Origin of the sequence: Corynebacterium riegelii, assembly GCF_001263755.1 — a bacterium.
GTDB classification, from domain to species: domain Bacteria; phylum Actinomycetota; class Actinomycetes; order Mycobacteriales; family Mycobacteriaceae; genus Corynebacterium; species Corynebacterium riegelii.
Genome location: NZ_CP012342.1, coordinates 2,375,402 through 2,417,509 on the forward strand (window position 1 = coordinate 2,375,402; position 42,108 = coordinate 2,417,509).

Annotated in this window: 31 protein-coding genes (1 of these 31 running past the window's edge); 19 read left to right on the forward strand and 12 right to left on the reverse strand. The window is 60.3% G+C overall.

Translation table 11 applies throughout. The annotated features are described in order from the left end of the window. The 3 genes from AK829_RS11245 to AK829_RS12595 form a co-directional block, all read left to right on the forward strand. Window positions 1–235, forward strand: the 3' portion of a protein-coding gene (locus tag AK829_RS11245) for a Rib/alpha-like domain-containing protein (protein ID WP_052205975.1). It extends 2,990 nt beyond the left edge of the window; the window shows 235 of its 3,225 coding nt (coding positions 2,991–3,225); the start codon falls outside the window, past its left edge; the stop codon is at window positions 233–235. 18 nt (window positions 236–253) lie between these two features. After that, window positions 254–2,836 (forward strand): zinc metalloprotease, encoded by a 2,583-nt coding sequence (locus AK829_RS11250; protein WP_052205976.1) that lies wholly within the window; start codon window positions 254–256, stop codon window positions 2,834–2,836. Window positions 2,837–2,969: 133 nt separating this feature from the next. Beyond that, window positions 2,970–3,206: a hypothetical protein gene (locus AK829_RS12595; RefSeq protein WP_157045360.1), complete on the forward strand. Its 237-nt coding sequence runs from the start codon at window positions 2,970–2,972 to the stop codon at window positions 3,204–3,206. Between the two features lie 224 nt (window positions 3,207–3,430). Here AK829_RS12595 and AK829_RS11260 read toward each other — a convergent pair whose 3' ends face one another. The 4 genes from AK829_RS11260 to AK829_RS11275 all read right to left on the reverse strand — a co-directional run bounded on the left by AK829_RS11260 (window position 3,431) and on the right by AK829_RS11275 (window position 6,409). Next, on the reverse strand, window positions 3,431–4,249 hold the full coding sequence (locus AK829_RS11260) for an ImmA/IrrE family metallo-endopeptidase (RefSeq protein ID WP_052205979.1): 819 nt from the start codon (window positions 4,247–4,249) through the stop codon (window positions 3,431–3,433). Further along, window positions 4,246–4,584 carry a helix-turn-helix domain-containing protein gene (locus AK829_RS11265; protein ID WP_052205982.1) on the reverse strand — a complete coding sequence of 113 codons (339 nt, stop codon included), beginning with the start codon at window positions 4,582–4,584 and terminating at the stop codon, window positions 4,246–4,248. Before AK829_RS11265 ends, AK829_RS11260 begins: the two co-directional genes overlap by 4 nt. Before the next feature lie 390 nt (window positions 4,585–4,974). Beyond that, window positions 4,975–6,162: an alpha/beta hydrolase gene (locus AK829_RS11270; protein WP_052205984.1), complete on the reverse strand. Its 1,188-nt coding sequence runs from the start codon at window positions 6,160–6,162 to the stop codon at window positions 4,975–4,977. Next, window positions 6,155–6,409, reverse strand: coding sequence for a hypothetical protein (locus AK829_RS11275; RefSeq protein ID WP_157045361.1), 255 nt, complete (start codon window positions 6,407–6,409; stop codon window positions 6,155–6,157). The genes AK829_RS11270 and AK829_RS11275 overlap by 8 nt, the downstream gene beginning before the upstream one ends. 79 nt (window positions 6,410–6,488) lie before the next feature. Here AK829_RS11275 and AK829_RS11280 point away from each other — a divergent pair, with 79 nt between their 5' ends. Then, window positions 6,489–7,319, forward strand: coding sequence for a carbon-nitrogen hydrolase family protein (locus AK829_RS11280; RefSeq protein WP_052205988.1), 831 nt, complete (start codon window positions 6,489–6,491; stop codon window positions 7,317–7,319). Here AK829_RS11280 and AK829_RS11285 read toward each other — a convergent pair. Both AK829_RS11285 and AK829_RS11290 read right to left on the reverse strand, forming a co-directional pair. Next, window positions 7,294–8,364, reverse strand: coding sequence for a ferredoxin reductase domain-containing protein (locus tag AK829_RS11285; RefSeq protein ID WP_052205990.1), 1,071 nt, complete (start codon window positions 8,362–8,364; stop codon window positions 7,294–7,296). The two genes, AK829_RS11280 and AK829_RS11285, sit on opposite strands and share 26 nt — an antisense overlap. Next, complete coding sequence (locus tag AK829_RS11290; protein ID WP_052205992.1) at window positions 8,361–8,864, reverse strand: helix-turn-helix transcriptional regulator; 504 nt, start codon at window positions 8,862–8,864, stop codon at window positions 8,361–8,363. The genes AK829_RS11285 and AK829_RS11290 overlap by 4 nt, the downstream gene beginning before the upstream one ends. Window positions 8,865–9,329: 465 nt before the next feature. On the opposite strand from AK829_RS11290, the gene clpB reads away from it, so the two are divergent. After that, window positions 9,330–11,876: an ATP-dependent chaperone ClpB gene (gene clpB / locus AK829_RS11295; RefSeq protein WP_052205993.1), complete on the forward strand. Its 2,547-nt coding sequence runs from the start codon at window positions 9,330–9,332 to the stop codon at window positions 11,874–11,876. Window positions 11,877–12,537: 661 nt separating this feature from the next. Here clpB and AK829_RS11300 read toward each other — a convergent pair. Next, a complete protein-coding gene (locus AK829_RS11300; RefSeq protein WP_083439850.1) occupies window positions 12,538–13,764 on the reverse strand; it encodes an IS1249 family transposase in 1,227 nt (408 codons plus the stop codon). Window positions 13,765–14,106: 342 nt separating this feature from the next. Between AK829_RS11300 and AK829_RS11305 the strand changes: the two genes are divergently transcribed. From AK829_RS11305 to AK829_RS11345, 9 genes are all read left to right on the forward strand, one after another. Then, complete coding sequence (locus tag AK829_RS11305; protein ID WP_308314034.1) at window positions 14,107–14,622, forward strand: NYN domain-containing protein; 516 nt, start codon at window positions 14,107–14,109, stop codon at window positions 14,620–14,622. A 106-nt stretch (window positions 14,623–14,728) separates the two neighbouring features. Then, window positions 14,729–15,142 carry a DUF4265 domain-containing protein gene (locus AK829_RS11310; RefSeq protein WP_052205996.1) on the forward strand — a complete coding sequence of 138 codons (414 nt, stop codon included), beginning with the start codon at window positions 14,729–14,731 and terminating at the stop codon, window positions 15,140–15,142. 42 nt (window positions 15,143–15,184) lie between these two features. Continuing rightward, window positions 15,185–16,033, forward strand: a complete 849-nt coding sequence (locus AK829_RS11315; RefSeq protein ID WP_052205999.1) for a sulfurtransferase — start codon at window positions 15,185–15,187, stop codon at window positions 16,031–16,033. After that, a complete protein-coding gene (locus tag AK829_RS11320) occupies window positions 16,033–16,920 on the forward strand; it encodes a type III secretion system chaperone family protein (RefSeq protein ID WP_052206001.1) in 888 nt (295 codons plus the stop codon). Before AK829_RS11315 ends, AK829_RS11320 begins: the two co-directional genes overlap by 1 nt. Then, the gene (gene pyrE / locus AK829_RS11325; protein ID WP_052206003.1) at window positions 16,913–17,446 is read left to right on the forward strand and encodes an orotate phosphoribosyltransferase; all 534 of its coding nucleotides are present in this window, start codon (window positions 16,913–16,915) and stop codon (window positions 17,444–17,446) included. Before AK829_RS11320 ends, pyrE begins: the two co-directional genes overlap by 8 nt. Next, the gene (locus tag AK829_RS11330; protein WP_052206005.1) at window positions 17,439–18,143 is read left to right on the forward strand and encodes a TrmH family RNA methyltransferase; all 705 of its coding nucleotides are present in this window, start codon (window positions 17,439–17,441) and stop codon (window positions 18,141–18,143) included. Before pyrE ends, AK829_RS11330 begins: the two co-directional genes overlap by 8 nt. 410 nt (window positions 18,144–18,553) lie before the next feature. Beyond that, complete coding sequence (locus AK829_RS11335) at window positions 18,554–19,750, forward strand: glycoside hydrolase family 76 protein (RefSeq protein WP_052206008.1); 1,197 nt, start codon at window positions 18,554–18,556, stop codon at window positions 19,748–19,750. 51 nt (window positions 19,751–19,801) lie between these two features. Then, window positions 19,802–20,836 (forward strand): class II fructose-bisphosphate aldolase, encoded by a 1,035-nt coding sequence (fbaA, locus tag AK829_RS11340; RefSeq protein WP_052206010.1) that lies wholly within the window; start codon window positions 19,802–19,804, stop codon window positions 20,834–20,836. A 59-nt stretch (window positions 20,837–20,895) separates the two neighbouring features. After that, on the forward strand, window positions 20,896–22,089 hold the full coding sequence (locus AK829_RS11345; protein WP_052206013.1) for an FUSC family protein: 1,194 nt from the start codon (window positions 20,896–20,898) through the stop codon (window positions 22,087–22,089). Window positions 22,090–22,777: 688 nt separating this feature from the next. Here AK829_RS11345 and AK829_RS11350 read toward each other — a convergent pair. Both AK829_RS11350 and AK829_RS11355 read right to left on the reverse strand, forming a co-directional pair. After that, window positions 22,778–23,725: a PRC and DUF2382 domain-containing protein gene (locus AK829_RS11350; RefSeq protein ID WP_052206014.1), complete on the reverse strand. Its 948-nt coding sequence runs from the start codon at window positions 23,723–23,725 to the stop codon at window positions 22,778–22,780. Between the two features lie 295 nt (window positions 23,726–24,020). Beyond that, window positions 24,021–24,686, reverse strand: coding sequence for a hypothetical protein (locus AK829_RS11355; protein WP_232305744.1), 666 nt, complete (start codon window positions 24,684–24,686; stop codon window positions 24,021–24,023). Between the two features lie 260 nt (window positions 24,687–24,946). Between AK829_RS11355 and AK829_RS11360 the strand changes: the two genes are divergently transcribed. Then, window positions 24,947–26,236 carry an adenylosuccinate synthase gene (locus AK829_RS11360; RefSeq protein ID WP_052206018.1) on the forward strand — a complete coding sequence of 430 codons (1,290 nt, stop codon included), beginning with the start codon at window positions 24,947–24,949 and terminating at the stop codon, window positions 26,234–26,236. Window positions 26,237–26,251: 15 nt separating this feature from the next. Here the strand turns inward: AK829_RS11360 and AK829_RS11365 are convergent, their stop codons facing one another. The 3 genes from AK829_RS11365 to AK829_RS11375 are packed head-to-tail and all read right to left on the reverse strand — an operon-like array spanning window position 26,252 to window position 28,167. Then, window positions 26,252–26,767: a GNAT family N-acetyltransferase gene (locus tag AK829_RS11365; protein WP_198147770.1), complete on the reverse strand. Its 516-nt coding sequence runs from the start codon at window positions 26,765–26,767 to the stop codon at window positions 26,252–26,254. Then, a complete protein-coding gene (locus tag AK829_RS11370) occupies window positions 26,760–27,044 on the reverse strand; it encodes a type II toxin-antitoxin system TacA family antitoxin (protein ID WP_052206019.1) in 285 nt (94 codons plus the stop codon). The genes AK829_RS11365 and AK829_RS11370 overlap by 8 nt, the downstream gene beginning before the upstream one ends. Continuing rightward, a complete protein-coding gene (locus tag AK829_RS11375; RefSeq protein ID WP_052206021.1) occupies window positions 26,980–28,167 on the reverse strand; it encodes an AAA family ATPase in 1,188 nt (395 codons plus the stop codon). Before AK829_RS11375 ends, AK829_RS11370 begins: the two co-directional genes overlap by 65 nt. A 741-nt stretch (window positions 28,168–28,908) precedes the next feature. Between AK829_RS11375 and AK829_RS11380 the strand changes: the two genes are divergently transcribed. The 4 genes from AK829_RS11380 to AK829_RS11395 all read left to right on the forward strand — a co-directional run. Continuing rightward, on the forward strand, window positions 28,909–33,072 hold the full coding sequence (locus AK829_RS11380) for a YPDG domain-containing protein (RefSeq protein ID WP_198147771.1): 4,164 nt from the start codon (window positions 28,909–28,911) through the stop codon (window positions 33,070–33,072). A 424-nt stretch (window positions 33,073–33,496) separates the two neighbouring features. Then, a complete protein-coding gene (locus AK829_RS11385; protein ID WP_083439854.1) occupies window positions 33,497–37,714 on the forward strand; it encodes a YPDG domain-containing protein in 4,218 nt (1,405 codons plus the stop codon). A gap of 145 nt (window positions 37,715–37,859) precedes the next feature. Next, window positions 37,860–38,891 carry an ATP-grasp domain-containing protein gene (locus AK829_RS11390; RefSeq protein WP_052206027.1) on the forward strand — a complete coding sequence of 344 codons (1,032 nt, stop codon included), beginning with the start codon at window positions 37,860–37,862 and terminating at the stop codon, window positions 38,889–38,891. A 422-nt stretch (window positions 38,892–39,313) separates the two neighbouring features. Next, window positions 39,314–42,108, forward strand: a 2,795-nt coding sequence (locus tag AK829_RS11395; RefSeq protein ID WP_083439855.1) for a YPDG domain-containing protein, incomplete at its 3' end; no start/stop codon positions are given.

Here is a 42,108-nt window from a genome sequence, read left to right on the forward strand (position 1 = left end):
CATCCCGGCGTCTGTTCCGGTGGGCGAGCAGCGCCAGTTCCCGGTGAACGTGATCTACGCGGATGGGTCTACAAACACGGTGACCATCACCGTGAAGGTCGCGCCCGCGCAAAAACCTGCACCAAAACCGGCACTTTCCAGCGCTGCGACCATCTTGCCGATCGTCCTTGGCCTGCTCGCCTTGGTGGCGGGCGGCGCGTACGCGTTTGTTACACAGTCCGGGCTCAATTTCTAGGAAGGCGAAACGGTAGTCATGCGTATTCCAAAAACTGTGCTTGCACTTGGTGTGGTGGGGGCGTTGGTGGGGGTTGGCGTGGGCGTCGATACGCATGCTCAAGCCGCAACAACCAACAGTGGCACAACGGCGACCTACGCGCGCGACAGTGAGGACGATGTGCTGCGCGCCGCCGTGCTCAGCGCAACCGATTTTGGCAATGAGCTGGAGTTTACGTGGGACGCGCCGCTGAGCATGGCCGGCGTGTTTGACTCGCGTGTGCAAACGCGGATGTGGATCGGCGGCAAGCCGCAGTATCAGGACGGCGCAACCGTCAACTGGGTGGGCAACACCGTGACCATGGTGTCCACGGACGCCACCACCGGCATCACCGTCACCCGCACCGTAGAGCTGCACGGCGACACCGTGGTGGTCACCCAAAGCGCAACGAACACCACCAGCAGCGCGAAGTGGGTGCGGGCGGACATGCGCCACCGCTCCTTTAGCGCCGGCACCGAGTTCGTGGGCGAGTATGACAACGGCACGATCACCGCACGTTCCGCCGCGCCGGGCTATGACATTGCGTTTAGCCCAAACGAAGGGCACGTCAGCTCCGGGTTCTCCGATAGCTTCGGCGAAGCCATCCCCGGCAGCGGTGTCGGCGTGCAGGGTGCTGCTGGTGGCGCGGACATCCAGGGTGCGCGCTGGGCGCGTGAGGTCGCACCCGGCGAGACGTTCGAGGCGCAGGTACGCGTGCGCGTGACCCCGCAGCCGATCTCCATGGACCACGATGGGGACGGCATCCCCGACGAATGGGAACGCGGCTCCTTCACCCCCGACGGCGGGGAAGCGTTACACCTGCACAAATGGGGTGCCGGGCCCGATAAAAAGGACGTGTTTTTGCAGCTGAACTGGATGGTGCCGGAGTTTACCAACCAAGACGCCTGCAAGGTTGAAGGCCGCTTCGCCGTCAACGTCCAGGGGCTCACCGACTGGGCGGAGTGTGCGGCGGCGAACAAGAACGCCTACCGGCCGTCCAAAAAGATCCTGGATGACCTGGTCAAAGAGTTCGACCGCGGCGGGGTGCGCCTGCATATCGACGCCGGCGAGTGGTACCACACCTACCACGCCGATACCTACAAAGGCGGCGAAATCCCGTTTACCAAATACCCCTTTGAAAACAAGCGGAGCAGCCACGTCTTTAACGCCTTTACCAATGATCTGCTGGGGTCCCGCGACGCCGTCTTCCACCTCGGCGTGATCGGGGACCAGATGGCGCCCGGCATCGGCGCCTCCGGCCGCGGCCAGATGCCCGGCAGCGCCTTCTACGTGGCCTGGTACAAGGACATCAGTAGTGACGAGCAAATCCGCAACACCATGCTCCATGAGTTCGGCCACAACCTCGGCCTGGACCACAGCGGCTCCATCAAATTCAACGACCGCCCGCGCGGCTACGACTACATCCCCGGCTACAAGTCCACGATGAACTACCTGTATCAGTTCTCCCACTTCGGGCTTACCGACACATGGTCCACCAGCGGCTCCTGGCCGGCCTATTGCGAGACCGCGCCCCCAGGCCAACTGTGCGCGCCGGGCGAGTTCCGCATCGCCCCGGACTGGGAGAACCTGACGCTCACCGGCGGCCGCGTGGGTCGCGCGATTGGCCAGGTCACCCCTGAAATCCCGCAGAAAACCGAGGACGAGGTCCGCGGCCTGATCAAACTCGCCGCCGACTCGCAGAACGGCACCGGCGGCTTCCGGCTTGTAGATACTCCTGAGAAGCCCAACGGCGTCCTCACCGCCAGCCGCAACAACGTCGTCCACGCCGAGATCAGCAACTACGGCACCGCCGCACACGAGTTCACCCTTGAGGCCCGCTACCTCAACCAAAGCTGGGTACAAAAGGTCACAGTTGCTGGCCTTTCGGCCAGCGAGGGCAAGTTGCTTATCGACGTCCCCGTCAACCCCAACCCCACCCATTCCCAACCCACCCTGCCAGTCGAATTCACCCTGTTTAACCAGGATGGCGAAGTCCAGTACAACCAAACGCTGTCCATCCCGGTGTTGGATTACACCAAGGATGAAATCGCACGTGTGGTTGCCGAGCTGCCCTCGGACGCCACCGGCCCCGTCCGCGCAGTGGTGGAGGGCAAGCTAAAGCCGGCGTTGGCCGAGGCTGCGCCTTCTGATGCTGATGCTGGTGGTCCTGCTTCTGGTGGTCCTGGTGCTGGTGGTCCTGGTGCTGGTGGTCCTGCTGTTCCAGCGCCGCTGCCAACCCGCCCGCCGGCCGCTCCCGGTCCCGGTGCTGACTCTGGCCCCGGCGCTGGTCCAGGTTCTGGCCCGGGCGCTGCACCGCTGACCAGCATCCCAGCCGTCCCGCGCGTGACCACCGTCCAGCCAACCCACGCCGACGGCGTCACCGTGACACCCGCCGAACCCGGCTCTTTAGACACAGGCTCCGCCGCTTCCTCTGCTGGTACCGCGACCGAACCCTTGACCAAGCCCTTGACCGTGGTGTCCATCATCCTTGGCGTGTTGATGACGCTGGGCGGCGCCGCCCTCGCCGCTGGCTCCTGGCTTGCCACCCACGTCATGGTCGGGGCCATGGAGGGCTTTTTGTAAGTCCGGTCTTTTTCACCTCTCGCGGTAGGGAGGAGTCGAGGGAGGCCATGGCGTTGTACTTCTTTACAAAGGCGTCGATAGACGAAAAACCGCCCCCTTCGATAGCCCACCGCAGAAGTGTGATCGTGTCTGCATGGTGGATCTGGCCACCGGGAGTGTGGCGGCCAGTGGTTTGCTGCAGCTTCAGTTTGTTCGCTTCGCGAAGGATCGTGGAAGTTCCTTCTTCCTCGTCGCAGATGACAAGTACGGTTCGGCCCTTCCTGGCAAGGGAAACAGCGTGGAGGATGGCCATGTTTTCTCCGCGGTCTCGGGTTTGGGCGTACATGTCGTCGAAGTCTGCTTTGAGGACGGACCGACTCAGATCCCGTAGTTCATCGGTCGGAGCATCAGGGAGAATCACTTTGAACCGCTCAGGGATCCTTGGCCACACCTCGGCTGTCCTTGCGAACTGAGTATGCCGCGTTGGGGTGTCGACCACTTCGTACGCCACAGCTTCCGGCACATGAATGGGGTTGTTTCCCAGCGCTAGCAGGAGTTGGGGCACACAATCTGTAGTCAGGAACTTAAGCATTGGTCCAGTGTCGAGGATATGCACTACGTTTCGCCATTCATGAGGACTTCAATCTCGGCCGGCGTCAATCCTCCATCTGCTGGAGTTGGACGGGCGGGCGAAGTGGATATTGGCGACGGCGTAATCCCTTGTTGCTCCAAGGCTTTTTCAAAGCGTATGGTTTCTTTTTCACCTTGGAGGCGTGCAAGCGCACTAGCACTAATCTGGCGCCATTGGTATGCCTCAACAGCCCGCGCCATGAGCGCTTGTGGTGGTCGTGGCGTGAGAGAAGCGGCTGCTAGAGCGTTGTATTCGGACAGCCAGCCGAATTTTGCGGCAAGTGTTTTCGTTGAGATTGTTCCGAATTCGATACATAGCTGTTCATCGATGAGTCCCGAGTCTCGCATCTGAATCGCAGCAATGGCAGGCGATACGCGAAAGTTCTGCACAAGGTTCGAAAGCTCCAATTCGTGTGATTGCTTTCCAAAACCTTTGAGTGCCTCCGTGGGGAGTAGAAAATGGCGAGCAAAACTATCGGCCTGAATTTCTTCTGAACTGCGTTTTTCCCACCCTTTGGATCCCAATTGACGGTTGACCGTACCTATTCGAAGGTGACCGAGTTCGTGCGCGAGGGTTGATTGCAGACGCATCGGATGTGGAGTACATCCGACTGCCATGATGGTGTGGTCGCCGAGCTGCATTGTCATGCCATGGCCTGGGGAATCGGTGTGAATGAGTGCGACGCCGACCTTGCACCTATCTTCAATCAGCTTCGGAAGGTTGCCGATGGGCGTAAAACCCAATTTCCACTCTTTTCGGCAAGCGTTGGCTGCTTCCCGGCCGATAACTTCGTTGCTTCTCATCGTCTGGGAATCCCAATTTCGTCTAGCTCACGTGAGAGCTCCAACGCGTAAAGAAGATATTCGGCTAAATCATCCGAGCCAGCGTCATTTGTGCGGCCGGCAACGCGCACTTCCTCACGTAGTGGACTTGACCCGCGCAGGGTATCAACGCTTACTCCGCACCCAAACGCAAGCGCCGAGAGCTGCAAGAGCGAAGGCTCCCGCGCGCCAGTTTCGATGCGTTGGATAGTTGGCTGCGATATCCCACTCACACGCGCAAGGTCCCGCTGGGACATTCCGACTTCTTTTCGCGCTTGCGTGAGCCGGCTGCCGAAGGATGTATTGTTTTGCTTCATTGTGAATCACCCGCCTTTGTTTTTGATTCTATACGGATTGTGGCACGGACGGTTAGGCTGCCGTCGTACTTCTTTTTGCCCGAGGTGCCAGGTCTCCTCAAAAGAATTCAGAGCGGCGCCGTCAATCCTGAATTTGTTTCCCAAAATCGGGCAAAGAATTCAGGATCCGCCCCTGGGCCGTTGGCCGACAAAGTGGAGCACTGACAAAGATGACGGGGCGCCCGCTGCCGGTCGGCAAACGCCCAGGTCGCCAAAATAGCCTCGTCAACTTTGTCAGGATTCCTTCGGGACCACTGACAAATGTGACATTTTGGACGCACCCTAGATTTTAAACGGCCAGGTCAGGGGCTTTTTGGTAAAATGGCGTCGTCAACTTTGTCAGCGCAACGGCTAAGCGGCGCCGGCCGCGGCGCCGGCCGCCTCACCAACCGCCGCACCAACCCCAGCACCAACCTCACCAGCCAACGCATCCAGCAGCACCTGGTCGGTGAAGTAGTCGCTGTGGCTGCCGCGGACGCCGTCGATGATGGTGGCGCCGTAGCTGGGGTCGCTGGGGGAGGTCGAGCCGTGGAGGCTAAAAGCGTCGTTGCGCAGGGCCAGGATCACATCGTCAGAGGCGTCCGCCACGAACACCGCGGAATCGGGGCTGCGTAGGGTGAGGTCGTCAACGGAGCGGCCGTCGACACCCGGGCTGCCTAATAGCCACAGGTCATCCGCAAGCAACCCGTGCTGGTGTGCGGCGCGGCTGGCCACCAGTGTGCCGTAGGAGTGTGCGACCACGGTTTTGGTGGCGTCCGGCCAGCGCTGCTCAAGCGCGAGTTGGAACATGGACAGGTCCGCCGCCCCGCGCGTGGCCGGCAGCCCGGAGAAGCCTTCAGCCAGGTCTTTGGGTGGGTCGTAGCCTTGCCACACCACCACGGACGCGCCGGTGGTTTCCGCGATGTGTTGGGCTTTCGCCAGCTCGGCGGGCAGGTCGCGCGGGTCCCCGCTGGAGACGCCCGCGACCATGGTGATGATGCGCGCGGGGTCCACGGCATTTCCAACCATCACGGTGGTCGCCCCGGGCCCGGCCTCCAGCACGGTCCCGCCGGCCCGCTCGATGGCCAGTTGGGTTGCGGCGGGCAGGGTTGCCATGTGTTGGGCATGCAGCGTATCGACGCCCACGCCAACCCCATCCACAAACCTCTCCATCCGATCCGCAACGGTTGGGTTGAGATGTTTGGCAACCGCCATATCCAGCTGCTTCGACATCAGATTCAGCATGACAATGGTGCGCTGGTGAAGAGCGTTGGCGGCGGCCTGGTCGATGAGGTCCTGCTGTTGGGCGGCTAGCGTCATCACGTCGGCGACGCGTTCGGCGCGCTCGGCGGCGGCCTCATAACTAGCGGCGTAAGACTCTAAACGCTTATACGCCTGCTGCGGCGCGGGACCGTCGAAGCCGCTGGCCTTCAACGCGTCAATCGCGCGGCGCACGGCGGCGGCGCGGGCCGATAACGCCCTGGCGGTAAGCCGCCAGGCGCTAGCAACGCTGCGCAGCTGGGTAGGAAACAGGCTCGGGGCATACGCGAGGTCAGTCACGGCCAAACCTCCTAGCCCACGCGTCGTCGGCATCAACGACGCTTCGAGCAAAGGTGGCGATGGATTTCAGGTGGGCGGTGAGGGGGTGAAACGTGGCGTCGTGAAGCAGAAGCTCCTTGGCCTGGAGCTGGGACAGGGCGGTGGCTGTAAGGGAGGAGTCGAGGGTGGATGTGGGGATTAGGACGCGCTCGGGGAGATGCCCGAGGGCGGTGCGTGCGGTTTGTTCGGTCAGGCTAAGAAAATTCATGCCGGCAGTGTGGCAGGTGGCGGTGGGTGGGGCAACGGTTTGCAGCCAAACTGTGGATAACTTGCCTAGAGTTATCCACATGAAAATCGCCTTATTGCAAACGGTCACGGGAGCCAGCAAGGCCGAAAACATTGAAAAACTGACGCCGCTGATTGAAGACGCAGCCGCCGCCGGCGCCACCCTCATCGTGCTGCCGGAAGCGTCCTCGCAGGCCTTTGACCAGGGGAGATTAGATACTCAGGCGGAGGAGTTGGACGGGGAGTTCGCCACCGGAATGCGCGAGCTTGCCACGCGTTGTGGGGTGAAGATTGTGGCGGGGATGTTTCGGCCGGGTGATGTCAATAAGATCGGCGAAAAAACCCTCAACCGCGTGCGCAACACGGCACTCATAACGGGCGAAAATATACACAAGGGCTACGACAAGATTCACGCCTACGACGCGTTCAATTACCGCGAATCCGACACCGTGCAAACCGGCAGCGAGCTGGTCACCTTTGAGCACGAGGGCGCAACCGTGGGCGTGGCCATCTGCTTTGATATTCGTTTCCCGGAGCAGTTCAAGGCGCTGGCTGCGCGCGGCGCGAAGCTGATCGTTATGCCCACGAGCTGGGCAGACGGCGCCGATAAGATCGAGCAGTGGCGCACGCTAACCGCCGCCCGCGCGCTCGATAGCGGCGCGTTTATTGCGGCGGCGGGCCAGGCGCGTCCCGATTGGCAGACCAAGGCCGGCGAGGCGTCCGGCCCGACCGGCGCGGGGCATTCGTGCGTGGTCAACCCCGTTGGGCATCGCATCGCGGAGGCCGGTTACGCCCCGGAGACGCTGATTGTGGACATTGACCTCAGCGAAGTGGACACCACCCGCCGCGCGCTACCGCTTTTGACTATTACTGAGCAAACGGAGATGCACTAGCGTCATGCGCGATGACCTGCGGGTCGAGCTCTGCAAGCGTCTCCGCTAGCGGCGTGATGTCGGCTTCGGATCCGCTCAAGATCACGTCCCTGCCCCACCACGTGCCAGGCCCCTCAACCAGCATGTGCAACGGCACGCGCACGCACGGCAGGCCGCCGGTGTCCAACTCGGGGTCCGCAGACGCACACGTCACCGTCAGCCAGGGCTGGGCTTTGGCCAGGGCGCTGAGTGTTGCCAAGTCGTAGAAGCCCTCCGGGCCCGGCGCGATGATGAGGTGTACGTTCGGCTTCTCTGCGCGTTCCAGCAGGTCAAACACGATCGCCTTCGCCGCGGCCAGCCCGGTTCCCACAGCCACAAGCAGCACGTCGCGCTCACCAATTTCCACTCCGTTGCCGCGCGGCGCACCCACGGTGACAAAATCGCCCGGGTCCGAATCCAGCTCCGCGTGAAACTCGAGCTGGCCAAAGTTGTTCGACGGCGTCGCCGGCGCCCACTGGTGCCACTCGCCCGGCCGCCCGGACAGCATCACGGGCAACACCTGCCCCGGCTGGTACTCGATTTGCGAGCCCGTCTCCAACCTCAACACCGTCACCCCCGCCGCCTGTGTCACATCCGTCACTTGCGCCACGTGCGCCGGCGCGATGCCCGCCGCGTCGGCCGCCTCGCTGGCCTTCCGCATCACGTCCGCAGCCGCCGCAAGCACCTCACGCTGGGGCTTTTCCAGCTTGACGACGCCCCCGTACAGCCCCCCAACCGCCCCAAACTCAGCCGGCGGAAATCCCGTGCGACGCAAATCCAACGCCCATGCTTCCAGGCGCCGCGTGACCTCCTCCGGCAACTCCGGAGCGCTGGCGTTGCCTGCGCTGTCTTCGCCGTTGGCCCCGGCGTGCGCTGCGTGTGTCGCGTGTTCTAGGACGTACTCCACAGCATCGAGCGCGATCTGCGGCATCTCGGTCGTGCCCTGTGGCAACAGTGCGGCGCCTTGTGGATAGGCGTCAATGAAAAGCTGAAACCATTCTGCTCGCACGTTTGCTGGGTCCTTCATGACCGTCGATCATACGCAGTTGCCTTCGCCGACATCTTCAGCATGTTCCACTCAAAGTCGCGGATCTCCTCGGAGACCCGATGGTCAGTGCCATACGGAAGTTGGCGGATGATCTTGTCGTAGAGGAGGCGGGGTTCGGCGACGTCAGGGTGGTCATTACTAAGCAAGAACGGCAGCGCGCGTAATCCTTTCAGGATGAGATCGAACTGCCTCTCATTGAAGAACAGTGCGGGAATGTAGTCGCCCGACTGAATTTGGTAGGCGCCTTCGACACCGGGTGCGGAGTGAATGTTGTAGCCGTCTCGCCGCAGCTGCGCGATGTACTCGCGCACCGTGCGCTCGCTCACGCCTAGCGCCTCGGCAAGGTCGCGAGCCGTGTACTGGCGCCCCCATTGCATGAGCCGCAAAATGGTCAGCCCGCGCGCAGCGGTCTCAACGCGCTTCTTTCCCTGTGCCTGCTCTTGTGCCTGCTCTTGTGCCTGTTCGGCCTTGTTGTCCATTGGTGGATCCCCCTCCGTTGTTGTGTTGTAATTTCGCTGCACTCGGCGCACTCGGCGCACTCAGCGCACGCCTTGGGGCGGTGACTTGGGGCAGCACCTTGGGACTGTGGGGTGGTGGGGGAGCTTTTTTCAATTGCGGCAGCATGTTGCCAAATCGGGGATATCTGCCGCAATAGGTCCGAAACTGTGAACCAGCTGTCAGCCAATGCAACTATCCCCGGTTTGGCAGATATTCGCCGCAATCCCAAAAAGCTCCCCCCGTACTCCAAATCTCAGAAACCCCCAAGGCCCGAGCCCACAGGCATAGACCAAGCCGGGGCCCAAACGGCCCAGCTCAAAGTTGAGTGGAACATACTCAACCTTTCGTGCGTTACACCAAGTGCAGAACAAAGTGCACGACAGTGCACGACAGTGCACACCAAGTGCACAACAAAATTTAGCAACAAAAACACAAAGGAGTACGAGATGGGAGCTTTTAACCCAACCACGAAAACGCAGGAAGCGATCCAACAGGCGCTGCAGAAGGCGTCGGCTGCGGGCAACCCGGATATTCGTCCGGCGCACCTGCTTGAGGCGATTTTGAAGCAGGAGGACGGTATTGCCGCTCCTGTGTTGAAGGCGACGGGGGTGGATCCGGAGACCGTCGCAAAGGAAGCTGCGGAGATTACGGCTGGCTACCCCAAGGCTGAGGGTGCCAACATGGCGAACCCGAACTTTAACCGTGAGGCGCTGACGGCGCTCAACGCTGCCCAGGAGCTGGCGGGTGAGTTGGGTGATGAGTACGTCTCTACGGAGGTGCTCTTGGCGGCGATTGCGAAGGGCAGCGACGAGGCTGCGGAGCTTCTGCGCAAGCGTGGGGCGACGTATGAGGTGTTGAAGAACGCCTTTCCGTCTGTACGCGGGCACAAGAAGGTGACCTCGCAGGACCCGGAGCAGCAGTTCCAGGCGTTGGAGAAGTACTCCACGGACCTTACGGCGCGTGCGCGTGAGGGCAAGATTGACCCGGTTATTGGCCGTGACGCGGAGATTCGTCGTGTGGTGCAGGTGCTGAGCCGTCGTACGAAGAACAACCCGGTGCTCATTGGTGAGCCTGGTGTGGGTAAGACCGCTGTGGTTGAGGGCCTAGCGCGGCGCATCGTTGCCGGTGACGTCCCGGAAAGCCTGAAGGGCAAGACGCTGATCAGCCTGGACTTGGGCTCGATGGTGGCCGGCGCGAAGTACCGCGGCGAGTTTGAGGAGCGCCTGAAGGCGGTGCTGGATGAGATTAAGTCCAGTGATGGCGAGATCATTACGTTTATTGATGAGTTGCACACGATCGTCGGCGCCGGCGCCTCCGGTGAGGGCGCGATGGACGCGGGCAACATGATCAAGCCGATGCTGGCGCGCGGTGAGCTGCGCCTGGTTGGTGCGACCACGCTGGATGAGTACCGCCAGTACATTGAGAAGGACGCGGCGCTTGAGCGTCGTTTCCAGCAGGTGTACGTGGGTGAGCCGAGCGTGGAGGACACGATCGGTATTCTGCGTGGCCTGAAGGAGCGCTACGAGGTCCACCACGGTGTTCGTATCCAGGACTCCGCGCTGGTGGCGGCCGCTGAGCTGTCCAACCGCTACATCACTAACCGTTTCCTGCCGGACAAGGCGATTGACCTGGTCGATGAAGCCGGTTCGCGTCTGCGTATGCAGATTGATTCGTCTCCGCAGGAGATTGATGAGTTGGAGCGCGTGGTGCGTCGTCTAGAAATTGAGGAAATTGCGCTGGCGAAGGAGTCGGACGCAGCCTCGAAGGAGCGCCTCGCCGCGCTGCGCCAGGAGCTGGCGGATCAGCGTGAGGTCTTGGGTGAGATGAAGGCTCGCTGGGAGAACGAGAAGGGCGAGGTCAACCGCGTCCAGTCCGCGAAGGAGGAGCTGGAGCGCCTGCGCAATGAGTCCGAGATCGCGGAGCGCGAGGGCGACTACGCCAAGGTGTCTGAGCTGCGCTACGGCCGCATCCCGGAGTTGGAGGCGGAGGTTGCCAAGGCTGAGTCTGAGGCCGGCACGAAGACGATGCTGGAGGAGGAGGTCACGCCTGACACGATCGCGGATGTGGTCTCAAGCTGGACGGGTATCCCGGCCGGCAAGATGATGCAGGGCGAGACTGAGAAGCTGCTGCAGATGGAAGACGTGCTGGGCGAGCGCGTGGTTGGCCAGCGCGAGGCGGTCATTGCGGTGTCTGACGCGGTGCGTCGTGCCCGCGCGGGTGTTTCGGACCCGAACCGTCCGATTGGTTCCTTCCTCTTCCTCGGCCCCACCGGTGTGGGTAAGACGGAGCTGGCGAAGGCACTGTCGGAGTTCCTCTTCGACGATGAGTCCGCCATGGTCCGCATCGACATGTCCGAGTACGGCGAGAAGCACTCCGTTGCGCGCCTGGTCGGTGCTCCTCCGGGGTACGTGGGCTATGACGCTGGTGGTCAGCTCACCGAGGCTGTCCGTCGCCGTCCGTACTCGCTCGTGCTTTTCGACGAAGTCGAGAAAGCCCACCCCGACGTCTTCGATGTCCTGCTCCAGGTGTTGGACGAAGGCCGCCTCACCGACGGCCAGGGCCGCACGGTGGACTTCCGCAACACGGTGGTGATCCTCACCTCCAACCTGGGCGCGGGTGGTACTCGCGAGCAGATCATGGAGGCGGTCAAGCACCACTTCAAGCCGGAGTTCATCAACCGCCTGGACGACGTGGTGGTCTTCGACCCGCTGACCCAGGAGCAGCTCGTGGGCATTGTGGACATCCAGCTCGCGGCGCTCGCGGAGCGTCTTGCTTCTCGACGCCTGACGCTCCACGTCTCCGACGCCGCCAAGTCCTGGCTGGCGGAGCGTGGCTACGACCCGGCCTACGGTGCTCGTCCGCTGCGCCGCCTGATCCAGCAGGCGATTGGTGATCAGTTGGCGAAGAAGCTGCTTGCCGGCGAGATTCGCGACGGCGACCCGGTGCACGTGGACGTCGCCGAGGGCGCCGACCGCCTCGACATCACGGCCTAAGTACTCGCCGCCGGCGGTGCCGGTGGGCCGGACTGTCGGAGATCGGATGGTACGAATTCCCTCCCAATTGCATGTTCCATTACCCCTTGTCTTCGCCGGTGAGGGTCTCGTTGAAGCGTATTAGCGCTTACGGGGCCCTCTTCCGGTTCATAGGTAGAAACGTTTCGGCAGCAACCGAGTCGCCAACCCCGCAGTAATTGCTCCCAAAGAAACATTTGCGGGAGTTATGGGAGGGGTGGAGGGATAGTCTGGCAAGTTGTAAATCTTTGCTAAGAATGAGGTTGACGAATGGTAAAAGGCTTCGCGCGGTGCTATCATTGTTGATCAACGCCCCTTGCCGTTGACCCTCCACCAATCAGGAGTGACGCCGATGACAGGGGCTTTAATCATCTAAGGGGGAAGTTTTGAGTCAAAAGTCTAGGCAGCATCGAAGGCGAGAAAACGAGGCAGGCCGGCCCTTGTACCTACGTCCGGTGATTACTGCAGTTCTAATCGATGGAGGTTTCTATAGGCGCCGTGCTTATAGCCTATTTGGGGATAAGACACCGGAAGATCGGGTTAAGCGACAAAATGTGTGCTTTTCTCGGCGTGTCGATTTAAGTGACAAAATGTGTGCTTTTCGGGGGTTGGAATGGGCCGGGCCCGGGGTGCTGTGCTGGGGTTATGTTCGTCCTGCCCAGCCGTGTCGGATGGCCCAGGAGGGGTTGAAGTCGGTGTCGATGCCGGTGTCGTAGACTTTCGGCCGGCCGTCGGGTGAGTTGGCTTGGTCGCGTTCACGCATGTGTGCCTGGCGGGCGTGTGCGTAGCCTTTGCGGCCGAAGTCTTGCTCGATTGCTAGCGCCAGCGGGTCATCGTGGTGTTGGGTGTGCAGGTAGAGCCACCAGTCCATGATGATTCGTTGGTGTTCGTCAAATGTGCCGCGGTGGGCTCGGGCAAGGTGTTTCAGTTGTGCGTTTATGCCGCCTTCCAGGCTGTTTGTGGTGGTCTTTAGCTCGGTTGTGGTGTGTTTTGGTGGGTTGAGCCAGACGAAGAGGTGGCCTTGTTGGTAGAGGCGCTCGAACCGGCGGTAGGCTCTGCGGGCTCTGGGGTGGGTGTACCACCATTGCTGGTTGTCGCGGATGCGTTTTGGGATCTCTTCTGGGGCGACTTGGTTGCGGTAGGTGCGTTGTTTGAGCCAGTCACCGTAGAGGTCATGGAAGCGGTTGAGGCGAAGTACCCAGGTAATTGCCTGGTCACGGGTGGTGATGTGGGTTAGCTGGTTGCCGAGGCGAAGGAGTGCTTTGTGCGCGGTGATTGTTGGTTGGCGTGTGGTGTCTTTGATGGTGTCGCGGCGTACGTGGACGAGGCAGCGTTGGATGGAGGCGTTTGGCCAGCATTGTTTGATGGCCTTGTTTGCGCCACCGGAGCCGTCTGTGGTCACGACTAGGGGTTCGGCGATCAGGTCGAAGAGTTTGGCGTAGTCGTAGGCGGTTTCTCGTGTGCACCAGTGCCAGGCAACGACGTGTTCGCTGGTTGCAGCGACAAGCAGGCATTTTTTGTGGAAGTAGGTGCCGTCAATAAACAGCTGGTCGTAGACGCGGTACGGGTCTGGTTTGCATGGGACGATGATGAACCAGAAGTAGGTGAACCAGCGGATCAATGTGCGCCTGGAGACGTTGTGTGCAGCAGCCACAGCGTCGAGGGGACGCTGGCCGGTGATCCAGTCGATGAAGATGGCAAACCGATATGCGCTGGTCTTAGCCGTGTTCGGGTTGGTGAAGGTGTGCCCGCAGTGTGTACAGCGCCATCGCTGTTTTCCGCTGGAGGTGGTGCCCATTTTCGTGGCGGTGTGCTCGCATGCCGGACATAGGGGCCTGTTGTGTTTTCTCTTCCTGTGTTGAGTTGGCATGCAGCTGGTTTAACAGCTTGCTGTCGTAGCACATCCAACGCCTGAAGTGGTGGACCTTCCGGTCTATGGTCGGGAATCCCGATTCAACGAGCACTCTCCCGCCGTAGGCCCAGGCAGGACCGGGAATCCATATCCAAAAAAGCACACATTTTGTCGCTTAACCCCTATAGGCGCCGTGCTTATAGCCTATTTGGGGATAAGACGCCGGAAGACCGCGCAAACGAGATGGTGAGGTATGCCCGCCGTCATATAAGTAAGTCGCGAAGCAGCCTGTACCGAATTTTCTATTATGATTGCCCGCCCTCTGAAAAAGTTCTCTTTCACCCACTGACTAGAAGCCAAGTGAACTTGGCCGCGACCGACCAGTTCAAATGGACAAATCAGTTCTTCGATGCGTTAACGCACAAGAGAAAGGTTGCACTTCGTCGCGGTGAAGAACTTGAAACTCAGAATGGCTATGTGCTGAAGACTGATCCTCTGAAGAAGCTTTGTGCGGGGACTCTTCGGGTAGAGGATTTGCAAGAGAGAGATTTCAAACTCGAAATCACTCAAAAAGGTGTCGATATGAGAATTGGTCTCGACATAGCATCTCTTGCGGAGAGTGGAACGGTAAATCAGATAGTGATGATCACCGGAGATAGCGACTTTGTTCCAGCTGCAAAGCATGCCCGCCGTTCCGGGATAGATTTTATTCTTGACCCAATGTGGGCCACCGTTACCACGAGCCTCAGTGAACATGTAGATGGTATTCGGCAATGCGTTTTCAATTACCCAGAAAACTTAAAAGACCCACTTCACGTTAGCAATCTCGGGGTCGGCCCCAAAGGGCAAGGGGATGAAGAGGACGAAGAGCTCTAGGAAATAGCGATGTTTGCGTTTCAGAGTTTCAAAGCCGCACCAACCCACCACCAACCCACCGCCAACCCGCCACGCCCAGACCCTAGTACCGGCTACAATCCCGGGCATGCAACCGATCACCACGATTACCACCCGCGTGAGCGTCCCGGGTGTGGAAAATGAGCTGCTTGCGGGCCACCAGCTCTCTGGCAACCATTTTGTGGTTGCCAGTGTGCCGTTTGTGGATACGTCGTTGGCGCTTGGCGACATCGTCGAATGCGTCACGGTTGGCGGCCAGTTCCACGTGGATCGTGTGGTGGTGCGCGGCGGTGCGTCGACGGTGCGTATTCTCCCGGCGACGGAGGCGCCACTGCAGCTCGCCGAGACGCTTTTGGCGTTCGGCTGCCGGGTGGAGATGGGGCCGGGTGGGATGCTCGCGGCGTCCATAGGCGCGGATTGCCCTCGTGAGGGGATTATGGAGTGGCTGGATGGTTTGGAGTCTGAGGGCGCAATCCAGCAAGCGCCGGGCTACATGGCTTAGTCACCAGAACGCGGACATAGATTTGCCCTAGAATGAGCCACCATGAGCGTTTTTGTGGCGGCGGAGGAGCTGAACGATCGCATTCAGTCCGGCAAGAAGCAGACCGTGATTGCGGCGCTGTGGGAGCAGAAAGAGGATCGTGGCTGGGCGAAGTTCCAGTCGGAGCATGTGCCGTCGGCGTTGTTTTGTGATCCGGCGTCGCATTTGGCGGGCATGCCGGGCCGCGCGGAGGGTCGTAACCCGTTGCCGCACATTGATGTTGTGCGCAAGGCTGTGAAGAGCTGGGGTATTGAGGCAGGCCGTCCGACGTACGTCTATGACCAGGGCACGGGCCTGTTCGCGGCGCGCGCGTGGTGGGTGTTGCGCTGGGCGGGCATCCAGGATGTGCACATTGTGGACGGCGGTTTTGCCAGCTGGGACGGCAAGCAGCTGCCCACGGTCGCCGGCCCCGGCCAGGTGGTCGTGCCGCGTGAGGTGCAGCTCACACCAGGTTGCATGCCCACCGCCAGCATGGAGGAGGTCAGGGATTTCGCTGGCCTGCTTATCGACGCTAGATCCCAACGCCGCTTCCAAGGCCGCCGCGAAGCCCTTGACCTGCGCGCAGGCCATATTCCGAATGCGGTGAATCTTCCGGTGGCGGAGTTGTTCCACCAGGAAGATGATCACGTGTTGGTGCGTTCGGCAGATGAGATCCTTCAGCGCGCGGCTGAGGCGGGGATTACGGAGTCAACGGATCCGGCCCAGGCCATTACGTATTCAGGTTCGGGTAACCACTCGGCACTTTTGCTCGCGGCGTTGGAGCACGCCGGTTTGCCAACGTTGACGCATTACATCGGTGGTTGGTCGCAGTGGGCTGCCAATCGTGAAAACCCGGTGGCGGCAGACGTGTAATGGCCTACGTATTAATTCTTTTAGCCGTCGTGCTGTTTGCGGCGGGGTTGTGGCTGCTGCGTCCAGACACCAGTTTGCCCGGGCTGCCTGCGCTGCCAGCGCTTCCGGTTACGGAGACACGCCAAGCGTGGGCGAAGGCGAATGGGTTCAGCTACGCCAAGACTGATGAGTCGTTGACGGGGGAGTGGCGCCGCGGCGCGGCTTCTGCGGGTGCGGCGGCAACCAAGGTTGCCAGTGGCGTGCAGTACGGCCACGACACCTACATTGCGGACCTTGGCTCCACCACGGTCATCGCCATGACTACTGGCGAGGCCAGCGACGTGGTCGTAGACATGCGCCGGTCCGCTTCGGACAATTCCGGTGTCGGAGGTAACGACGACACCGCCAACGACGACACTGATCTGCACCTGATCACCGAAGTCGAAGGCTTCCGCATCTTCGGCACGGACACCGGCCCCATTCAACGTTTCATTGACGTGCGCGTTTCCACCGCTCTTGAGCAGATGCCGGAAGCCGTGGAGGCCGTGTGGTTTGAGGCTGATTGGGTTGTCGCCCAGCTGGCCCACGGCGCCAAACCCAGCGACTGGCACGCCGCCTTCGCCCCGATCGGGTTGCTTGCAGACGCCGCGCGGACCCTCCCACCCGCTTCCCCTCGGGGGTTGGCGGAGAGGGGCTTTGAGGTGGGCGTCGATAAGCAAAAGCTCTTGCGGCCCGAAGTGGAACTGCCCACGCGGGTCACGGGGACCACGAAGGGGGAGGTGGATCCGCGCGAGGTGGGTGCGGATGACGTCGCGCCGATCGCCGGCGACTCCCGAGCGGGGGATTTAACGCGCGCGCCGCGCATGCAACAACCGCCATCCATTTTTGAGGAGGACACACATGAGTAACAAAGAACGTCTGGCCGAGCTGGTCAAGGAGCTGGCCGTGGTGCATGGCAAGGTGACGCTGAGCAGCGGCAAGGAGGCGGATTACTACGTTGACCTGCGCCGGGCCACGCTGCACCATGAGGCGAGCCCGCTGATTGGCAAGCTGCTGCGTGAGCTCACCGCGGACCTTGATTTCGACGCCGTCGGTGGGCTTACCCTCGGCGCCGACCCGGTGGCCACCGCTGTCATGCACGCGGACGGCCGGCCTATCGACGCGTTTGTGGTGCGCAAGGAAGCGAAAAAGCACGGTATGCAGCGTCGCATCGAGGGCCCATCGATCGCCGGCAAGCGCGTCCTGGTTGTGGAGGACACCACGACCACCGGCAACTCCCCGCTGACCGCCGTCGAGGCCTGCCGCGCCGAGGGCGCTGAGGTTGTCGCCGTGGCCACCGTGGTCGACCGCGCGACCGGCGCCGCCCAGGTCATTGCAGACGCCGGCGTGGAGTACCGCCACATCCTCGGCCTGGAGGACCTTGGGCTTGCCTGAGCTTCCGCTTGACGACGCTTGCGCTAAAGACCCCACCGAGGCGAAAGACCCCACCGAGGCGAAAGGCCCCACCGAATGGAACGAGGGCCGCCACGGTGTCGGGCCGTGGGAAGGCCCGTGGCCGGAAGGCGAGCAGTACGACCCGAAGTTCCTTGCCGAAGGCGACACCCGCAATGTTGTCGACGCCTACCGCTACTGGTCCATGGACGCCATCGTCGCCGACTTGGACTCGAAGCGTCATGACTTCCACGTGGCCATCGAGAACTTCGAAAACGACATGAACATCGGCACCGTGGTGCGCACCGCGAATGCGTTTCTGGCTCGTGAAGTGCACATTGTTGGGCGCAAGCGTTGGAATCGTCGCGGCGCGATGGTCACGGACCGCTACCAGCACATCCGCCACCACGCCACGGTTGCGGACTTGATCGCGTGGGCTGCTGGGGAGGGCATCACGGTGGTGGCCATCGACAACACGCCCGGCTCGGTGCCTTTGGAAACGGCTGAGTTACCGAAGCGCTGCCTTTTGCTTTTTGGTCAGGAAGGCCCCGGCGTGACTGCGGACGCCCAAGCCGCCGCCTCCATGACCTGCTCCATCGCCCAATTCGGATCCACCCGCTCCATCAACGCGGGCGTTGCCGCCGGCATTGCCATGCACGCCTGGATCCGCCAGCACGCCGACCTCTCCCAGGCCTGGTAGCTTTTCGGCCCCCGGCGTCTGGCCCCCGGCCGCTGCGGTAATTTCCAAATTGTTGCATTCCGGCACCCATTGCCCCAGGTGGTGACATCACCTCCCGGAATTCCTTCATCGCTCTCCTCCCGACCTTCCCGCTGACCCCACCCGGACACCCGCCCTGGCCTAGACACCCTGCTTTCGCGGAGGCTCTGCCTTTTAGTGACTAGATGCTCGGTCAGAGCGTGAAGATTCCAAATCCCGAGCCTCTGACCGAGCATCTACTCACAAAAATGCCGACGATGCGCCAAAGGGGTATCCCCAAGAACGCCGGCCGGGGGAAGGGGTAACAAAGAGGTGTCCCGTGGCAATATAGGAAACAGAATTCTGACACCGATCAGATAACGGTTTTTCATAGTGTCGCTGAGGGAGCCAACGTGCCCGAAACCTGGTCGCATCGCGCTGACCTGGCAGCATCTGCCATTCATGAGCGTCATGCCGCTCGTCTTTGGGGCATCCCCAAAACCAACCTGGCAATGGTGACGTGGCCGCCGGGGGCGAAGGACAAACTGTTTTGGCACTGGCACTTTTGGTGGCAGGCGCAATACTTTGATTGCCAGGTGGATGCGGCGCTGCGGCGGCCGACAAAGTCCAGGCGCAAGCAGTTGGCGGACACGCTTCGCGGCATTCAGCGCCGGACCAAAGGCAAGCCGACGGATAATCCGCACAATGATGACAAGGCGTGGCTGGCGCTCGCGTGGAACAGGGCCCTCGCACTCGACGGCCTTAAGCGCACGCGCACGCTCGACGCGCTGGAGTTTGACCTGCTTGAGGCCATTGATCCGATTACGGGTGTGTTGCCGCTTAAGGCGGAGGAGACGTATTACAACATTGCGTCGAACGCCACGGCGGCGATCCTGTTTGCAAGGACCGGTCGTTTAGACAAGGCGCGCCAGATCACGGACTGGATCTTTGACAACCTGGTCGCAGAGTCCGGCTTGCTCTATGACGGCATCCGGATGCGCATGCACGGGCCCGAGGTGAACCAGAAGCTGTACACCTACAACCAGGGCACGGTGCTGGGTGCCTCGTTGGAGATCGCGCTGGCGCTGCGCGAGGACATCGGCCTTGCCGGCGATGAACCGATCGATTCGTTTGAGTTCTCCGAGCGCGCCGACGCGTCCGTGTTTTACATCACGCACATCCGCGCCATCGTGCAGGCCATCGCGCTGAACATGGCAACCCCGCAGGGCGTGATCATCAGCCCGGCCGCCGAATCCGGTGAGGGCGACGGCGGCCTGTTCAAGGGCATTCTTGCGCGTTATCTGGCGGAGATCGCGGTGAGGCTTCCGGAGGATTCGCGGGAGAACATCGCAACTAAAAAGGTGGCGGCGCGCCTGGTTTTGGCGTCGGCGGAAAGCCTGTGGCAGCACCGTCTTGAGGTCGATGGTCTGCCGATTTTCCCGGCGGAGTGGACGGAAGATGCGAGGTTACCGCATAACTATGGGTTGGGCCCGGCGTCGATAAGCGAAGCGGTGGGGCTGGTTCGAATTGATGAGCGCGACCTCTCAGTCCAGCTGTCTGGCTGGCTGCTGCTGGAGGCTGCGGCGGCGGTGGCTGCAAACATGCCGTAGACGGGGCATACTGGAGGGGTATCTTTTGCCCCGACAGGAAGGGATTTCCGCATGCCTATCGCAACCCCTGAGGTGTACAACCAGATGCTTGATGCCGCCAAGAAGGGCGGCTTCGCATTCCCGGCAATTAACTGCACCTCTTCTGAAACCATCAACGCAGCTATCAAGGGCTTCGCCGAAGCTGAGTCGGACGGCATCATTCAGTTCTCCACCGGCGGTGCAGAGTTCGGCTCCGGCCTGAGCGTGAAGAACAAGGTGGCTGGCGCGCAGGCGCTGGCGGCGTTCGCGCACGAGGTGGCCAAGCACTATGACGTGAATATTGCGCTGCACACGGACCACTGCCAGCTTGAGGTGCTGGATGAGTACGTGCGTCCGCTGCTGGCGATCTCCCAGGAGCGCGTGGACCGTGGTGAGCTGCCGCTGTTCCAGTCCCACATGTGGGACGGCTCGGCGGTGCCGATTGATCAGAACCTTGAGGTCGCCCAGGAGCTCCTGGAGAAGGCACGCAAGGCCAACATCATCCTTGAGGTGGAGATCGGCGTTGTCGGCGGTGAAGAGGACGGCGTTGAGGCGAAGGCCGGCGCCAACCTGTACACCACGGAAGAGGACTTTGCTAAGACCATTGACGCACTGGGTACCGGCGAGAACGGCCGCTACCTGCTTGCCGCTACCTTCGGCAACGTCCACGGCGTGTACAAGCCGGGCAACGTGAAGCTGCGCCCGGAGGTGCTCGACATGGGCCAGAAGGTTGCGGAGCAGAAGCTCGGCCTGGCTGCTGGCACCAACCCGTTTGACTTTGTCTTCCACGGCGGCTCCGGCTCTGAGAAGGAGAAGATCGAGGAGTCCCTGCGCTACGGCGTGGTCAAGATGAACGTTGACACGGACACCCAGTACGCGTTCACCCGCCCGATTGTCACCCACATGTTCCAGAACTATGACGGTGTGCTCAAGATTGACGGCGAGGTTGGCAACAAGAAGATGTATGACCCGCGTTCTTACCTGAAGAAGGCGGAGCAGGCCATGTCTGAGCGCGTGATTGAGGCGTGCCAGGATCTGCACTCTGTTGGCAAGAGCGTGGCTAAGTAAGCGCTCTTTGTCATACGTGGCGTCGGGGTTAGCCCGGCGCCATTAGTATTTGTACTGCCATGGCTCAACAACGAATGAACACTCGCGACCGCCTGCGCGCGGTTGATGAGTCTTTCCAGGCGCGTTTCAAGCGCGTGCGTAAACGGCTGTTGCCGATTTTGCAGACCGGTCTTGCCGCCGGCCTTGCGTATTGGATCGCGCAGGATCTGTTTGGTCACCAACGGCCGTTCTTCGCGCCGATTACAACGGTGCTGATCATTGGTATCAGCACGGGCGACCGGCTGACTAAGGCGGTGGACATCACCATTGGCTGCATGCTTGGCGTGCTGGTGGGTGATCTGTTGTTCTACCGGCTGGGGGACGGCCCCTGGCAGATTGCGGTTATTGTCTCTGGGGCGCTTCTGATTGCGTCGTTTTTCTCAAAGTCCCAGATGCTGGTTAACCAGGTGGCGATCGGTTCAATCCTGATCGCCACCATCATGCCGCCGGATGCAGAGGTCACGGGCATTGACCGCACCGTGGACGCCTTCATCGGCTGTCTCGTGGCGCTCGGCGTCCTTTCGTTGATTCCCCAAGGTCCCATGGCCTCAGCGAGGGCAGAGATCGCCCAGGTTATGAGCCTTTTGAGCAGTGTGCTTGACGACGTCGCGTCTGGACTCCAAGCCCTCGACCCCAAAGAAATCAACACTGCCTTGAAGGCGATCCGAGGATCCCAAACGCGCATTGACGCGATGGCCGCGGCGGTGCAGTCGGGTGAAGAATCCACACGCATCTCCCCGTTCTTGTGGAGCTCGCGCCGCTACATCCAGTCCATGAGCCGCGTGATCCCGCCGGTGGACAACGCGGTGCGTTCCGCCCGCGTGCTGGCTCGTCGCGCCCGGGTGTTGTGCCAGGACCAGGACCCGGTGTCCGAGACCCAGATCGCGTTGATTGACACGCTTGCCAAGGTGGCCCTTGAGGTCTCCGAGGTTTACGACGTCCACTCCCGCCGCGCCCAAGCCACCGTCATCCCGAGGATGGTCAACGAGCTGCGTGCCGTGGCGCAGACCGCCGACATGTCAGTTGCGGAATCCGCCCCTGGTGGGCCGGTGTTGTCCACCTACGCCATCCTCGCGCAGACGCGCTCCCTGACGGTGGACATGCTGCAGATTTGCGGCATGTCTAGGGAGTCCGCCCTGGCTGCCTTGGCGCCGACGTCCCCAACGCCGAAGTACCCGCCGGAAGTCTTCGACGTAGACCCCATCGGCGAGTAGCCGGGCGGTTTCGGTGGCTGTTGGTTTTGGTGGCTGTTGCCAGGCCACCGGTCCAGCCTGGCTGGCCGTTTTCCAGCCACCGGACCAGCCATTTTCGGCCACCGGCCAGCCTGGCTGGCCGTTTTCCAGCCACCGGTCCAGCCCCACCGCCGTCCCACCAGGCAGCCCTGACAAATTTGACACCAAAATTTTGCCAAAACGCCCTGACCTGGTCGTTTGCCGATCGCCTGCCGGCCGAATTGTCAAATTTGTCAGGGCCGTCGCCTTCCCGCTGACAAACCTTACATCGCCAATCCGTTCGAAACGCTCTGAGCTGGGCTTCAGCTGAGCGGCCCTGGGCGCCTCGTCACATTTGTCAGGATCCGCCTTGCCAAGCCAGATGCTCGGCCAGGTGCCAGGCCAGTTGTGAACGGGTTCGGTCCGCCAGGAGGAAAGAATTCAGAAGTAATTCAGTGCTGCGCCGCCGACCCTGAATTCTTTCCCCAAAAACGGGCAAAGAATTCAGTTTCCCCAGGTCGCTGAGCGCCCCAGACCAAACGAATTCAGGATTCTCCCCAGGGCACTGAATTAGTTCTGAATTCTTTTGGCGGGGGCCGACTGGGACTGGGACGAAAGGAAAAGGGAAAAGCCGACCCGAGAGGGTCGGCTTTCTCATTGTTGGGCCGGCTGGCGCCGGCTAATCCCTCCGCTAGCGGAGGTCGGCGTCACCGTCGGTGACAACGCCGTCGGTTTCGAAGCGCTCCTTGCGTACCTCTTCGGAGACGGTTTCGGTGTCGCGGACGGTCTCGGTCTCAAGGGAGACCTTCTCAACCGGGACGGACTCCTTGGTTACGGTGACCTGGTCTTCGTGGAGGGTGACGGAGGCTTCGGCCTCGCCAATCGCGCCGGTGTGGGCAGCGCGGTCGGCCTCGGTGATCGGCTCGCGGACGATGCGGACCTCTTCGCGCTCAACAGGCACCTCGACGGTCTCGGTCTCGGTGACAACGTACTTGCGCAGGTGCACCTCGCCGGACTCGACGCGGTCCTTGGAAACGTTGAGCTGCTCCTCGGAACGGATGAGCTCGTCGCTGTCGGTACCAGCCACACCAGCGTCAGCAGTGCCAGCAACGCCGTCGGCGTAGCCAGCGTCGGCAGCACCAAGGCCAGCGGCACCAGCGCCAACGCCGGCAGCGGCTGCACCAACACCGGCAGCCGGAACACCAGCGCCAGTAGCGCCAGCGTCAGTAGCGCCAGCGTCAACACCGTAGCCAGCAGCGCCAGCACCAGCAGCGCCATCAACCGGCTCAACCGGGGCGCCGGTTTCGTAGGTGGTGACGTCCTGGGTCTCGGTCAGGGCGTAGTGGCGGTAGAGGGCGTCTTGGTCGTTGGTTGTGAGGTGGCCGTTGTCGTCAAGATCCGGGGCGTCCTCGATGCGGTCCTTGGGGAAGGCCAGGTGGAGGTCGCCATCACGAAGGCTGTGGCCACGCAGCGGGACGATGGAGGTGCCGGTGCCGAAGAGGCCGTGGTTGACGGTGATAAAGTCCGGCTGGCCGGTGGTGTCGTTGACGTAGACGTCCTGGACGGAACCGACCTTGTCGCCGTTGACGTCGTAAGCGGTTGCGTTTGCAAGATCCTCAATGCGGTTGAGGTTAGTCATTGGGTGTAGCTCCTTGGTTAGTTGGTTTTTCAGAACACAACCCAACGTAACGGCGTTCCACCGACTCCGCCGACCACAAACCCCAGCCGGCCAAAAATCCGGAACTTTCCCTCGTAATTTTCAAATATTCCGGTATACCTGCGATCAGCAACCGGATGCGCTGGGGATTCAGGAACATTTACGGTTCTATCCACCTTGCATACATTGCGAAACGGTTACGAAAGCGGCCTCATAAACAACAAAACCAACAATGTGAGTTTTCTCACACACAACCTGAAGTGGGCCTAAACTGACCCTACAACGATGCGGCACGCACCGATTGGATGTCCCGGAGGTGGCGGTAGAAGGTGGTGGAGGTGGTTGGGGGGTGGGCGTGGGCGTCGATAAGCAAAGTGATGCTCTCGCCACCGGCTTGGACCGCTCGTCCGGTGAGGACTTGGGTGGGGTCGGGTTGGCCGGCGGGCAGGAGGCGGGCGAGGCCGCGGCGGACAAGTGGGGTGGTGATGGTGGTGGCGGCGATGCCGGGCGCGCTCATGGTGGGCACCAGGCGTGCGCCGTAGAGGCCGCGGCGGCGGGAGCGGCCTCCGGTGCGCATGAGCAGGGTTTCGGAATCCACGATGATCTCGCCGATAAATTCGGAGGACCCATCGCCGCAATAGATAGACGCAGAACCCGCAACTACCAGGCCTTTGTCCGTGCGCACGCACGCGGCGGGGATAACGGGTGCCTCGCAGGCAAAAGCAACGTCCCCATCCACACCCCAGTTCACGGCAGCAGGCGATCCAACATCTGTAGGCAGATACGCCACCTCCGCCCAGAGGTAATCGCCGCGCATCATGCGGGTGAGCACGGCGCCTAAGGCGGCGTCCGAACCGGAGACGATCACGCGCAGTGGCTCCTCCGGTTGCTGCGGCGCAAACGTGGGATCGCCCAGGTGCGGGGCGGCGGGGTTTTTCTGCATCTCTGCAAGCGAAGGCGTGGGATCTACCGGCAGGCACTCTTTGGCCGCGGTGTCTAAAAAGCGCAAATCTTTGCGTGAGGGGATTGGTGGAAGGTCGTGTCGCTGGGCGCCCGGGATAGAAATTTCGGTGGGACCGCACGCGCAATGAAGTAGACGCATAGGTTGCACGCTACAATAAGCGCCGTCTCTGGCCGCAAAGTCCACGCGAGATATGCAACGCGGGACGAATAATGCGGGTCCGTATATATAAGGAGCGATAGATGTCCGCCATCGTCATTGTGGGTGCCCAGTGGGGAGACGAGGGGAAAGGTAAAGCTACCGATATCCTCGGCGGCCGGGTTGACTATGTGGTCAAGCCCAACGGCGGTAACAACGCCGGCCACACCGTGGTTGTCGGCGGTGAAAAGTATGAGCTGAAGCTGCTGCCCGCCGGCGTGCTCAGTGAAAATGCCACCCCGATTCTTGGTAACGGCGTTGTGGTCAACCTTGAGGCGCTGTTTGAGGAGATCGACGGCCTGGAGGCCCGCGGCGCGAACGCCTCTCGCCTGCGCATTTCCGGCAACGCGCACATGGTGGCGCCGTACCACCAGACGCTTGACCGCGTGCAGGAGCGCTTCCTGGGCAAGCGTGCGATTGGCACCACCGGCCGCGGCATCGGCCCGACCTATGCTGACAAGGTTGCCCGCGTTGGCCTTCGTGTGCAGGACATTTTCGACGAATCAATCCTCCGCCAAAAAATCGAATCCGCCCTGGATGTGAAGAACCAGATGCTGGTGAAGATGTACAACCGCCAGGCCATCTCGGTGGAGGAGACCATGGATTACTTCGGCCGCTACGCTGAGCGCTTAAAGCCGATGGTTATCGACGCTGAACGTGTCCTCAACACCGCCCTCGACGAAGGCAAGCATGTGCTTATGGAGGGCGGCCAGGCCACCATGCTGGACGTGGACCACGGCACCTACCCGTTCGTCACCTCCTCCAACCCGACAGCTGGCGGCGCCTGCGTTGGCGCGGGCATCGGCCCGACTCGCATCACGGGTGTGCTGGGCATTGTGAAGGCGTACACCACGCGTGTGGGCGCGGGGCCGTTCCCAACGGAGCTGTTTGACAAGTGGGGCGAGTTCCTGCAGGTCACCGGTGGTGAGGTTGGTGTGAATACGGGTCGTAAGCGCCGCACCGGCTGGTATGACAGCGTGATTGCTCGCTACGCCGCGCGCGTCAACGGGTTTACTGACTACTTCCTCACCAAGCTCGACGTGCTCACCGGCATCGGTGAGATTCCCATCTGCGTGGCGTACGACGTGGACGGCAAGCGTTTCGACGAGATGCCGCTGACCCAAACCGACTTCCACCACGCCGAACCGATCTATGAGACGATGCCGGCCTGGGATGAGGACATCACGGAGTGCCGCACGTTTGAGGAGCTGCCGCAGAAGGCGCAGGATTACGTGCTGCGTCTGGAGGAGCTCTCTGGCGCCCCGATCAGCTACATCGGTGTAGGCCCGGGCCGTGACCAGACCATCGTGCGCCACGACGTCATGGAGCGCTAGGGGGCTGGGTTTTACCTACTCGCTCTCAAGCGCAGCACGGATCGACTTAATCGGCAGTAGTAGGTGCAGCGGTTCGCCGGGCATCTCCCAAAAATCGGCATGGTGCAGGTAGAACTGCTTCGCACTTTCGTCGTGTGCATGGATCAAAATTCCCATTGCACCCACGATGTCGGCGGCTGCGAGCGCGCGCCGGAACATGTCTGCAAGCAGTGATCGGCCGACGCCTTTGCCCTGTGCGCGGGAGTCAACGGCGAAGCGGGCGAGGACAATCACCGGTACGTCATATGGTCTCGACCCGCCAGGCAGGTCTTTCGGCAGTGCTTCACGGCTAACCCCGCCTGAGGCGAGGGCGTAGTAGCCGACGACTTCATCGTTGAGCGTGGTTACGTACGTAACTGCGTTGTTGGCCCGCTGATTCCGCAGCGCAAACCGCTTGAGCCATTCGTCGAGACTGTCTACTCCGCACGAGAAGTTTGAAAGGTGGTCGCCTTTCTTAATCCTGCGAGGTTCGTGCAGGATACCGTCAGTCAAGGGTGAACTCCTTGCCAAATACGGATTCAGAGGCGAGGAGGCGTGCCAGCTTCGTCCCATCGACTGGTGTGTCGAGAGCTTGCTCAAACTTTGCAAAATCCTCCGCGTTGAGCTCGAACCAGCGGCGATCCGCTAGGACCTTCTCTGCTTCTGCCATTGCGCTTTTGAGGATGAATTCGGACACGGAAATCTCACGGACTTCCGCAGCCCGCTTAAGGCGCTGGTCTTGTTGGGCTGTTGTGCGGAGGTTGAGTCGCTTGTCCTTTGTCAGTGTCATCGTAGTCCCCTACTTCTTCCCGAAATACTGTGTGAGTACAATGTACGTCATCTTTTGGAGGGGTGTAAAGGGTGTGCCATTGCTGGTCTTCATCCTGTTCCAGTACACGGATGTGTTTGCGCGGTACTGAGCTCAACACTCGGGGGCTGTGGGTGCTGATGATGAACTGCATGTTGGGGAATGTTGCCTGCAAACTAGGAACAACGCGGTGCTGCCACTCGGGATGAAGGTGCAGGTCAATATCGTCGATGAGCGCGATTCCGGATGCAAGCTTCGCAGCGTTTTCACTGTAATCAGGGTTGAGCTGTGATGCTCGCTTGGCCAGGTCAGCAACGAGGGAGACCATTGCACGCGTGCCATCGCTTAACGCTGAAATTGGCATCAGTCCGTGGTCTGGGTGGGAAATCGCCAGCTCCTCAAAGTGGAGGCTGTAGTGAAAGCCGGTCCAGCCTTCATCTGCCAGTACGGAGTCGACGGCATTTTCAATGCCTTGCACTCTCTTGTGGAGTGCTGCAATGCCCGCTGCACCAGTTTTCCGTTGCTCTTCTTGCAATTGTGCGCGTGTGGCGGTTGCCATCCATTGTTGAAGCTGCTTGAAATTTGAGAGCGCTGACAAGCAATCCTGGTAGCCAACCGTACGGCTTAGTCCGGCGATCCTGCTTGCAAGGCCACTACGCAGCGCAAAGAGACGCTTCGAGCTGTAGTAGGCGACTACCGGCAACTCCACCGCGGTCCTGCTATCGCGCAGTTTGTCGAGGAGGTCATTTGCGTATTCAGTCAGCTCGTGGGTACTTACGCTGGTCGTGCGACCGTTTGGTTTTCGAAGCTCTCGCCTAGATTGCACATTGGGGTTGGCAAAAGTTGCGGTTACTGCAACCGGGAAGTCTTGCTCGCGTTCAAACCCGTTTGTAGGCAAGTATCTTGCATCCGGTTGTTTGATGCTGGCAGATTGTCCAGGCATCAAGGTGCCAACGAAGGGCTGTAGTGCGATTGTCGCGGCCTCGAGCACTGTCGTTTTTCCCTTGCCGTTGCGCGCGTTGATGAGCGTGAGGTCTGGCTCAAATTCCATCTCAAAATGCGCGAAGCGCCGGAAGTTATCCAGAGCAAGGGTGTGAATCTGCACGCTGCCGACTTTACTTTGAAGCGCTTTTGGCTACCACGACACGCGTTTAATTCACTGCTGCCTCCGTCAGGCACCCCGGCTTGGCGTTACACCCCGACCGCGCCCGAAACTCATCGCCGCTGCCGCTCCCCGGCACCACGCCGCAGCCCCGAGTACCCCGTAAACCCCGAACACGCCGTAAACCCCGAACACAGCACCCCGAGTACGCCACGAAAACTCGGCGTATCCGTAGTCTTCCGTTCGGGGTTTAGCCCGCGTGTCTCACTCGCGCTCTCGCCTCACTTAGGCTGCACCACCGCCGAGACCCGCAACACCCGCCGAGACCCGCAACACCCGCCGAGCCCCGCAACACCCGCCGAGCCCCGGCGCCGACACCCATAGATCACACGAATTGCCCCCAAATGTGGGTATGGTGCGACGATATCCGCCAAAAGCCCCACCACAAACCAAATCAAACACAGGCACAGGCCCCTAACCAGCACTGATAGGAATGTGACCCATCACCAAATTGGCTAAATCTATCTAACTGATAGCTGATAATCCGCTTTAAATTGCCTGCTCACGCCCTGTAATAACGAACGAATAAAAACTGATAGCCCTCTTATTCGATTTTGAGCAACTAATTTCCCCAAGCTAACTTTGCCCGGTCTGTGAGAAGCCTGTGAGCAGGTTTCCCGCTCGGCCCCGCGTCTACGGATGGGCGTGGGTGTTATTGGAACTTTGATCCCTGAAGGGGAATTCATGCGAGGAATGAACATCGCGCGTCGTCGTGGAACGTCGATTGCCGCTGCAGCACTGTCGTTTGCGCTGATCGCACACGCCGCACCAGCACCAGCCCAACCAGCCAAAGCCCAAACCCACAACGCCCTCCCGGTAACGAACACCGCGATTGAGTCTGAGGGCTTGGCCAACGCCCCGTTCACTATTTCGGGCACGGTGCGTGAGGTGTTCGCGCAGGCGGCTACGAATGCGGGTTTGGCGGATTACTCGAAGCCGATTGCTGGCGCGAAGGTGTATGCGCAGTGGAAGGAGGGAACTAGCGATGTTCGTTACTCTCCGGTCTACGTCGCTACCACGAATGAGCAGGGCTCCTACGCCATTGAGATGAAGCCGTTTTTTGATGAGCTGAACCGCATGCGTGTGTTCGAGGCGGCACAAACCACTGGCTCGGCCGGCCTGTCGGATATCGCAGGCAACCGCCGCCTGGATGGTTGGAACGAGAAGATCCGTGTGTGGGTTGAGTTGCCGGACGGCCAGAAGAAGGATTTGCGTCTGATGAATCACTATGCGTCGGCGTGGGCGCCGTCGCAGTCGGTGGCGGATAGCTCGCACATGGTGTCGTGGAACAGCAACTACAACGTTTCCAATTTGGATGTGAACTTCATCCGCAACACGGATTACACGTTGACTAAGCCGCGGGATCAGTGGGCGGTGTCCAATGAGGGTGACAACGCGGGCAGCCGCCTAGAAGGCTCGGTCAGCGGTGTTGTGTTCTGGAACTCTGCGGTCCCGAACGGTGCTGTGGACTCCGAGACGGCCGCGATCTTGGGCGGCGGCATCATCCAGGGCGAGCAGCGTGACTTGGTGCTTGCCGGCCAGGAGATCGTCGGCTCTTACCTGAGTGATGAAGCGATCCTTGCCATTGAGGAGCACGTGAAGCAGAACTTCGGCGGTCGAAAGCTGCGCGGCAGTGATTGGACGATTGCGGATGAGAACAAGATGCAGGAGTGGATCAACCAGCAGATCCAGACTGATCATCCGGAGTGGATTGCAGAGACGGTGACCACCACCACGGATGAAAATGGCGTCTACTGGCTCTACTTCAAGGGCATTTACGGCGACACCCGCAACAACCGCTGGATCGTCCCGCAGGACAAGTTCCACACTCTCGCCGGCGCTTGGTCTGAGGGTAATTGGAGCCAGGGTACGACCACGTCGAAGCACATCAACTTGGACTGGATGTACGTTGGTCCGGTTGATTTGCCGGACAACATTGGTGTGCAGTCTGGTTGGCAGTTCCAGCGTTGGATGAATGGTATTGATCCGGGCACGTGGTCTGGCGGCAAGAACGTCGCGGCCGGTAAGACTGAGGACTGGATGCAGGACTACCAGCGCGGCATGAACATCATTTTGAGCCCGGCACCGCTGGATTTTGATGTGGTGAATTTTGATTCGCAGCTGCACACGGCGCAGGCTGGGGATACTGCGGTGACTAAGGCTACGGGCCTGCTTACGCATGAGAACCTGAAGTATGACATTGTGTGGACGGATCCTGAGGGCAATGTCGTTGCGGAGCACAAGGATCTGAAGGTGGAGAATTACTCGCTGCCTTCTGCGGATTTCACGGTCCCGGCGGATTTGGAGGAGAACACTACGTACACGGCGACGCTGTGGGCGCAGGATGGTACGGGTAACCGTACGCCGCTTGCGTCGGATGCGTTTACGGCTGTGGTGATCAACTCCTTGCCTGTTGGTTCGGTGGGGGAGGCCTACAACCATTCGGTAGCACCCATGCTTGCCGACGCCATCACGCACCAAACCTTCCATGCCGAGGGCCTGCCGGAGGGTATGAGCATTGATCCGGCAACCGGCGTGATTTCGGGTACGCCGAAGAAGCCCGGCCGGTACCAGGTGAAGGTGGCGAATCAGGCTGAGCTGACCGTTGGGGATGCATCAGTGTCCACGGTGGAAAACTCGAAGGTTTATGACCTGTTTGTTACGGACACTATGCTTCACGACGCCACCGTGAACCAACCTTACGACCAAGCCGTTCTCCCCGAGGGCCTTCCTGAGGCCGCGGTGGTGCGAAACCTCCAGGTTGAGGGCCTGCCGGCTGGCCTGAAGTTCGATCCGGCTTCCGGCACAATCACGGGCACCCCGACTGAGGTGTCCAAGGATGTTCCTTCGCAGGAGAAGCCGAACGTGACGGTGACGTATGACATTGTCATTCCGGCTGAGGAAGCAGGCGGGGAGCCGACGGTGGTGCAGGCTGGTCACGTTGATCGCGTGCCGCTGGTTGTGAAGGCAGAAGACCAGGCAGAGCAGTTCGAGCCGTCCTACGGTAGCGAGACGGTAACGGCAGACACCCCGGCATCCTCAAAGCCGACGTTCAAGGACAAGGACGGCAAGGACGTTGACGCGCCGAGCGGCACCACGTTCGAACTGCCGAAGGACTTCACAGCACCGGAGGGCTTCAAGGTTGAGGTTGATCCGGAAACCGGCGTTGTCACCGTAACGGTGGAGAGGGATGAAGAGGGCAAGCCGAAGCTCAACGCGGATTCCAAGGAGGAGTTCGACGTCCCGGTGACCGTCACCTACCCGGACGGCACGCAGGACCACCCAACGGCGAGCTTCAAGCTGGACACTGATGGTGACGGCACCCCGGACACCGAAGACGGCGATGATGACGGCGACGGCATCCCGGATGCAGAAGACAGCAACCCGAAGGTGCCGAACGCGAACGATCACTTCCAGCCTGAGTATGAGGGCGGCAACGGTGAGCCTGGCAAGGACGTGACGGTTCCTGCGCCGAAGTTCACGGACAAGAACGGCAACCCTACCACCGCTCCGGAAGGCACCACCTTCACCCCGGGCAACAACGCTCCGGAGGGCGTAACCGTCGACCCGAATACCGGTGCAATCACCGTCTCCATCCCAGGTGACGCAAAGCCTGGCGAAACGATCACGGTCCCAGTCGTTGTCACCTACCCGGACGGCACCACCGATGAAGTCACCACCACGGTTACGGTTGATGAGCCGAAGAAGGACCCCTCCCAGGCTGACCAGTACGACCCACAGGGCCAGGACCAGAAGGTTCCAACGGGCGGCACCCCGGACCCGAGGAAGAACATCAAGAACGCCGATGACCTTCCAGAGGGCACGAAGTTCCAGTACAAGGAGACCCCGGACACCTCGACACCGGGCGAGTACGACGTCACCGTTGTTGTCACCTACCCGGACGGCAGCACCGATGAGGTAAACACCAAGCTCATCGTTGGTTCTGATGCGCAGCGCTATGCACCGAAGTATGACGAGAAGACCGATGTGCCGGTTGATGGTGACAAGAACACCAACGATCCGTTCGGCAAGCAGGCTCCGCTCAAGAGCACCGAAGCAACGCCGACCGAGAACTCTGATGCGGACACGTGGACCTTCACCCCGCAGGACAACGGCGTGATCAACGCCAAGGCTCCGTCGATGGATCAGGTCAAGGACAAGATCGCAGCGAAGCTGCCGGAGATCAAGAGCACTGAGGCTGGCAAGCGTTGGGATACGTTCGTCGAAACCTTCAAGCCGTTTGCCCGTCCGGCAGTTGAGGTGAACTTCACCTACGAGGACGGCTCCACCAACAGCGCCATGGCCAACTTTGATCTGGTTGGCAAGGACGGCAAGTCCCTGCTGGATCCGAACGGTGACTTCGATGGTGATGGCCACACCAACCGAGAGGAAATCGAGAAAACCACCAACCCTGCCGACGCCCAGGACAAGCCCGACACCGCGCCGGGCATTGACACCGGCAAGTGTGTCGCCACCACCCTCGGGTTTGGTCTGCCGCTGATCGCACTGTTGCCGATTGGCCTGGCCACCCAGATCGACCTGCCGGGGCTTACCCCGATTGCCAATGAGGTATCGGCTCGCCTTGAGCAGACGAACTCGCAGATCCAGCAGCAGCTGGGCGTGTTCAACCCGCAGATGGCTGGCCAGGTTGCTGAGGTCAACGCCCGCCTGAAGGAAGTCGGCGCGGATCTGGCAATGGTTGCCGCAGGCATCGCACTGATCGCCGCAGGCATTCTGGCGGGCACGTTGATCTATGACAACTGCGCGCCGGGTGGCGGCTTCAACTCCTCGGTGAAGGATATGAAGCTGAAGGGGTCTTCCGGCAAGGAGTACACGCTCTCCTCCTAAGCTGATAAAACTCACCCCGGTGTCGCACTCTCGGCATCGGGGTTTGGGCTTTTTAGCTTATCGACGCCCACGTAACATCAAATAACGCTACAACCGGAATATATGTCATGGGCATGATTTAACTCCGGCATTCTGTGGGCGTGACCAGCGTTTAAAGCGTGACCTGTCACCTGCGTCCACAGGAGCTATTTTTATTCACTGTTAATTTACTGTGATCATACCTTGCAAAAGTGAGGATTTGCAGCGAGTAAGGGCGAAACTAGTTCAGTAGTTACCCAAGCGTAAGTAAGTAAAATTTCAGGAAACCTTGAGTGGATAGTTTTGTGAAACTAAGCTTCGGCGGTGCGAGAGGAACCTATCACGTAGGTGCTCTGCTCGAACTACACAGAACCACTCCGAACCACTTACGTCCTGGAGGAATCACATGCAGGGAATGAACATTGCACGCCGGCGGGGCACGTCGGTAGCTGCCGCGGCACTGTCGCTTGCTTTGGTTGTCCCGTTTGCCCAGCCGGTAGTGAGCCCGGCTGCCGCACCGGCCGCTGTCGCACAGGAGGCGCAGCCAACACAGGCATCGCCAACGGTGAATCCCGAGAGCAAGATCATTGATGCAGACATGATCGCCAGTGGGCGCGTTACCCACGCGGCAAACCTGACCGACGCCCACGGTGTTGGCAAGGGTCTGATCTCCGGTCACGTGTACTTGACTGGCGTGGCAGGTAACCCGGGCGCAGCCTATGACAACGGCAACGTGAAGCTGGATGGGATCACCGTTTACGCGCAGTTCCGTGACAAGGATGGCTCCTACTCGCCGATCTTCAGCGCGAAGACGCACACGCTGCCAGACGTGGTCGGCGGCAACGGCGGCCAGGGCACGTTTGCGTTCGGTACCGGCGATACGGGCATTACCTGGACCGACAAGCTGGGACGCGAGCACACCTACACCGCCCGCACGGACCAGATGCACCGCATCTGGGTAGAACCGTTCACCAATGAGCGCGGCAACAGGGTTGAGATGTTCCGCCAGGCCAACGGCTTCGTGCCGGGTTCGTTCAACCTGCCAGCCGATGCTCCGTTGGGCTCCTTCGTTGCTAGCGACGGCAACATGCAGCTTACGGCAGCGTTCCTGCGTGAGGTTGCGCCGAACCATGAGGAAAGCTGGCTGGCTGCCAAGGGCGACAAGCTCGTTGAGGACCCGGAGGGTCCGATCGCCTCAGCGTCGACGCAGACCAAGGTCCCGAACACCGTTTCTGGTCGCGTGTGGTTGGAGACCGGTGGCCCCGATAAGGGCATCGTGGCAACCGGTCCGGCGTTTAACAGCATTGATGAGCCGGCTGATGGCTACACCGTGTACGCATCCACCCTGACCAAGGACGGTGCGGCAGCGAACCAGAAGTTGCGTGAGACGTACAAGAATGATCCGGACAAGATCGCCCAGGCAACCAAGGAAATGCTTGAGGCGCACCCCGAGTACATTCTCAGGACCGTCTACGGCAAGACCAATAACAAGGGTGAATACACCCTGCGCTTCGGTAACTACGAGAAGGGCCAGATCCGCGAGGACATCCTGAACCCGAACCACCTGTTCGTATGGGTGGAGGATCAGAACGGCGTGGTCCAGAACGGCTACACCGGCTTCCACACGCCAACCTTCCAGCGTTTCAACTTTGGTGGTAACTTCCGCCCCGCCGCAATCCCTGGTGAGAACCAGCTGCCGATCAACTACAACGGCGTTCCGTTCCAGAACCTGAACTCTCTGTACAACGTCCACTACGCGATCATGCCGTACGCACCGGCGTCCATTACGGCTGATTACAACGCAACGGACAAGCCGGCCGCGCCGGGTGTGACCGTAACACCGGAGCTTCACGGCACGGTGTCCAGTGCAACGTCGAAGGTGGAGTGGCGCGACGTCGATGGGAAGGTCCTCAAGACCTGTGACATTGACCAGTCCAAGTCGGCCAAGGAGCAGGTCGCGGGCTGCACCTTCGACATTCCAGAGGATGCGAAGAAGGGCGACTACTTCAACGTTGTCCTGGTTTCTGGCGGCAATGATGTGTCCGCGTGGACGGTGCTGGTTACTCGTGACGCTGATGAGTTCGAGCCTGCCTACGAGCCTAAGCTTGTCGTCCCGGGCAAGGAGACGAAGTCTTCGCCGACCTTCACCAAGACGGACGATGAGGGCAACCCGACCGAGGAGACGGTCAAGGCTCCCGAGGGCACCACGTTCGCCATCCCGGAGGACTTCAATGCTCCCGACGGCTACGTCGTTGAGATCAACGAGAACACCGGCGAGATCACTGTGACCTTCCCGGACAAGTCCAAGCTGAACAAGGACACGGTCGAGGAGTTCGACGTCCCGGTGACGGTGACCTACCCGGACAGCTCTACCGATGACGCTACGGCGAACTTCAAGCTGGACACGGACGGTGACGGTACGCCTGACCTTGAAGACGACGATGATGACAACGACGGCATCCCGGACGACAAGGAGATTGACGACAACACCAACCCGAAGGTCCCGAACCAGAACCTGGAGTATGAGCCGGAGTACACCGACGGCAACGGCAAGCCAGGTGACACGGTCAAGATCGACGAGCCAACGTTCAAGGACAAGGACGGCAAGAACGTCAAGGCTCCGGAGGGCACCACGTTCGCTCCGGGTGAGAACGCCCCGGACGGCGTAACCATCAACGAGAACACCGGCGAGATCACCGTCACCATCCCCGAGGATGCCGAAGAGGGCGACAAGATCACCATTCCGGTCGTTGTCACCTACCCGGACGGCACCAAGGACAACACCACAGTTACGGTGACCGTAACTAACAAGGACGCTGGTATTTACGATCCTTCCTACGACTCCAAGCTGGTTGTCCCGGGTGAGGAGACGAAGTCAACTCCAACGATCAAGGACAACCAGGGCAAGGAGACTACGGCTCCTGAGGACACGAAGTTCACCATCCCGGAGAGCTACACCGCTCCCGAGGGCTACGAGGTCAAGATTGACGAGACCTCCGGCGAGATCACGGTGACGTTCCCCGACAAGTCGAAGCTGAACAAGGATACGGTGGAGGATTTTGACGTCCCGGTGACCGTGACCTACCCGGACAAGTCCGTGGATAACGTGACGGCCCACTTCAAGCTGGACACGGACGGCAATGGTGATCCTGACATCACAGATCCGGATGATGACGGTGACGGCATCCCGGACGACAAGGAAATTGACGACAACACCAACCCGAAGGTTCCGAACCAGAACCTGGAGTATGAGCCGGAGTATGAAGATGGCTCCGGTAAGCCGGGTGAAGACGTTAAGATCGACAAGCCTGTCTTCAAAGACAAGAACGGCAACCCGACCACGGCTCCGGATGGCACCACGTTCACGCCGGGTGACAACGCACCCGACGGCGTGAAGGTCGACGAGAACACTGGTGAGATCACCGTCACCATCCCGGAGGATGCGAAGCCTGGCGACAAAATCACGGTTCCGGTCGTTGTCACCTACCCGGATGGCTCTAAGGACAATGTCGACGTCACCGTTACGGTGGAGCAGCCGGATAAACCGGAGACCCCGCCGACGAAGGACAACGAGAACTACGAGCCTGACTACGAGGACGGTTCCGGTAAGCCTGGTGAGGACATCACAATTCACAAGCCGGAGTTCAAGGACAAGGACGGCAACCCGACCACGGCTCCGGACGGCACGACCTTTACCCCGGGTGAGAACGCACCCGACGGTGTAAAGATCGACGAGAACACTGGCGAGATCACCGTCACCATCCCGGAGGATGCGAAGCCTGGCGACAAGATCACCGTTCCGGTCGTTGTCACCTACCCGGATGGCTCCAAGGACAACGTTGATGTCACCGTCACGGTTGAGGATCCGGATGCCAAGCAGAACGAAGAGTTCGAGCCTGGCTACGAGGACGGCTCCGGCAAACCGGGTGAGGACGTCACCATCGACAAGCCTGTCTTTAAGGACAAAAACGGCAAGGAGACCACCCCGCCGGAGGGCACCAAGTTTGAGAAGGGCGAAGGCGCACCTGAGGGCGTGACGGTTCACGAGGATGGCTCGATTACCGTAAAAGTCCCGAAGGACGCAAAGCCTGGCGACAAGATCACCGTCCCAGTTACCGTCACCTACCCGGATGGCTCCAAGGACAACGTTGATGTCACCGTTACGGTGGAGCAGCCGGACACGGGAGACCGCAACAAGCCGGAGATCGACACTGGCAAGTGCATTGCCAGCGCCCTCGGCTTCGGTCTTCCAATGATCGCGTTGCTGCCGCTTGGCCTGGCTTCCCAGGTTGATGTGCCGGGCTTGACACCGATCGCGAATCAGCTGTCGGCGCGTCTAGAGCAGGTGAACTCCCAGATCCAGCAGCAGATCGGCGTGTACAACCCGCAGATGGCCAGCCAGGTGGCGGAAATCAACGCCCGCCTGAAGTCCGTTGGCGCGGATCTGTTCACGGTGGTCACCAGCCTCGCGCTGATCACTGCTGGCATCCTGACCGGCACGATGATCTACAAGAACTGCGTGCCGGATGGCACCACGGACGTCACGGTGGAAGACCTGAAGCTGAAGGGCTCTTCCGGACAGGAGGTTGAGTTGTCCTCAAAGAAGGGCAACACCAGCAACTAACTGCAGGGCATGAACCCCGGCGCAATGAGGGAACCCAACCCCAGGCGCCGGGGTTTCCCTATCCCAGACAGCAAACCACCACCGCAGACAACACCCCGAGTTTCAATATCCAAACCCACACCTACAGGTGCAATAATCAACACCCATGAATAACCGGATCCTGGTTCTGGGCAAGGGCCCGGTCGCTTACCAGCTTGCAGAGGCCTACCGTCAGCTCGGCTTCTGGCCCACCATTGACACCCCGCAGGCGCTCACGGAAGTCCTGAACACGCACCCGGATAACCGCCCGGCACTTATTGCGGTGGCGGAAGAACAGGTGCTCGACACCGAAGCGCTCGAAACCCTTGAGCAGCTTGAGCAGCAAGAAACCCGCGTCGTCCCCTCCAGTCACGCATGTGAACTAGCCACGGACCGCGAGGCCCTTCGCACCAAGGCAAGCGAAGAACTCGGTCTGCCAACGCTGGCGTACAAACTGGCCACCACCAAAGAAGAAATCGAACAGGCGGCAGAAGAAATCGGTTTCCCGCTGATTCTCAAACCCACGAAGGGCCGCGGCCAGCACGTGGCCACCACCACAGAAGAACTCAATCACCCGTTTGGCAAGCGTGAGCTGATGGTGGAGCGCTACATTGAGTTTGATTATGAGGTCACTATCCTCACGGTCCGCTCCATTGATCCGAATACGGGTCAGTTGGCCACGTGGTTCTGTGAGCCGATCGGTACTCGTCATGAGGGTGCTAGGCTTGTAGAGTCCTGGCAGCCCGCACCGCTTACGGACGCCGCTCGTGACAATGCACGCTCCATCGCTGCCCGCATCACCGGCGCGTTGGGTGGGCACGGCCTGTTCGCCATTGAACTTTTCGTGGATGGGGAAGAGGTGTACTTCTCCCAGGCCACGCCCCTGCCAGGCATGGACGGCCTGCTCACGTGCGCAACCCAGCGTTTTGATCAGTGTGAGCTCTTCGCCCGCGCTTCGCTGCTTTTGCCTATCGACGTCACGTTAACCTCCCCCGGCGCCTCCCACCTCAAATACCGCCTGGGGGATCCGACGTTGCTGGCGAAGGCGCTGTCTGTAGATGAAACCCGCGTCCAGGTGCTCGACGGCGCCGTGGCCGCCCATGCGACCGCGGACACGATCGATGAAGCGCGAGACCGCGCACAGGAAGCTTTAAGCTAACCTTCCGTGACCGCCTCTCGTCCCATTGGTCCGTTCCTTCTGCCCCCGTTATAGGGTAAAAGCTCTGAACGCTACCTGAAATGTAATCCTAATCATTTGGTCGTACATTATGGCCTTGAGTGAACATTGCCGCTGATCAGCGCTAAAAGATAGGTGAACTGTCACGCACTCAGTAAATGTTTACCTTTAGGAAACCTGTATCGGGCTGCGGGTCATGGATTTTCCCTCTGAAATTCCTGGAAGTCTCTCCAGTCTCAAGTAGTTGCGGCTAACTAATGTCCAGAAACCTTTGAGCATTTAGTTTGTGGATACTACGCTTTGTCAGTGTGAGGGTTACCTATCACTTAGGTGCTCTGCTCGGCCCTGCGCCTGAAGGTGGGCGTGGGGGACCTTGGAACTATTGATCCCTGGAGGGGAAATACATGCAAGGAAAGAACATCGCACGTCGTCGCGGTACATCCGTGGCTGCTGCTGCACTGTCGTTGGCGTTGATCGCACCGTTCGCACAACCGGTGGCAAACCCGGCAGCCGCACCGGCTGCGGTCGCGCAGGAGAATGCGCCGGCTGCGGACCCGGCTAACCAGATCATTGATGCTGACATGATCGCCAGCGGCCGTGTCACGAAGCCCGCTAACCTTACCGACGCTCACGGTGTCGGTAAGGGCCTGATCTCCGGTCACGTGTACCTGACTAGCCCAAAGGGCAACCCGGGTGCTTCGTACGACAACGGCAACGTGAAACTCAATGGCATTACCGTCTACGCGCAGTTCCGTGACAAGGACGGCTCCTACTCGCCGATTTTCAGTGCGAAGACGCACAACCTTGAAGGAGCTCTCGTCGGCGGTAATGGTGGCGAGGGTACCTTCGCCTTTGGTACCGGCGATAAGGGTATTACCTGGACCGACAAGCTTGGCAAGGAGCACACCTGGTCGGCTCGCACGGACCAGCAGCACCGTATCTGGGTGGAGCCGTGGGTGAACGAGCGTGGCAACCGCGTTGAGATGTTCCGTCAGGCTAACGGTTGGACGCCGGGTTCCTTCAACGGTGTTGTTGATGGCCCGATGGGCTCCTTCGTCGCAGCTGACGGCAACATGCAGCTGATGGCCGCGTTCATGCGCGAAATTCCGCCAAGCCACGAGACCAGCTGGATGGCCGCCAAGGGTGACAAGCTCGTTGAGGACCCTAAGGGTCCTATTGACGCGGCGGCTGTTCAGCTCGGGGAATCAAACGTCCTTTCGGGCCGGGTGTGGCTTGAAACTGGTGGTAGCCCAGACTGGGGCTTCCCGGCAACTGGCCCGAAGGCGGAATCTAAGGACCCGGCGGCTGATGGCTACACCGTGTTCGCATCGACCCTGACGAAGGACGGTGCTGCGGCAAACAAGGCTCTCCACGCGAAGTTCAAGAACGACCCGGACAAGCAGTCTGAAGAGACGAAGAAGATGCTCGAGGCTCACCCCGAGTACATCCTCAAGACGGTTTACGGCAAGACCGACCCAGAGGGCAACTACTCGCTGCGTTTCGGTGACTACACGGATCCGTCTCATACCCGCGAGGACTACCTCAACCCAGACCACGTGTTCGTGTGGGTGGAGAACCCGAAGGGTGAGGTCCAGGGTGGCTACACGGGCTTCCACACCCCGATCTTCCAGCGCTTTAATGCGGGCGGTAACTTCAAACCGGCGGATGCGGATCCTGCTGAAAACCAGACCGTCACGTCGCGCATTGAGGACCAGGGAAAGCCCCGCTACGGCAAGCCAGTCAACTCGATTTACAACGTCCGCCACGCGCTCATGCCGTACGCTCCGGTGTCGATCACGGCTGACTACAACGCGACCGACAAGCCTGCTTCCCCGGGCGTCACGGTGACCCCGGAGTTCAGCGGCGAGCTGTCGCCTCTTCCGTCGAAGATTGAATGGCGCGACAAGGCCGGCAAGGTCGTCAAGACTTGCGACCTCGACCAGTCGAAGAACGCTAAGGATCAGGTTGCTGCGTGCACCTTCGACATCCCAAAGGATGCCAAGAAGGGTGACGTCTACAACGTTGTTGTTGTCTCCGGTAATAACGACGTTGCCGCATGGTCCGTTCTGGTGACCAAGGATGCGGACGAGCTCGACCCGTCCTACGAGGACAAGCTTGTTGTTCCGGGTACGGAGACGAAGTCGTCCCCAACCTTTACCAAGGTTGACGGGGAAGGTAAGCCGACTGAGGAGAAGGTTGACACTCCTAAGGACTCCAAGTTCGAAATCGGTAAGGACTTCAAGGCTCCTGAGGGCTACGTCGTCAAGATCGACGAGAACACCGGTGAAATCACGGTGACGTATCCGGATAAGTCGAAGCTGAACAAGGACACCACGGAAGAGTTTGATGTTCCGGTGACGGTGACGTATCCGGATGGCAGCAAGGATGACGCGAAGGCGAAGTTCAAGCTGGATACCGATGGTGATGGTAAGCCTGATACCGAGGATGAGGATGACGATAATGACGGCATCCCGGATGGTGAGGACAGCAACCCGAAGATTCCGAACCAGAACCTGGACTACGAGCCTGCTTACGAAGAGAAGCTCGTTGTTCCGGGTGAAGAGACGAAGTCTTCTCCGACCTTTACTGATAAGGAAGGTAAGGACGCTAAGGCTCCTAAGGGCTCCAAGTTCGAAATCGGTAAGGACTTCAAGGCTCCTGAGGGTTATGAAGTCAAGATTGACGATAACACCGGTGAGATCACGGTGACGTTCCCGGATAAGTCGAAGCTGAACAAGGACACCACGGAGGAGTTCGAGGTTCCGGTTGAGGTGACCTACCCGGATGGCACCAAGGACGACGCTAAGGCGAAGTTCAAGCTGGATACCGATGGTGACGGTAAGCCTGACACCGAGGACGAGGATGACGATAACGACGGCATCCCGGATGGGGAAGACAGCAACCCGAAGATTCCGAACCAGGACACGATCTACGAGCCTGACTACACCAACGGAACCGGCAAACCAGGCGAGGACGTCAAGATCGATGCTCCGGAGTTCAAGGACAAGGACGGCAACAAGGTCAAGGCTCCTGAGGGCACCACGTTCAAGCCGGGTGATAAAGCTCCGGATGGTGTGACGGTTGATGAGAACACCGGTGAGATCACCGTTAAGGTTCCGGAGGATGCGAAGCCTGGTGACAAGATCACTGTTCCGGTTGAGGTGACTTACCCGGATGGTTCGAAGGACAACGTTGACGT

What these genes read in the sequence shown, in the direction of transcription:
- AK829_RS11345 (WP_052206013.1), top strand. Translation starts at nt 20,896, where the DNA reads ATGGCTCAACAACGAATGAACACTCGCGACCGCCTGCGCGCGGTTGAT.
- AK829_RS11260 (WP_052205979.1), bottom strand. Translation starts at nt 4,249, where the DNA reads ATGAGAAGCAACGAAGTTATCGGCCGGGAAGCAGCCAACGCTTGCCGA.
- AK829_RS11390 (WP_052206027.1), top strand. Translation starts at nt 37,860, where the DNA reads ATGAATAACCGGATCCTGGTTCTGGGCAAGGGCCCGGTCGCTTACCAG.
- AK829_RS12595 (WP_157045360.1), top strand. Translation starts at nt 2,970, where the DNA reads ATGGTGGATCTGGCCACCGGGAGTGTGGCGGCCAGTGGTTTGCTGCAG.
- AK829_RS11355 (WP_232305744.1), bottom strand. Translation starts at nt 24,686, where the DNA reads ATGCAGAAAAACCCCGCCGCCCCGCACCTGGGCGATCCCACGTTTGCG.
- pyrE (WP_052206003.1), top strand. Translation starts at nt 16,913, where the DNA reads ATGAGTAACAAAGAACGTCTGGCCGAGCTGGTCAAGGAGCTGGCCGTG.
- AK829_RS11275 (WP_157045361.1), bottom strand. Translation starts at nt 6,409, where the DNA reads ATGAATTTTCTTAGCCTGACCGAACAAACCGCACGCACCGCCCTCGGG.
- AK829_RS11385 (WP_083439854.1), top strand. Translation starts at nt 33,497, where the DNA reads ATGCAGGGAATGAACATTGCACGCCGGCGGGGCACGTCGGTAGCTGCC.
- AK829_RS11360 (WP_052206018.1), top strand. Translation starts at nt 24,947, where the DNA reads ATGTCCGCCATCGTCATTGTGGGTGCCCAGTGGGGAGACGAGGGGAAA.
- clpB (WP_052205993.1), top strand. Translation starts at nt 9,330, where the DNA reads ATGGGAGCTTTTAACCCAACCACGAAAACGCAGGAAGCGATCCAACAG.
- AK829_RS11285 (WP_052205990.1), bottom strand. Translation starts at nt 8,364, where the DNA reads ATGAAGGACCCAGCAAACGTGCGAGCAGAATGGTTTCAGCTTTTCATT.
- AK829_RS11250 (WP_052205976.1), top strand. Translation starts at nt 254, where the DNA reads ATGCGTATTCCAAAAACTGTGCTTGCACTTGGTGTGGTGGGGGCGTTG.
- AK829_RS11315 (WP_052205999.1), top strand. Translation starts at nt 15,185, where the DNA reads ATGAGCGTTTTTGTGGCGGCGGAGGAGCTGAACGATCGCATTCAGTCC.
- AK829_RS11300 (WP_083439850.1), bottom strand. Translation starts at nt 13,764, where the DNA reads ATGCCAACTCAACACAGGAAGAGAAAACACAACAGGCCCCTATGTCCG.
- fbaA (WP_052206010.1), top strand. Translation starts at nt 19,802, where the DNA reads ATGCCTATCGCAACCCCTGAGGTGTACAACCAGATGCTTGATGCCGCC.
- AK829_RS11370 (WP_052206019.1), bottom strand. Translation starts at nt 27,044, where the DNA reads ATGACACTGACAAAGGACAAGCGACTCAACCTCCGCACAACAGCCCAA.
- AK829_RS11290 (WP_052205992.1), bottom strand. Translation starts at nt 8,864, where the DNA reads ATGGACAACAAGGCCGAACAGGCACAAGAGCAGGCACAAGAGCAGGCA.
- AK829_RS11280 (WP_052205988.1), top strand. Translation starts at nt 6,489, where the DNA reads ATGAAAATCGCCTTATTGCAAACGGTCACGGGAGCCAGCAAGGCCGAA.
- AK829_RS11350 (WP_052206014.1), bottom strand. Translation starts at nt 23,725, where the DNA reads ATGACTAACCTCAACCGCATTGAGGATCTTGCAAACGCAACCGCTTAC.
- AK829_RS11310 (WP_052205996.1), top strand. Translation starts at nt 14,729, where the DNA reads ATGCAACCGATCACCACGATTACCACCCGCGTGAGCGTCCCGGGTGTG.
- AK829_RS11265 (WP_052205982.1), bottom strand. Translation starts at nt 4,584, where the DNA reads ATGAAGCAAAACAATACATCCTTCGGCAGCCGGCTCACGCAAGCGCGA.
- AK829_RS11320 (WP_052206001.1), top strand. Translation starts at nt 16,033, where the DNA reads ATGGCCTACGTATTAATTCTTTTAGCCGTCGTGCTGTTTGCGGCGGGG.
- AK829_RS11380 (WP_198147771.1), top strand. Translation starts at nt 28,909, where the DNA reads ATGCGAGGAATGAACATCGCGCGTCGTCGTGGAACGTCGATTGCCGCT.